Source organism: Ruegeria sp. CK3 (assembly GCF_056536565.1).
In genome coordinates this window covers 1-57,671 of the sequence record NZ_JBQFPV010000019.1, presented here as the reverse complement: position 1 = coordinate 57,671, position 57,671 = coordinate 1, and the positions used below count along the sequence as shown (strand labels likewise).

Sequence of the window (57,671 nt, the reverse complement as noted above, 5' to 3'; positions counted from 1 at the left end):
TGTGTCGCCTGCGGCCGTAGCATCCACCGCTTCGACCCGACGCCCTTTGACACGCTCGCGCTTGTCTAGTGTCGCAACCAAAGTCCCTTCGGCACCAAGCGTCAGGGCGACAATTCTTGCGCCGAGGTTCAGGTAAAAATCTGCGATGGCATCCGGGTCGGACAGGCCAGTCAGTTGCTCGGCATCATCCAAACCAGGAAGGGCAATATCGCATTTTGACATGGCCGCGTGCGTCACAGCACGGGCGCGTTCGATCGGCCAGAGCTTCAGGCGCAGATTGGTGTCGTAGGACACGAGGCCTCCGCCGTCCTTTACAATCTGAATGGCCCGAAACACGGTATCGGCAGCAACATCCGAAATCGCCTGACTGATCCCCGAAACGTGCAGGATTTTGGCCGATTGCAACGCCGCCACTGGCAGATCGTCTGGCTCCATCCGACTACTGGCCGAGCCTGCGCGGAAATAGCTAAACTCATGCCCGTTCGCGCCATGCGTCACAAAATAGACCCCGGTATGAGCATCCGCGACCTGCCGCACGGTCGAGGTGTCGATCCCCTCGGCCTTCCACAGGTCCATGAAGGAATTGCCGAACGTATCAGCGCCGACATGCGTCACGTAGCCAACGGGCGCACCCTGCCGCGCGGCGGCGATTGCGCAGTTTGAGGTGTCACCGCCATGTCCTGGCAGGTAGTTCCCGTCAGGCTGCTGGTTGAACTCCAGCATCGGTTCGCCAAGGCACAAAATATCGGGGGTCATGGTCATCTCATCTTTGCCAAAAAGGGTCAGCCCCGATGGGCTGACCAAGGAGGTTGGGAGGGTTATTCGGTCGTATAGCTTTGGCCGACACCCGGAATCTTCCAGATACGGAAGTTTGGGATTTTGGGGTCTTCAAAGTTCATGTCACCATCGACCCAGATATGCAGGTGGTTCGAGACCACATACATCTCGCCATCCGGACCCCAGGCCAGCGTATCCGGCCAATTCATTTCCGGGTGGTGGACAAAACGGCTGACCTGACGGGTGGATTCATCGAACTTCATAATCCCGTCCAGCGACAGCGCGGTCATGTAGATGTTGCCTTCGTTGTCCGCCGTCATCCCATCGGTGTTGGAAGGCAGCACTGCGGCAACCTCAACCGCGTTTTCAATGACTGTCTCATTGCTCTCGAAGTCCCGCAGGATTTCGGTCGGCAGGCTATACAGGTGATTGCCCGTCAGGTTGGTCCAGTAGAGCGTTTCCTCGTCGCCTGACAACGCGATACCGTCGGCACCAGTGCGCATGCCGCTATTCTTCAGCACCGGTCGGTCGTCGATGTTGAAGAAGAAATTCGGCTCATCATTGGTGAACCGGTGCTGGTCCAGAATGCGGCGCACCGAATTGGTGTTGCTGTCATAGACAATCAAACCACCATGCAGCGGGTCACAGAAGATGCCGCTGTCGGCGATATAAGCAAAGCCGGTGTCGTTATCGACAGCCAAATCGTTCAGGAAAGAACACTGACGATCCGCTTCTTCCGCCGTGAAGACATAGCGCTGAATTTCCTTGTTCTCTTTCAGATCCCACAGAACCAGCTTGGCGTCGCCATCTTCAAACGGAGGGCCTGCCACATGGCCCTGATCGAGAATCCACATCACGTCATTGCGGTCGATCTCAAAACCCAGCACGGCTTTCAGGCCATCGGGGTTCGACATGCTGTTCATGTCTTCTGACGGAAACGCCTCGAGCTCCCAAGTGTCGCCGTTCTTGACCAGCTTGGAGACGGTTGAGGGGATCTCGGCCCCACCCCAACGCGCGGTGGACACATAGATGTTGCCCTGGCTGTCGACCTTGGCGCCTTGAACCAGCGCTTTGCCGAAGATCTCGCTGCCTTCCCAAGCGGATTTTGTCGCCTCATCCTTGACGGCATAGGGCAGAGTGTTCCATTCCGCGACCACCTCGGGCCCGTTCGCGAGCGCCGGGGTAGCCAGAACGGCGGTAAGGGCCACCGTGTTGAGCATTTGTTTCAGCATGTATTCCTCCCTTGCTGAGGTCTGGTGTCCCGCAGGTTGTTGCGAGCAACCTGCGGGACGGTTTGTTGTTTTAGATACGGCCGTATTTCGCCAGACCTTCGCGCAGCGAGCCGCTTTCAATGATGAGGCGTGCCTGTTCGGCTTCGCGCTCATCGATCTCGCGTGCCATTTCCAAGATGGATTCCGCATGTTCACGGGGGACCACAACCGCACCGTCGATATCTGCCACGATGATGTCGCCGGGGTGTACAATCACACCGCCCATGTCGACTTCTACATTCGAAGCCAGCGTACGAACGCGGCCCAGAGTGGTGCCCGGGTTAACGCAGCGGGAATAGACCGGGAAGTCATAGTCGCGCTTGATCTCGACCAGATCACGCACACCACCGTCCAGAACGGCACCTTCGTGTTTGTTGGCAACGGCTCCGGCGGTCATCAGACCACCCCACAGCGCCACATCGGTAGTGCCATTGGTCGAGATCACGATGACCGAACCGGCCTCGGATTCGTCGATGGCGTCCAGCGCGTGTTGCGGCGGCAGGAATTCGTCAGTTGGTCCTTCCAGAATTGTTACGGCCGGGCCAACGATCTTCCTTTCATTGATGCGCGGTTTGATCGAGGCGGGCAGAAATCCGGTCTTGCCGGACACCTTGTCCACGGCATCCGCGACCGATGCGGTAGCCACGTCGCGAAACCCGGCAACGAGTTCTTGGGTGTTCATGAGAGTATCCTCTTACGTTGGGAAGATTGAAAAGATGCGGTCGAGAGAGCCGCGTTGATTTGTGCGCGAGCCAAGTCGATGTGACCGGCCTCGAGCGCCTGGGCGGGCAGCAGATTTCCACCCATGCCGACGCAAAGCCCACCGGTGTTCAGATAGGATTGCGCAGTGTCAGGAGACACGCCGCCAGTCGGCATCAGGGCGAGATTGGGGAATAAGGATTTGACGGTCGTCAAAGCGATCTCGGGGTCGCTATGGCGGATCACCGGGACAATTTGCGCAGATCGCAAAGTGCTGACGAAATCTACCATTTGTTCACCCAGTGATCGGGTTGCTCGTCCTCAAGAACTCTCGCGACTTCACGCGCAGCACGTCGCTGCAGCACCGCAACCGAGCGTTCAGAGTACCAGGCAGCATGGTCTGAGACGATGGTGTTGGGGCTGTGCAAAAGGGGGTTGGCTGGATCGACCGGTTCCTGTTCGAACACGTCGATCCCTGCCCCGAAAATGCGGCCTTGGTGCAGGGCCTGAGCCAATGCCGCTTCGTCCACCAAACCGCCGCGCGAAACGTTGATCACGATCGAGGTTGGCTTCATCTGCGCGATACGCTCAGCGTTCAGAATGTGCCGCGTTTCGGGCGTGAGAGGAGCATGCAGACTGACAACGTCGGACGCTTTGCAGAGGTCAATCAAATCCACCTTTTGCACGTCCGCCGCTTGGGCTGTGTCGTCGCTCAGATAGGGATCGAACACCAGAACCGAAGAGAACCCTAGGGCCCGGAATTTCCGTGCTGCTTGAAGGCCGATCTTGCCGCAGCCAATCAGCCCAAGTGCGGCGTTTTCGCGGCTGGGGATCAACGCCGCCTGCCCTACTCCCCATTCACCTTGCCGCACTTCGGCATCCCGGGACGGAATGCGTCGCTGCACGGCCAAATACAACGCCAGCGCATGTTCGCTGACTTCGGTTTCCGCACCATAGTCTGGCACATTCGCAACATAGATGCCGCGCGATTGCGCGTAGTTCAGGTCGATATTGTCGACGCCCACCCCATAGCGGACGACGGCTTTCAGGTTCGGGCAGGCATCGATCACGGCCGCATCCACAATGCGTTCCCGCACAAGGATGGCGACCGGATCCAATGCCTGCAGGGCCGGGACCGCCTCGGTTTCCGGCGCAACCGGCGCGATCTGAACATCCTGCTCGGCCAACACCGAAGCCTCGGTGTCATAGGCGGCATAGCCGGGTTCAAGAATAGCGATGGTTTGGCGGGTCATGTGGCGGTCCCTTGGCATGAGTTATTGGGCCTTGTAGGTTTCGACAGCGGCGTCGAGGCGATCGGGCCACTCCTCACCGATCTCACCGACGATGTATTCGCGCACGGCAGGCTGCGCGGCTTCGCGGAACAGGGCCTTTTGCTCGGGGCTGACGGGGACCACTTCCATGCCTTTCTCCGACAGGATCGCTGTCGCATTCGCGTCCTGCGCGGCGGTCATGCCACGGTGGATCGTTTTCGAGATCTCGACGCATTGCTCGACGGCTTTCTTCTCGTCATCCGTCAGGCTTTCGAAGAACATGTCCGACATCAGATAGGCGTGCCAGCTGAACACATGGCCATCCAGAGAGACGTATTTCTGGTGCTGGTAGAGCGACGCGTTGACGATATTCGTCACGCCGTTTTCCTGACCGTCCACAACACCCTGTTGCAGAGCGCCGGGAAGTTCCGGCCAAGGAACGGGTGTTGCCGATGCGCCGAGGCTTTCGACGAGGGTCACCCAGACAGGCGCGGTCATTACGCGCATTTTCAGGCCTTCCATATCGGCAGGCTCGGCCACGGGTTTGACGTTGTTGGTGAAGTTGCGCACCCCGTTGTCGGCTACGCCAAAGTTGCGGATGCCGGTTTTCTCCCGCATGTCTTCGGCCAGCGCGTCACCGAATTCACCGTCCATCACCGCCCAGGCCATCGCCTGATCGTCGAACAGATAGGGCATCGCCAAAACCGAGAAGGGTTTATAGACAGCCGAGATCGGGCCGTCATGGATCGCCGCCATCTGCACTGTGCCCAGTTGCAGCCCTTCCATGATCTCGGACCCGCCACCCAGTTGCGATGCCGGGAAGATCTGAACGTCGATCGAACCCGAGGTTTTGCCCTCGACGCAGGCTTCAAATGCCAGCGCTGCGGCGTGTTTGGGCGAGCTCAGGTCAGCGGCTTGAAAATGCGCGTATTTCAGCTCTTTAGCCGAGGCCGCACTGGCGGCGGTCATTGCAACAACAGCTGTTGCCGTCATCAGTTTCGACATGGTTTTCATGAGGTTCCTCCCTTTCATGTCAGTTCGCAAATCCAAAGAAGTTGGGGATGAAGGTGCTGACGCCCGGCACAAGAATGACCAGAAGCAGCACTACGAGTTCAGCCAGCAGCAGCGGCAGAACCGCTTTTGACAAGCGTTCGATTTTCAATTGTCCGACCGTGGCGATCACAAACAGCACCGGACCAACCGGAGGGGTGATCATCCCAATGGTCAGGTTCAGCACCAGCATCATCCCGAATTGCAGCGGGTCGATCCCTGCGGAATAGGCAATGGGACCGAGGATCGGCGTCAGAATGATCAGCGCGGGCAGCGTGTCGATGAAGAAGCCGCAGATCAGGGCAAAAGCCGCCAGAATGAACAGAATGCCCAGACGGTTGTCGGTGATCTGGGTGATAAGTTTCGCCAGTTCCTGTGGGATTTGCAGGTAGGTCAGCAGCCAGGCAAAGATCGACGCCATCGCCACGATCAGGAAGACCGAGGACGTCACCACCGCAGCCCGCACAAAAGCGGCGTACAGAGCGCGGACCGTAAAGGCGCGCAGGATGAATCCCAGGAACAGAGCGTAGGTTGAGGCCACCGCGCCCGCCTCGGTCGGGGTGAACACACCAAACAGGATGCCGCCCAGAATGATTGCTGGCATGATCAGGGCCGGAACGGCCGACAGGGTTGCACCGCGCAATTCAATCATAGTGGCGCGATGTTCGCGCCCGCGGTAGCCGTTGCGGGTGGATACGATATGGTTCGCGATGGCCAGCGCAACGCCCAGCAGAACACCAGGCACAATTCCGGCCAGAAACAGTCCAGCGACCGTCACTCCATTGGTCGAGATCGCAAAAATCACGGCCAGAATGGAGGGCGGGATGATCGGGCCGATGGTGGCCGTCGCAGCGGACAGGGCACCGGCATAACTCTTCTCATACCCGGCCTCACGCATCATCCGCATGACGATGGCAGAAGGCCCTGCAGCATCCGCCAGGGCAGAGCCGCTGATCCCCGCAAACAGCATCGACACAAGGATGTTCACATGCCCCAAGCCACCTCGCACATGCCCAACCAGAGCGTTGGCGAAGCGCAACAATGCGTTTGTTAGCCCGCAGGCCGTCATCAGTTCAGACGCTAGAATGAAGAACGGCACTGCCATCAGCGGGAAACTATCGATCCCAGCGAACATGCGTTGGGTTGCGACCAGTGGGTTCAACGAACCGTCGATAAAAATCGCGGACAGGCCGGCGATCCCCATCGTGAAGGCTACGGGAACACCCAGAAACAGCGTCGCGAAGAACAGGATGATCAGGGTTTTTGCCACGGCTCAGACCTCCGCCTCATCGCTCTTGGCGCTGGGACCGTGTTCAAACTCTTGGCTTACGAAACGTTTTGCGAAAAAGGTCAACTGGATCAGGAACAACGCGCACCCGATCGGGATAGCGAGATAGGGAATGCCGCGCGAAATGCCGGTCGACATGGTTTCCTTGTTCCAGCCGAATTCAACGAATTTGACGCCCAGCCACAGCATCGTCACCATGAAGGCAAACATGACGAAGACGATGCCCCAACGCAGCAGTCGGGCCAGAGCTTCGGGTAGCAAATCCGGAATTGTGGTGATCGCGACCAACCGCCCCTCGCGCAAGGCAAGACCGGCACCGCAAAAAGCGCCGAGGATCATCAGGTGTCTGGCGACCTCTTCAACCCAGGCCAGGGACGTGCCGAACCCGTATCGCCCCACCACATTGGCGAAGACGATTGCAAAGACCGTAGCCAGCGCCAAAGCCACCAGCGCCCGGTTCAACGCAACAATCCATGTTTCCAGAGTTTGCAAAGACGCCCCTCCCGATGCCGTCCCCTCGTGAGAATCATAACTGGCATACAGTATGCCAAAATGCAACACTAACACATTGTATGCCAGGTGCGGGACTGCTACTGTCGAACTGAGGAGAACGACATGAGCCCATTCAATAGACCGAAATCATTGACGGAATTGGTGACCGAAAACCTGCGCGAGCGGATTATCAAGGGCGAGTTCGAACTGGGTGAGCAACTGTCTGAGGCTCGAATCGCCAAGAATCTTGAGGTAAGCCGCACCCCTGTGCGCGAGGCAATCAACCGGCTCGAGATGGAAGGTCTGTTGGTCGTTGAACCGCAAAGAGGCTCATTCGTGTTCAATCTGGAGCCCGAGGAACTGGCAAAACTTTGCGATGCACGTGTCTGCCTTGAAACAACCGCTTTGACCTCGGCCATGCAGACGAACCCAGAGGCGCTTCATGCCGCGCTTGATAAATGCGTTGATCGGATGACAGCGGCCCGTGAGGGCGCGGATGATGCAGAATATCTTTATCAAGACACTCTATTTCACCAATGCCTTTTCGACTGTGCGGACAATCGGTTTCTGAACGACGCCTATCAAACGATTGCATTGAAAATGGCGGCTTTGCGCAGCCGGTTGGGGCATCACCCTGATCACATGGCTAAATCCCATCGGGAGCACATAGAGTTGCTTCTATGCGTCCGGGATGGTGACGTTCCACAAGCCTTGGATATACTGAAACTCCACATAGACAGGAAAGAAGGGTCTTATTGGAGCGATGCGACGCAGACCGACGGAACAGGTTCGGTATAGCGTTCAATGAATCGTTTGACCGGCTATGCCCAACCACCTGAGAACCCCAGCAAAGCCGGGTCCATTTCGCCGGTTGGATCTCGTTCTAAGTCGCGGCGCATTCTGGCCGGATGAAGAGCATCAGATATCCTCTAACCTTGGACTCAACCCCGCGTGTTGGCATCACCGAGATCACGCCCCCGCAGAGGGCAGCACCTCAACGGCCAAAGCTTGATTCAGCAAGCCGAACAGGCGGTGCTAGTAGAAAGGACATGAATAGTCCGAAACGGGTTTTATCTGGCGTGGACCAAATCCCACGCCATAGAACCGGATGCTTAGTATGTTTGCGATTGGATTCCGTCCGTCAGACCTGTCGCTTGAAACTGCTATCCGGCGTCCACAAGGCTTTCATCTAAAAATGGCTGCGCAACCGCAGGCCAGAACGGCAGTTTTCGTTTGGTGAGCGCGAGGTCGTGGAACGCAGGCTGTGTTCCGCCGGGGCTGGCAACCTGCAGGATGTGGTCCGAAATTTGGCTGAACGGGCCGTAGAAATGGAAGAGGGATTTCACCGCCACCACCGATTTCTCGGCCAGCCGGATACCGATCTGCTCGAAGGCTTCAGGATGGTAAACCTGAACGCGAAGATCATTGACCAGCAGGTCGATTTCTCCATCCAGGCGGAGCCAAACTACGGTGCCCATGGGTTCAAGACCAGTGCCGAGATGCTGACCCAGGCCCTTCTCGATATTCATAACCCTTGCAGTCAGGTCGATCGGATCCCCTGAAACCACACCGGTCTTTCCGCCAAGCCGAAGGGTCAATCTGCTTCCAATGCCCCCATCCTGACAAATACGCACCACCCCGGGATCCCAGAACAGGCCGCTGGCAAAATGTGTCATTCCACGCGCCAGCATGGCTTTCAGCAAGTGGGTGGCGTCGCCCGGCGCTCCTCCGCCTGAGTTGTCACCCATGTCCGCCAGAACGCATAGACCGGACCGTGTACCAATGTGATCCAACGCCTCGGAGATCGGTAGATACCGCGTGGTAACTTCGTTGCGCAAATCAAAGAAGCGCCGCCCCAACTCCTCGGCTAGTTGCGCGGCCCGTTGTGCCTGGCCATCTGCTATTACCAACATCCGCGCGCCGACATCTTCGACATCTGCCCAGGGAAAACCGTGACTCAATGAAACCGACAACACACCGGGTCTGGCTTGAGCTGCGGCCATCTCGGCCACAAAATCCTTCATCGCCCCAGCTTTGGTCAGGTATAGGTTCATCATACGGGTATCAAAAAACACCATCTTTGGCGTGATCTCACCCGCATGTGCCCGCTTTGCCAGATCAAACAGTTCGGCGGCGCAGGCTGTTGCATCGTCATGAGGGTATTCTCTAAAATGCACGATCAGATCGCTGGCTTTCAGCATCTTCTTTGTCAGATGAGAATGCAGGTCCAGCGAAACGCCGATCGTTGCCTCCGGGCACTTTTTGCGGACGCGGGTCAGAATATCACCTTCGCAATCCTCTATATGCTCGGCCACCATCGCGCCGTGAAGTTGCAACAGAATGATATCTGCACCGCCGCATTCTGCGAGATCAGACAAAATCTCGCCGCTCAGCGCGTCATAACAGCTACGTGTGGTCGGTCCGGCAGGTTCGGCTATGGCGGTCAGGCTTTCGACAACCTGCCAGCCCAGAGTTTCGGCCTTTTGGCGCCACAGATGAAGCGCCTCAGTCATAAGGTTTGGAGGCTCTTGGGTCGCCGTACCATGTCGCAGGAAATAGTCCTCGAAACCCGACATCGCAGTCGGCATCGTGCAAAACGTGTTCGTTTCTGTCGACAGTGTCGCAATGAAAAGTTTCATAAATTCTTTGTTCCCAACACGTCAGAGGACGGCTGCGTGAGCCATCCTCTGATCTTTGGCGATGCTATCATATTTCACCAGAGTTATTCGGCTTTCCACCAGCGCTCCATAAAGCTGCTTCCATCCAGATCCAGATTCGAGCCGAATTTTTCGGGCGTGCCAACGCTTGGGCGCGTGGCAAAAACATATGAAGCAAACATCGGGATCGCGACACCACCCTGATTGGCGACGATATCCTGCATTTCACCATACATCTGGCGACGTCTTTCAGTGTCCAGTTCAGCCCGGGCCTCAACCAGAATCTTGTCGAATTTCTCATGCGACCAGAGAGATTCGTTCCAAGCGACACCGGATTGGAACGCCAATGAGAACATAAGATCCTCGACCGGTCGTCCGGCCCAATAGCTGGCGCACCAAGGTTTCTTCGTCCAGACCTCGGACCAATAACCATCGTTGGGCTCTCGTTTGACAGAAACGTTGATCCCGCATTTCGCGGCCGAGTTCGAAATCAGCGTCGCTGCGTCCACCGCGCCAGGGAAAGCAGCGTCAGAGGACGAGAGTTCGACATTCAGCGACTCTAGACCAGCCTGTTTCAGATAGTATTTTGCCCTGTCCGGATCGAAAGTCTTTTGTTCAAGCTCAGCATTGAAATACTTCTGACCGGACCCGATTGGATGATCATTGCCGACCTCGCCGTAACCCAGCAGAATCTTGTCGACCAGCTCTTGCCGGTCGATGCCCCATTTGATCGCCTGACGCACATTGTTGTCGTCAAACGGCGCGACATTGGTCAGCATCGGGAAGGAGTAGTGCTGCGTACCGGCAACTGAATGCAGCGTAACATTTGGATCACGCGAGACAAACTTGGCCGTCTTTGGATCAACCTTATCGGCAATGTCGACCGACCCCGCTGACAGCGCCGCCATCCGTGCGGTCGTATCCAGCAGCACCAAAAGCTTCCATTCGTCCACATGCGCGACATCAGGGTTCCAGTGGTTCCCATGACGGGCCAGATCCGCCGAAATCCCTGGCTGGAAATCCTTTAGCTGATAGGCTCCGCAACCAATACCGGATTGCCAGTCAATGCTGTCACCCTCTGCCGGCAGAATGGCAAAGCGGTAGTCGCTGAGGATAGCCGGGAAATCTGCGTTACCGCCCTCAAGCTCGAAAACGACGGTGTTTGGCCCGTCCGCACGCAGTTCCTTCACACCGGCCAACAGCGGCGCCCCAGTCGAGGTTGACCCTTCTCCGCGGTGAAAATTGATCGAGGCAATCACGTCCTCGACTGTCACTGTACGACCATTGTGGAACTCGACCCCGTCGCGCATCTCGAAGGTCCAAACCGACGCGTCCGGCGAGGCCTCCCATGATTTTGCAAGTGACGGCTGCACGTTGCTGTCCGCGTCGATCGCAGTCAGGAAACCGTTCATGCCCAGGCTCAATGGAATCAGGAAACCCGCTGATATCTGCCCCGGATTGAGTTGCTCGGTCGTCCCGCCATGACCAATCCCGGCAATCATGCTGCCGCCCTTTTTGGGCGTAGCCGCAAAAGCGCGATCCGCCAAAAGCGTTGCGGCACCGACGGTCATGCCGGTTGCCAAAACACCGCGCATGAACTGGCGACGATCCACCTGACGCATTTGCAGACGCTGTTCCATCTGCCGCACGTATTGAAATTTATCCATTGCTTGACCTTCCCTGAGCATTCTTCTGTTGCCCGCAAGATCACGCACCAATTTGAGCTTAACAATGGCGCCACATTATGCTTTCTTTAGCGAGTTTATGCGACCAAATGCCGAACCATCAATGCACCAGAATTTAGCTGCAAACCTGCGTCACCTTTGTGCCGATTACCCGTCAGTAGCAGCTGTTTGCAGAGAGATTGGCATCAACCATCAGCAATTCGCCAAGTACCTCAACGGCCGCAGCATGCCCTCGCCAAACAACTTGCGCCGCATCAGCCGGTTCTTCGACGTGGGCGAGCATATCTTGCTGGGAGATCATGCAGAACTGCGGCGCCACACCACCCAACTCGCCAAAACCGAGGCGGATCGGCGACGAGACCCTCTGATCGATGTGTTCCCAGGTGATCTTCAACGGCTGCGGCCATTTCTCGGATCTTATCTAGTGTTCTTTCGCGCACCGAACGATCCAACCAAAGCCATTATCAACGTTGCCTTCTTGGATGAGCGGAACGGGACGGTTTACAGCCGTGTTGTCGAAGCCTTAAGCGAAGGAAAGTCATCGACGCGCCGCTGGACAAGATGTGATGGCAAAGCCGCCTTCCGCGCGGGGCAAGTCTTTGTCTTCGATTCCGAACGCGGTCCAGACGCACCTGTCAGCCTGTACATTCTGAACAAACCCCATCGCGACAAGTCAAAGCTATTGTTCGGCACGATGTCTTATCTCGCTTCGTTGTCCGGCCGAACGCCGACCTCTTCTCCTGTCGTCTGGAAGAGAGCTGAAAACTACCGCTCAGTGCGAGAGCTGTTTTCGAAAAGCGGTATCGTCGATTTGAAGAGCACCAAACTGGATATGAAGGTTCGTCAACACCTTCTTGGTGAGTCCACAGACTCTGGTGCGAAGACTATTACTGAGTAGAAGAACCGCAGGGTACCTGCGTATTAGGGTCAGTGCCCATTTGTTTCTGCTGGTGGGGGTGGATCAAGTCTCAATAGCGAGATCGGGAAACATGTCTGATCTTACCTTTTTGCACGGCTTATAGTTCTATCTGGGACACACGGTGTCCTATCGTGACCTCGAAGAGATCATGGCTGAACGCGGCGCGCGGGTGGACCACGCCACTTTCAACAGGTGAATTGCTAAGTATTCGCCAATGATCGCAGTGCGCGCGCAATTTAAGAAGCGACCAACGCTGAGTTCCCAGCGCATGGACGAGACATATGTTCGTGTTCGCGGCAAATGGATGTACCTCTATCGGGCTGCCAACATTGCTGGAAGCGGCAATTCTCTAGCTCCACGCCGGCTGGTTTTCGGCTATTTGCTGAGATCGAAGGATGGGTGCATCCAGTAAGTCGCTGATTCTGGCCGTCGCATAGGTTTGCGACACATCCTTAAACATCTCAATAGTGTCACACCCGTTCATCGGGGCTGATCGTCTGCCCTGCCGCGTCGAAAAATTGCAGTTTCTCGGGTGCAAAAAACAAGCCGATTTGCGTCCCGGCTTTGATCTGCGCGTCCCCGCCAAGGCGAACCGTCACCTTCTCCTCAAACCCGCAATCAACGATGATGAACATATCTGCGCCAAGATACTCGACCACCTCTACCTTGCCGTCGCTGTGACCCGAGCCAGGTTCGACCACACTGATATGTTCCGGACGGATGCCCAGCATCGTGGCGGTACCAGTCCGATCAAACGGGCCACCTCCGCCGTTTTCCAGCTGAAACTGATCGCCAGACACGGTGCAGGGAATGACGTTCATTTTCGGACTGCCGATGAACTGCGCCACGAACAGGTTGGCGGGGCGTTCGTATAATTCGCGTGGAGTACCGACCTGCGCGATCTTACCGAATTCCAGCACCACAATGCGATCGGCCAGTGTCATCGCCTCGACCTGATCATGAGTCACATAGATCATCGTGCGGTTGAGGCTCTGGTGAAGCTTGGCAATCTCATACCGCATTTCGACCCTGAGAGCGGCGTCTAGGTTGGATAGCGGCTCATCGAACAGGAATGCGGTGGGATCACGCACAATTGACCGACCGATTGCAACGCGCTGACGCTGGCCGCCGGACAGGTCTTTAGGTTTGCGCTCCAAATAAGGTTCCAGCTTGAGCACCTCGGCGGCTTTGCCCACGCGTTCGGCAATCTCGCCCTTGGATACGCCCGCCACTTTCAGCGAGAACCCCATATTTTCGGCCACCGTCAGGTGTGGATACAGAGCATAGGACTGGAACACCATGGTCAGCCCGCGCTTCGAAGGCGGGTTGTCAGTAACGTCATCCCCATTGATCAAAAGAGACCCGCGCGAGATGTCCTCGAGCCCACCGATCATCCGCAACAGGGTTGATTTACCACAACCCGACGGGCCAACGAAGACGACGAACTCACCCTCTTCGATCTTTAGATCGATGCCTTTGATCACCTGCACTTCGCCGAACCATTTTTCGACGGAATTGAGCTCTATGCTGCCCATCAGTTCCTCCCTGCCCAATGCAGCCAGACGGCAGCGGTCCATGTGAACGAGTTGCCCCCGGCAGGACTGCCGGTAATCGGGTCGTAATATTCGGCAAAGCCGTGGCCAGCGATCAGACGACCGGTTTTCAGGCGTAGTGCTTCGGCCTCAACCCCGTGGCCCATATCCTTTAAACCGAACCCAGTAAGCATGTTCATGAACGCCCATGTTGGCCCACGCCAATACCGGCGTTCGTCAAATTTGGGAGATTTATGATCATAGCTAGGGATCGGGTGCGGGACCGTGATCAAAACAGTTTTCAATCGGTCCAACATTTGTTGGGATTCAATGCCTGCATACCAGCACAGATAGCTTGCATTTGAGACGCTTTCAGCCCATTTGCCCGTATGCGCATTTCGGGAATCAAAGGTGCCCAAAGCCTCGTTCCACAGTGACTCTGCGCCTGCCTCTAGCCGGTCCACGTCTTCACCGAGGCCTTCGGCCCTGATCCCCAATTCCTCGCTGATCGCCAGCAGATCACGGGCGGCGCGTAGAGTTGTGAAACTCATCGTCGGATCGGCGACGCGGAACGGGTTCTTCTCCAGCAATTGCTGCTGATCCCAGCCCGCTTCACGCCCAATCTGGACAAGTTTGATGTAGCGGTCATAGTCGTATTTGGTGGGCCGGTCGGCGCTGTTCACGTGGCTCGTGTCGCGACGCTGGTATTCGCCCACGTCTGAGGCATCAATGCTCGCCATTGCGTCGTCCCAGTCCGGTGCATTGTCACGCCCGGCCTCCCATGGGTGGGTGGTGCAAACCGCGCCGTGGTCATCGAGACGCCATGTCATGAACCACCGATGCCAGGCCAGCATAGCCGGGAACAAGGCGCGGAGCCGGGCTTCACCAGCCGCACGGTCTTTCTCCCATACCCGCCGGGCCATGGTGGCCGCCAGCGGTGGCTGGGTTACGCCAGAGGAGGCAATCGGGCCGATGCCACCCCAGACATCCGGGCCAGGGAAATAGCCCGGATCTGTTTTGTGGAACAGGATGTGGGGGACCATGCCGTCCTCCCACTGGCCCGAGAACAGCGTCTCAAGCTCAGTCCAGGCGCGGTCGATATCGAACTCGGCAAACCCCAGCGCGGCGATCGCGCTGTCCCAGTTCCATTGGTAGGGATAGAGCCCGCTGGTCGGGATCGTATAGCCACCCCGATCATTGGCGATCAGGATATTGCGTGCTGACTCTGTCGGCGAAGTAAAGTGGTTCATTTCTGTCATCCTTTGACCGAGCCTGCTGTCAGGCCTTTGGTCATGAAACGTTCAAGCCCCAGGAACAGGGCCATGATTGGAACAGTGGCAATCACCGCGCCAGCCATGAGGTGTTGGCGAGGGATTTCCGAGGAGTTCAGCATTGTGACGCCTCGGGTTAGAGTGAATTTCGAGGGATCGTCCAGCAGCATGAAAGCCAGAAGGAACTCGTTCCAGGCGATCATGAAGACATAGAGCGACACCGAAGCCAGAGCCGGCAGGCTGAGCGGCAGGGTGATCTTCCAGATCACCGCCAAGCGCGAGAGACCATCCATCAAGCCGGCCTCTTCGACCTCGGTCGGGAGACCACGGAAATACCCCTGCAGCATATACAGCGCGACCGGGATCGTGGTGACCGGGTAGATCATGACGATGCCTAGGATCGAGTTGCGCAGGCCGGTCAGCGAGAACGCGATATAGATCGGCAGCGCTAGAACGATCATCGGCACCATGTAGATCAGCAGGATCGAGCGCGAGAACGCCTTTTGCCCTTTGAACCGGAACCGTGCGACGGCATAGGCCCCCGGAATGCTGAAGGCCAGTGTGATGAAGACCGTCAGCACCGAGACGTAGAAGGACGTCCACAGGTACGAGCCGAAATTGAAATCGCGGAACAGTTCCGTATAGCTGCGGAACAGCGCCCAGCCCTGATCCAGATCCAGCGAGAAATCCAGCGGGTTCTGCAACAGCGCCTGCTGTGACTTCAGGCTGGTCATCACCATCACGTAGAAGGGAATGACCACAATCGCCGTGAAGAAGATATAACCGAAACCAGTGCAGAACCTGATCACGGCGTCTTCGAACTCATGACGGGTCAGTTCGCCAAAGGGCAGCTCTTTCAGGATTTCAGCGATCGACAGATGCATGACCACGGCAATCGAAACCACGGTGACCGATAGCGCGAGCAGCGTTGTGTCCGAGCCGATCAGAACCGGGCCAAAGCCTGTCAGGCAAGTCAGACCCAAAAGGGCCGACACTCCCAGACGCGCCGAGGCATGACGAGCGGGAAAGCGGACATATGCCAGACCAGCCAACGCGCCCCAGATCAGGCTCAGCAGAACCTGCGGACGGAAGGCCGCGCCCGTGGCGAAGGACATGGTGACCGCAATGGTGGTGGCGATCACCACCAGCCACATCGCGCCCAGGATCGGGCCAGTGATATACCCTTGGCGCATCACAGACCCTCCTCACGGCTGATGAATTTGAAGAAGACAAAGCTGAAGGCGATCAGGCACATCAGGATCACCACGGCCACAGCCGCACCTGCCCCAATGTTCGACACCGCAAAGGCCTGCTCATAGACGTTCACAGTCAGCGTGCGGGTGCCCGCGTTGCCTCCGGTCAGCAGGAAGATGTCGTCGAACTTGTTGAACGTCCAAATGAATCGCAGCAGGAACAGGACCGACAGGATGCCCAGCAATTGCGGGATGCTCAGCAGCCAGAACTTCTGGAAAGGTGACGCGCCATCCATATCCGCCGCCTCATACATGCTGCTATCGATGGACTGCATCCGCGCCAGAATGAACAGGAAGGACAGCGGGAAATAACGCCAGATTTCAAAGACGGTGACCATGATCAGCGCTAGCGGGCGTTCCCCGAAGAAGTTGATCGGCTCGCTGCTCAGCCCCATCTGCACCAGCAGCGCATTGGCCGAGCCCGAGAAGGGGTCGAACAGCGTGACCCAGGTAAAGGCCACGGCGATGACGGGGGCAACGTAGGGAAACAGGTAAAGACCCCGGATAATGCCCTGCCCCTGGAAGCTTTTGTTCAGCAGCAAAGCGGCGAACAAGCCCATGACCAGCGCGCCGATGGTGCCGAAGACAGTGTAGAACAGGGTGACCCAAAGCACGCCCCAGAACTCGTCGCCGTCAAACACACGGGCGAAGTTCTCCAGGCTGAACTCGAAATTTGTCAGCACGCTGGGGCCGCTTCCGGTGACCGTTGGTTCAGACCCTTCAACCAGATCTTCGAAGGCGTCCGGGTCGCCATCGACCGCAACGGGAACTCGAATACGCTCGCGCTCGCCGCCTTCCAGCGTGCCGAAGTCGCAGAACAACTCTTGCCCGTTCAGCGCGCAGGGGGCCGCAATCTCGCCAATTGGCGTCACACCATCGGGCAGAACATCCCGGACAGTCACGCCATCAATCGCAATGTCCTGACTGGAGTTGCGCAGGCGGTATTCGATCCGCAGATCATCACCCGATCCGCGTAGGCTTTCGCGCACGACCGGTGCAGGCGGGCGCAGGTCAGACAGGGTGAAGGGTTTAAAGCTGATCCAGAAGATCGCCAGCAATGGCAGGATCACAACCAGTGACACACTGATGATGGTCGGAGCCAGCAGCGTCCAGGCCAGACGCGCCTCGCGTTTGGCTAACGCCCCGGTTCCTGTCGGTGGGGAGGCCGAAGTCATGGGTTACCTCGAAGGGTTTAGGGGCAGCGGCGCGCACGCCGCTGCAGGTGCCGGGTGGTTACTGAACCTTGGCCAACTCTTCGTTCATCGCCGCAATGGCTGTGGCCGCGTCGATCTCGTCGTCAATATACTGGCGAACGACGCGGTTTATGGCCTGGCTGTTGATCATCTTCGATGCCAGCGCCAGTTGGCCTTCGGCCACGCCCCAGCGCTGCGCCACATCCAGACCGCCAACGATCTCGTCGATCATGGATTGTTCGTACAGCTCGCCCAGGGGCGCTTTGCGGTCGACACCAACAGGCAGCTCTGCCCAGGCTTCCGAGAACGCGGTCGGGTTGTCGGCATTGCCACGACGGACCGGGAACTTGCCTTCTGGCGCGATTGCCAGCGTCTGGGTGTAGCCGTCGTCCATGGCGAATTTCACGAACTCCATCGCCGCATCGGTATCGGCGTCGTTGGTGATACCGAAGTACCGCACATCTCCCCATGCCGCGCCATCGGGGTTTGATGGGCCGGACAGCTTGGTCACGATGCCGGTCTTGCTCGCCAGATCGCGCGAGGTCGGATCATCGTTGATGGTTGGCGGGGCACTGTCACGCAGACCCGCGAGTTCGTCCAGAATAAAGGGCGACCAGATGATCATTGCGGCTTTGCCGTCAAAATACAGCTCGCGCGATTGCTTCCAGAAAAGCTCACCCGGAGGCGACGCCTTGGAGATTGCTTTATAGAAATCCAGAACCTCGGTGGTTTTGGCTTCGTCAAGCGGCTGGAACCCATCGGGACCCACAGGCGACACTCCATTGGCGAGGAAGACATGTTCCAGCACCTGGCTCATGAAGTTTTCGTCCACTTTGGTCGCCGAGACAAAACCGTACATTTCCGGCGGGTTGTGCAGAGCCTCAAGCGCGGCCTGAATATCGGCAAAGCTGTCGGGGGCCTCCAAACCAGCCTCTTCGAACAGGTCCTTGCGGTAGACCACCATCTGGGTCCAGCCATCGACTGGCACCGAGGCGGTTTCGTCGTTGAACGCAGCCATCGCCAAAGCACCGGGGGCGAAAGTGTCAGCGCCTAGTTCTTCGATCACTTCAGTCGCGGCTTCGGTGTCCAGAATACCAGCCTCGGCCCAAGGCAGGGCATATTGCAGCGTGTGATAGACAACGTCCGGCAGGTCGCCAGCCGCAAAAGCGGCCGTCGCGCGCGTGCCCAGATCGCTTTCAGTGACCGGGATCACCTCAACCGTGGTACCGGTTTCGGCTTTGAACTGGTCTGCCATCTCTTGCTGTTTGGCCAGACGTTCAGGTTGCTCCTCGGTGGTCCAAAAACGGATCGTGTCGGCCTGCACGGATAGCGCTGTCAGCGCCAGCGCAAGTGACGAGCCAAGCATCAGCTTCGCAGCTTTGGGTGTTAGTTTCATCGGTGTCCTCCCCGGTTATGTTCACGTCAGATGGTTCAGTTTACGCGCCAATTCGTGTGACGTCAGATTTGGTGGCCCGTCAGAGTCACCTTCGATCAGGTTTGCTTCGGCCAGCTCTCGCAAGTCTGCAGCCGCTTCGCCACGGATTTGCCGGATCAGTAGGGTCGCCAGCCGTTCACCGGCCGCGCGAGAATCGACGGAAAATGTGGTCAGTGCGGGGCGCGCGTACCGGCACTCCGGAATACCGTCGTAGCCAATCACTGAGATGTCGCGCCCGATCTCGAACCCCTGATCCTGCGCATCTGCGCAGAAACCCAACGCGGCCAGATCAGTCGCAAAGACAATCGCCGTTGGAGGTTGATCCAAGGCCATCAGCACCCGTCCCTGAGCCGCGCCATCTTCACGCGTGCGCGCCCCTTCCTGGATCAGATCCGGATCCAAGGGCAGACCAGCAGCGTGCAAACCTTCGGCATAACCGTCACGGCGTAGATGCGCGTAGTTGAATTTGGGATCGCTGCCGACAAAGCCTATGCGTGTATGCCCCAAATCGCTCAGTCGCAAAACGGCGTTACGCATTGCGCTTTCCCCAGCTATGTCAAACCAGGAAGTCTCGTCCCAGTTATTTGGTTGTCCATACCCGGTGCGCCCATACAAAATATGAGGTACTCCAAGACTGCGCAGCAGGCCAATACGCGCATCCTTCACCGCTGTCCGCGGTAGAATGAATCCATCGGCCTTCCGTTCCTCATAAAGGCGGCTCAGCACCTTCAATGTGTCTTTTTCGGAGGTGGCCGTGGAAATGGTCATGGTCCAGTCGAGGCTACTTGCCGCTGCGCAAGCTCCGGCCAGAAAATCCTGCAAGAAGGGATTATGCTGATCCGGCTCCTCGCTGTTGATGACCATAGCTATCGCACGAACTTGCCCGGTCCGGATCGCCTGCGCGTGGCTGAGCGGCCGATATCCCAACACCCGAGCCGCTTTTTCCACCCGTGCGCGCGTCGCCGAAGAGATATCGGGATACCCGTTAAGCGCGCGCGAGACCGTGCTTTTGGACAAGCCCAGATGCGCAGCCAATTCGTCCAGTTTCACCCGGCCCGTGACGGTTGCGTTCCCTGACTGGTCACGCGGTGGATATGAAAGATTCGCGGTCATTTAAGCTATTTGTTCGCTCCGAAACCGGTTTCGGCAACAAGAAAGTTAAAAAAAGTGCAACTTGGCTATTTTTTGGACGTTATTTGAATTGCATCGGAACACTTAAAGAACACACGGAAGGGCTTTGTCGTAGCGTTGGGACCAGTCGCGTTGGTGCGGCTAGGAGGTGCCTGTTCGAGGATGGCTACATCCCAGAAAGCCCAGCATTGGTGTTCAATAGAAACTGGCGGAAAATTGGGCTACTTGCCGCTCCAATACCGCGGGCGTTTTCTCCAACAGCTGCTGCTTCAACAACCGGAGGAATCAAACCGCGTTTGTCTTGATTGGCTAGGTAACGACGAACCCGTGAAACAAGCTCGTCCCGTATTTCAGGTGGGAATGCACCATCAATGAAAATCGCCTCAAAGTCTATGACCGCGCAAATAGACAGCGCAGCCTTGGCGAGTTCCTGTGCCGTGGTGCCAATCCAGGGTTCGACATAGCGAGAAATGCTGCTCCAATCCTGCGGCTTTTTCCACAAAATGACCGGATCAATACCCGCTTCGATCAGCCTGTCCTCAAGCAGAAACAGCGATGCAGTGTCGATCAGTTGCTGGCTCTCACCCAAAGGACCCGTTGTCCGCATGGCGCCCAAGGCACCGGCATTGCCTTGGTTGCCCTCAAATACGGTGCCATTCAGGGCAACGCCTCCGCCAATCATTGAGCCGATGAAGAAATAAAAATAGTCTCGATACTCGGCCCCGCGGCCATAGAGGTGTTCGGCGTGACACGCGGCCGTCGCGTCATTGACCACAAAAACCGGCAGGTCGCTGAACTTGGCCACTTCGGAAAAAAAGTTCACGTTTCTCCAGGATTTGAATTTCTGAGCCGCAAGCCCAGACAGGTCGTGCCACTTCCACAGCTCGAACGGTGTACCGATCCCGATCCCGCATACCCGGTCGCGGAGCTTCTGGGGTTCATTGGCCAGAAGGTCTTGCAGTCCTTCCTCCAAAAACCCGAACACAGCTTCGGGAAGCGGGTAGTCATAAGTCGTCGAGAGCTGTTGGCGTGGCTTGCCGGTGAAATCGATCAAAAGAAGATCGGCACTGCGGCGACCGATCTTCATTCCCACCGACAGGATGCCTTCGGGATTGAGTTCCATGGGGATCGAAGGTTTCCCAACTTTTCCCTTCAAAGGCGTCCCACGTTTGAGAATCTCGTCCTTTGCGAGCTTACGCAAAATGATCGACACGGTCTGCGGGGACAGGCCCGTCAGCCGCGCGACATCGGCCCCGGCGACAGGTCCATGCCGTTGTAAAACCGTCAGAATCAGGCGTTCGTTGTGATCACGAACACCGCTTTGGCTTACCCCGCCAGTTAGTATTTTCAGCGCCTCTCTTTCCATTACCCTAAACATAAACACCTTGTTTTCTTATGAAAAGATGCGCAGCCAAATTAATAAATAAACTTTATTTATTTATTGACACAGAGGCTAGAATCACGGTTTCTTGAGCAGGACCTTCATTGGAGGATGGAGGCGCGCCTTGTCGCTAATTCGCGCGGGGCCACAACAATTTTCTGGGAGGAGACTAAATGAGAAATCTATTTAAGATTGCCGCATCCGCCACAGCGCTGACTTTGGCTGCAGCATCTGCGCAGGCTGCCGGGGAAACCGTATGCCTGATTACCAAGACCGATACCAACCCCTTCTTCGTTAAGATGAAAGAAGGCGCAACCGCCAAGGCAGAAGAGCTGGGCATGACGCTCAAGGCGTTTGCTGGCAAGGTCGATGGCGACCATGAAACTCAGGTCCAGGCTATTGAGACCTGCATTCTCGATGGCGCAAAAGGCATTCTGCTGACGGCATCCGACACCAGCTCGATCGTTCCTGCAGTTAAACAGGCGCGGGATGCAGGCGTTCTGGTCATTGCTCTGGATACGCCGCTGAGCCCGATTGACTCGGCGGACGCGACATTCGCCACGGACAACTACAAAGCTGGTCTGCTGATCGGTCAATGGGCGAAGGCCAAAATGGGCGACGCTGCAGCAGATGCCAAGATCGCAACGCTGGATCTGAACGTCAGTCAGCCGACAGTGGACGTTCTGCGCAATCAGGGTTTCCTCGACGGGTTCGGCGTGGACTTGGCGGATCCGAATGTCATCGGTGACGAAACCGATGCGCGTCTGGTCGGCAGTGACGTGACCGACGGCAACGAAGAAGGTGGCCGCCGCGCGATGGAAAACCTTCTGGCCAAGGATCCATCCATCAACGTTGTTCACACGATCAACGAACCGGCCGCTGCGGGCGCCTATGAAGCTCTGAAATCCATCGGGCGTGAAAACGACGTACTGATCGTTTCAGTCGACGGTGGCTGCCCCGGTGTCCAAAACGTCGAAGCCGGTGTGATCGGTGCGACAAGCCAGCAGTACCCGCTGTTGATGGCTTCGCTTGGTGTTGAGGCCGTGAAGAAATGGGCCGAAGAGGGCGTTAAACCCGAAAACACACCCGGCAAAGACTTCTATGACACGGGCGTAGCGCTCATCACCGACCAGCCAGTTGATGGGGTTGAGTCGCTGTCGGTCGCAGAAGGCCTGGATCTCTGCTGGGGCTAAAGACAGCTCTTTAGGTGAGGCGCGCCGCAGCGCCTCATCAATCCTTTCACCAGCAAACCGAAACTTCCTGTACACTGATTTCGTGGACGCGATGCCAGCCACGAAAAGGGGGAGATATGTCTGAAGCAAACCAAAACGCCCAGGAATTCGAAACCGCCGCCAACGCGTCAGAAACCGTTGCGGAGTTTGAAGATCACCGGCGTGGTGTTCTGGGGAAGTTGCAGCATCTTCTCCACGTCAATCCATCCTTTGTGCCCTTGATTGTTCTGGTTGGCGCGATCATAATTTTCGGCCTGCTGCTGGGATCAAAATTCTTTTCACCCTTTGCGATGACGCTGATCCTGCAGCAGGTTCAGATCGTCGGCATCGTGGCCGCGGCACAAAGCCTTGTCATTCTGACTGCCGGCATCGACCTAAGCGTCGGTGCGATCATGGTGTTTTCATCCGTCATAATGGGTCAGTTCACCTTCCGCTATGGCATCCCCGTGCCCATTGCGGTGATGTGCGGGCTGGCCATGGGGACTCTGATCGGGGCTCTCAATGGATGGCTGGTCAGTCGCGTAAAGCTGCCACCATTTATTGTCACGCTCGGCATGTGGCAGATCGTTCTCGCGACAAACTTCCTGTATTCCGCAAACGAAACAATTCGCAGTCAGGACATAGAGGCCAACGCCCCGTTCCTGCAATTCTTTGGCACAAAATTCAGCGTCGGTGGTGCGACCTTTACGGTTGGCGTGATATTCATGCTCGTTCTGATTTTCGTGCTGGCTTACGCGCTCAAGCACACGGCCTGGGGCCGGCATGTCTATGCAGTGGGGGACGACCCCGAGGCCGCCGAACTATCTGGCGTAAACGTGCACAAAACGCTGATGTCCGTATATATGTTGTCCGGTCTGATCTGTGCCTTTGCGGGCTGGGCGCTGATCGGGCGCATCGGGTCGGTTTCCCCAACGTCTGGTCAATTGGCCAATATCGAAAGCATCACTGCGGTTGTGATTGGCGGTATCTCACTGTTCGGCGGGCGTGGCTCCATTCTGGGGTCCCTGTTCGGGGCTCTCATCGTCGGTGTCTTTACTCTGGGTCTCAGGCTTCTGGGTGCGGACGCGCAGTGGACCTTCCTGCTTATCGGACTTCTCATCATCGCAGCGGTCGCAGTCGACCAGTGGATCAGAAAGGTATCGGGCTAATGTCAGACACAACTCCAGTCGTCCAAGGCCGCGGGATCGTGAAGCGCTATGGCCACGTTACCGCCATCGACCATTCCGATTTTGAACTGCGGCAAGGTGAAATCCTTGCGGTGATCGGGGATAACGGCGCGGGCAAATCGTCCATCGTCAAAGCGATCTGCGGCGCCACGATCCCGGATGAAGGCGAGATCCTGATCGAGGGCAAAAAGGTCAACTTCACCTCGCCGATTGATGCCCGGAACATGGGCATCGAGATCGTCTATCAACAGCTTGCCATGTCCCCTGCCCTATCGATTGCGGACAACATGTTCATGGGGCGCGAGATTCGCAAACAGGGATTCATGGGCAAATACATGCGTCAGCTGGATCGGCCTGCCATGGAAAAATTCGCCCGCGAAAAACTGACCGAGCTTGGGCTGATGACCGTGCAGTCAATCAATCAGGCGGTAGAGACACTATCCGGCGGCCAGCGCCAAGGCGTTGCCGTTGCGCGCGCAGCTGCCTTTGCGACCAAGTTCATCATCATGGACGAACCGACGGCGGCTTTGGGCGTGAAGGAAAGCCGCAAGGTGCTTGAGCTGATCCAGGACGTAAGGGCGCGTGGCATTCCGATCATCCTGATCAGCCACAACATGCCACATGTCTTCGAAGTCGCCGATCGCATCCATGTTCACCGGCTCGGCAAAAGGCTCTGCACGATTGATCCCAAGGACTACACGATGTCCGATGCGGTGGCCTTCATGACCGGCGCCAAGGAACCTCCAAAAGAGGACGCAGCGTGATCGAGCAGGATGCAAAGCAAGTTTGCGACCTGATCTCCTCTCGGAGGCAGGTTGGGGTTCGGACGATTGTTGCAATCGCCGGCCCCCCTGCATCCGGAAAGTCGACCTTAGCGGAAGCCGTTGTTCAATCGCTGAACGCGCAACAGAGCTCGGCGGTTCCTTCAGCCACTCTTGTGCCAATGGATGGTTACCATTTGGACAATCGCGTTTTGGAAGCGCGTGGCTTGCGTGCAAAAAAAGGCGCACCAGAGACCTTCGATGCTGTTGGGTTTTGCAAGGCGATTAGGGCGCTGCAATCCGCGCGACATGAAATCTTTCATCCCATGTTCGACCGCCAAATGGACCTGGCCATCGCCAATGCGATTGCGGTTCTTCCTGAAACTCCGATTGTGGTTGTAGAAGGGAACTACCTTCTAATGAAAAGCGACCCGTGGAGGACGTTAGAGGATGTTTTCGCCCTAACGGTTTTTGTCAGCCCCACATTGGAAGAACTCGAAAGCAGATTGCAGCAGCGCTGGATTAAGCACGGATTTGACCCTGAAACCGCGCTACAACGCGTGAAAACCAACGATCTGCCCAACGCTGAACGTGTCATGCGTGAAAGCCGGAAAGCCGATCTTACACTGAGTCAAAACTATACCGAATTCGGGATGCGCTACGCGTTCTGAACCCGCGCGCTGACTTCAAAAAGCCCATGATGCAGTGCCTCTGGTGCGGCTTCAGGTGCTATCCAAGTCACCCCAATACGCGATGAGGGCACCTGATGAAACTCTTCGAGGACACCGCAGAAGTAAACGATAACAAAGACCCGACAGGCTTCGGATTATTGGATTGAATGACCACCAATCCAAGCCTAATCTCCAAGTCCGACCGCTTTTTCAAAGAGATCATTGCATAAATTCGCAGTCTAACGGATAGAGCGGTAACGGCTGCGATTGCAGCTTTGGTTGCCGCGGGTATGATTGCATAGGCAGAGCACCTCGCGGGGATCGCCAACAACATCATTGTTAAACGGTTTTGTTGCAAAGTTTTGGACGCGCCAAATTGTTTGGGCGATCTCTAATATCTTATACAGTCAGTTCAACAACTTGTTGGAAAGGACAGATTTCAGGCTTGAGCTGACCTTTACGGACCAGGTTTGCGACCTCGACCCCTTTCAAGTGTCGCGACGACTGAAGCGAGTGCTTTGAACCCCAGCATTTGGTTCGTGTGATCCAATGTAACGCCTCGTTCGCACATTATTTTTGCCAGGTCTCGCTAGGAGACACCTTTTCGAAGATAAAAGGTCACTGAGAACAGTATCACGTCTTTCGGATACTTCGCGCCTGCAAAAGAAATCATGATCCAACCTTCAACTGGATTTAGCGCGTCGCCGTACAGGCGCTAACGCTACGATGGTCAAGGTTCAAAAGATGGCAACAGAACCGGCTTCAAGTTACCGATTTCCTGAGCCGAAAAGGCGTTCGCCTTGCTCGTCTATAACCTGTTTCGCCTTGGCGATGCTGAAGCTTTCAGCCTGATCCCGGCTTTCAAAAACATCCGCCCGGATCACCGTGTGGGTCTTGCGATCTCCGTCGATAACCTTTTCGATACGGGCCAACAGGCGGTATTTGCCACCCTCGGCCATCAGGTCGGGGAATATCTCGAACCCTTTGTACAAGATCGGCTCTGGTTCCGACTTTTCAGCGCCACCGAAGAGTTTTGAGAACAGGGACATAGGGCGGTTCCTTTCAATTTTGCTAATTTTGGAAGCGAACTCCGCAATGTGCTGATGTGAAACAGGTCGTTAGATCAGATCTCCCGCCGTCGATCCGATAGCACGCTTGGCGTATGGTCTGAAAGCCCCGAACCGCAGCGAAAGCCCTGTGCACCGCTCCGCTATCCATTGCATGAAAGTGCCCTAAGTGGACGTTCGCACAAACCGACTAGCCCGATGTTACGGCGACAGGAACAGCCGGGCTTTTACGACACCAACATAGGGACTAGTTACATTTCAGCCTTTGGGCGTATACCAAATCGGCGAAGTGTAAGCACGTTCCTGCGTTGACGTAGGCACCTCGGCAGGCACCTCGTCTCCAAACCGAACGGCGTCGTAAATTGTCCACCTCGGAGTGGGAATCTCTAGAACACGGGCATAGTAGAAAGCGCTAACTGAAGGATCGAACTCAGGATCCGTCCAAACGCTGATCAGCTCTGGAGAACCGATCGAATTGGTAAACGTGCCCGTTGTAACATCCACGGTGTTCCCAACCGCTGGCAGCTTGCCGTCCGCATCAAGTTTTCGGTCTCCCGACCACGCCACGTCATAGACCCGCTCTTCAGTTTCGCCATCGGCATTTAACCAACCTTTCACAATCTGAACTCGGTCGAGATTGCCGGAAAACGGATCTTTCAGCGCAGCAACCAGGAATGTTGGGGCGTCCGCGGCTTCTGTTGCATCTGCGAGGTCCCCTCCCATCGGAACGCCTTTTTCGTATCCTATTTCGGCGGGCAAACGAGACCTTGCGTCAGCTTCGGTAAAGTCCCAGCCACCAAAGAAGCGAACTGCAATTCGACTGCCGGTCGTCCCATAGACTTCTTTCCGTTCCATTGCGTCGAAAATTGCTTCGCGCGTGTTATCTTCGGCCCAGACTGCGGCGTAGCCAGACGCTGCCATTTCCCATCCAAGAATTCTTGTCGTATCGAACTCACCAACGACGTGCTGCCAACGACCGGGTTCCGGTTCGACGCCAGAATGTTTGCCAAAGAAATTGTCTTCTTCCGCCGTTGCCAAAGCGGTATGGCTGTCTGTCGAACCTACCACTCCGAATTTGTATGGATTGGTGCCTAGTTGAGCCTCAAGCTTAAGTCCGTTCTTCAGAGCCTCACGGGCATACTCATACTGGAGCATCCAATCTTCTTTGGGCGTTGGGCCGAGGTTGGATTTGTCCCAAGTTTCATAGTCCGCGAACTCATCGTTTGGGCTTAAAAACGGATGCGTTTCTCCGTCACCTTTGATTTGGGTGATCTCATACATCGGCTCCCACTTGGCACGCCGCTCTGCGTAGTCTTCTGTCAAAGGTTCACCCGTTTCAGGGTTTGTCTCGACCGGAAACATCAGGCCGTTAGAGACGTTGCCGTTATGAGCAAGGGCCAGTACACGACCACCAGTCTCTTGTTCATATGTTTCCATCCAGTCCCACAACCGTTCCGGATTAAAGGTTTCTGCGGTCGTGAAGGGCAGCATTTGCCGCGCACGAATGGCATCATCCCGGTAGATCACATTGCGGTGGAGGTTGTTGCCAGCTTCCGTGGACGTCCATTCGTATCCAATGAATGCGGTGAATGTGCCAGGGGCGTTGTGATGATCCGCAGTTTGCGTGAACTCATCCCATATGGATTGTACAAACCTGCGATCTGAAACAGCCTCGGGCAGAGCATCTCCGGTGATGCCAGCAAAGGTTTCAATAACTTCCATGGTTGCACCCAGAGCGACGTCCCCGCCGGCGTTGAGGCGTTCGTTCCAGTCTCGCAGCGTTGGGTCACGCATCAGTGTAGAGTTCCCCGCCACGATCTCATTCATGGCACCCATGGCATCTGAATGATCAGATACGACAAGCCAGTCGAGGGGACGCGACAGCTTCACACGGAGGCCATGCGATGTGGTGACCTCCTCACCACGTGCAAACCTATAGGCATCGTCTGGGCTCAGGATGACGCCAAATCCGCGCGCATCGAGCGAGTTTGACGTGTGCAGGTGAGTGTCACCCCAAAGCGGGCGTGTCGGAAAATCTCGACCTGCATACGGCGAAAAATCAGTCGGCGCTGGTTCACGCATATCATCAACTGATATGGTCATCTCTCCAACTTGCCCGCCTTGTGCGGCGTCTTGAGCATTTGAAGAGCTTGCTATGAACGCTATGGAAACTATTGCTGTCGATGTCTTAAGAAAAACCTTCATTTGAACCTCCCAGCCGAGCTGAATTCTAGTCTATGGCAACATCTGACCCGGCTGTTCGTCAAGGAAAACAAAGGTTTTTCTTATGTGAGCTTAAGAGATCCCGGGTGAGGCTCGACTATTCCCGGGCCGCAGCTTCGCCCAAAACTTTGACGCTCGGACGCGGTGAAAAGCACCCCTACGAGTGCACGTTCTTGACGACTGGTGACTTGGCTCGCCAGTCTTGAAACCGAGACCTTGATCGGAGGCCTTGCCGTAAAGAGGTTGTCGCGAACACCCCTATTGTCCTTATCCCTTTTTATTTGCCTCGGTCGTTTCAGCTCAAGATAAGCTCAACATCATATTCATATTTCAAGATAATTTTGACTGGGGCGAACCCGGGCTCACGGAGGCGGCATGATCCTCGGTACGGCGAACCCCGAGAAGGACGCCCTCGCTGCGGAAGGATTTCGACTCACGAATTTCAACGTGGAAAGCGAGTGCACTCCGTCCTGCGCAGCGCCCATGACAGGACGTTACGGTCAACCATACCGTCCCACTTGGGGGTGGCGTTTACGGTCTGACTCAGTGGGAAATCACAATTGCAGAGATGCTGAAGGTGGTAGGCTACAACACAGCTATGTACGGCAAGTGGCACCTTGGCTGGACCGAGGGGCGCTATCCAACGAATCATGGATTCGGCGAATTTTACGGAGTTGAAACCACGGACGTTACAGTCTGGCGCACGCTTCCGGGTTTTGCCGAAGCCAAAACAGAAGAGCCTGTTGTGATGCGGGTGTTGCAGGCGAGCCAGTAATTATCGCGCGGGACTACAATCTGGACTATCGCGGCGAGATAGTTGGCGACCAGACGAAAAAGGCTATCGACTTTATCGAAGCGAAGAGCGCCGAAGACGCCCCGTTTTTCATCTATCCTTCATATACGCAGACCCACTATCCAAACATCGCGTCCGAGGAATTTAATGGCGCTACTGGAAACAGCGTTTGGGCCGACTTTTTACTTCAGACAAATACGTAGATCAGGAGTAAAGATGATGCGCTTGAGGCCGCTGGTGTTTCCGGCGGCACGATGGTGATCTTTACGCGTGCAGAACTTGAATTGAACCGAGTTTAGCCGAAGAACTCCGCAAGGAAACGCAATTGCATAATTTTCTTGTTTCCATTCATTTCAGGTAGATTTCTCGGCATCAATCACGGTTTGTCAGTACCAAATACGGCGACAGATTCGGCCAGACCATCGATCTCAACCGAACCAAAGCTCATTAGCCGATCAATCCCTGATAGAGCGTCATTGGTTGCGGCATCCAAAAGCATCGCCGCGCCGAGCGATTTGCATTTGGCCTCTAACCTAGAGGCAAGATTTACAGGATCTCCGTACACCGTGAACGACTGGCGGGTGTCGGACCCAATCGTGCCTGTGACTAGCTTTCCGCTTGCGATGCCAATCCGAATTGAAAGCCCGTGCCTGGCGGCGGTCGCGTGCAAGGCTTCTGCAGTTCTTATCGCCGCATCCGCTGGCGTCTCGACTTTGACTGGTGCGTTGAATGTGACAAGAAATCCGTCGCCAAGATAGGAAATCACAATCCCATTTTCGGCTGAAACATCCTCGGTCGCGTTTGTGAGAAAGAGATCCAGACGTTTGATCACTTCATCCGGAGAATGCTGTGAGGAAAATCTTGTGAACTCAGCAATATCCATCACGAGCACCGTACCAAATGATTTCTGAGGTCTCAGCGGAGCATTGTCGTCAATGAGCTTCTTCGCGATTTGTTCCGGCAGGTATTTGCCAAGAAGGTCCGAGACATGTTGTCTTTTTGCGCGTTCGCGACCGCGCTCCAGATCAGCTTCAACTTGCGCAAAGAAGACCGCTCGGCTTCTGAATACGGCAATTGCTAAAATGCACGTCGCAAATAGCAGCATCCCGGTTTCTTCGATGCGATTGCCGCGACCGATGAAATCAATGGAAAGAAACACAGCCTCATAGGTTTCGCGGGTGGCCATCGCAGACATATCTGCCCATGACAGCGTCCGCTCCATGGGCAACGTGACCCAAATGAATGCCGCCCACCATCCAACTACGCAAAGGCCCCCAGTCCAGAGCACAAGACGCCAGGAAAGGCTGAGGCACGACAAAGCGACTATTGGAAAGAGGTAGTATATTCCATAGGCGCGGAACGCGATGATCTGCGGCACGTCGTCTGCCCTGCTGATGGGGACGAGCGCAAAAAGCGAACAGATCGCCAATGAATCCAGTGCGTAAACGGCATATTTGATCCATGCCCTGTCATAGCTGGTGCCAATCAATAAGAGATGGGCGACGCCAATTGCAGTAAACGCGAACAACGCGAAAGTCGTGACTTGGCGCGCACTGAACTCAGGAAACAACAATGTCGAACCCAAATACCAGAAAAATGCTGCAGCGGTAATGAAGGTGCGACAGGCAATCGCCAAGCGTAGTCCGCGCTGCTCGGCCTTTGTGAGTCTTCTTTCGGCCTCCATTGCGAGTTTTCGCGCGTCGATGTCGGTCAAATCTGGCTCCGCCGAATAGGAATTAAGTCAAACACTGCCGTCGCAGGTCGCAAGGGCTTCTGCTTCCAATTTGCACAATGTCTAAGTGTCTCGTGACTGACATTTATGCCTTCCTGACCAACAAGCCAAAAAACGCGAATGAAGCGCACCCATTTTTGACTCAAGCTCCTATAAGAACCAAAACAACCTAGCAATAAAGGCCCGACTAGAGACCGCGTTGACAAAGGAAAAACTCTGTCTGGTTGTAGCTGGGCTAGCCTAGGCAGGACAGCCAAGTAGCTCTTATACGGATAAAAACATTCAGTTTTGCAGGTATTCCCAAGCTTGGGATATGACAACTGACCCTTCACCCACCGCAGAGGCAACGCGCTTAACCGATCCTGCGCGCACATCGCCCACGGCAAAAATCCCGGGACAAGACGTTGCGAAAGATGATCCGGCATTGGCCTCATTGCCCGTGACCACAAAGCCGCGCGCGTCCAGCTGGCAGCTCTGCGACAGCCATTCGGTGTTGGGTGCAGCCCCAACCATTACAAAAGCGGCGCTGCAATCGAGTGGCCAGTCTGATCCGTCACGCTCAATGATAACCCTGGACATGGATTTGTCCCCGAGGAGTGTCTTTAGCTGGGACTTGTAGTGGATGGTGACCGCCGAATCCGCCTCTAACCTTGACAGCAGGTAATCGGACATCGATGCAGCCAAGCTGTCTCCTCGCACCAGTACATGGACATGTTTTGCGGATCGCGACAGGTACATCGCCGCCTGCCCCGCGGAGTTTCCGCCCCCAACGACGACGACTTCTGCGCCCTTGCAATAACGCGCTTCCATTTCTGTCGCAGCATAGTAGATGCCCAAACCTTCAAAGTCTTTCAACCTGTCCAACGGCAGGCGCCGGTACTGCACTCCCGTGGCGACTACGATCGAACGTGCCCTTAGCTTTTGCCCATCATCCAGCGTTACACAAAACACGCCATCAGATTGCCGTTGCAATTGAGTGGCCCGTTTTGGGCGAACAAATCGGGTGCCAAATTTCATGGCTTGGACTTCGCCTCGCCATACAAGGTCGGCACCCGAAATGCCCGTTGGAAAGCCCATGTAATTCTCGATCCGACTGGATGTCTCAGCCTGCCCCCCAACCGCGAGGTCCTCCACAACAATCGCAGACAGCCCTTCCGCACCAGCGTAGACCGCCGCCGCGACCCCGGCCGGGCCACCTCCCACAATCAAAACATCTATGACCTCTCGACAATCGTAAGACTGTTCGAGCCCGAGCAATCGGGCGACCTTGGCTGGGGTCGGGTTGTCGACCACAAGACTGTCGCCAAAGATTACCGCCGGTTGATGGCCTGTCAGGTGACAGGCCTGCGCGACCTCACATGCATTCTTAGAACCCAGATTCATCGTTTGGAATGGGATTTTGTTTCGGATAGCAAACTCTTCGACTTGACGGATGTTGCGATCCAGGTCAGCGCCAATCAGTTTCAGAGAACTGTCGTTGTCTTCGATTTGACGTCGGCGGCGCGCGGAAAAGACAGTGATGACGATATCTGACATCTCCGGAATGCGCGACATTGCGTCCAGCATCTTCTCGCGCGGGACAGAGATGGCACGTGTGTTCTCTCTGGCACGCATAGGCAGCGAATAGACCCCGCCGCTGAGAAACGCGATCTCTCCCAGGAACTGCGTCGGCCCAAGGGACGTAGGTAGATAAGCCTCTCGCGTTTGTGGATCAATTACCTCAACCCGACCGCTGACAATGTAGATGAACTGGTCCATTGGATCGCCAACCTCAGCGATCATTTGGCCTGCTTCAAAACTCACTTCAGTGCCTAACACTTTCAAGGTTTCGACATGGCTCTGGTGCAAAGGCGTTCGCGTCATTTCGCGAAGATTGGCAGCAAGGCTCTCCATGTGCAGTTCTCCTGACGATCAGCGCTGCTACAAGACCTAGCGGCTATTTCGAGATTTTCACCCTTTCATTCGGCACTAAGGCTTCCGCCTTAGAACTGCCGACGTTTCGCATGCTGCTTCCCGTGCAATGAGCCATGCAATGCAACGGTCACTGCACCATTGGCCTACGTCGTGGTTTGCCGCATCGGGAATACCGTGCGCATGGCCACATAAAAAACAGGTGTGAAAAACAGTCCAAGCAGAGTTACACCCGACATGCCAAAGAATACTGCCGTTCCAAGAGCCTGTCGCATCTCTGAACCGGGACCGACTGCAATCATCAAGGGCACAACGCCGAGTATAAACGCGAATGCAGTCATCAGTATTGGCCGCAAGCGCAATTGGCTGGCCTCGACAGCGGCATCAATAGCCGACAACCCACGTTCTTCCTGCGCTTGTTTGGCGAACTCCACGATCAGAATGGCATTCTTTGCGGCAAGCCCCACAAGAACAATCAATCCAACCTGCGTCAGAATATTGTTGTCCATACCTCGAAACATCACCCCCAGCATCGCGCCCAATACAGCGAGAGGAACGATCAAAATAATGACCAGCGGAAGCGTCCAGCTTTCGTAGAGCGCCGCGAGAAAAAGAAAGGCAAACAGCACCGAAAATGCAAAGATGTATGCTGCCGTGTTGCCCTGATTTCGTTCCTGCAAAGCAAGCTCGGTCCATTCAAAATCCAACCCCGGCGGCATGACGGCTTCTGCGAGCGCTTCCATCTCCAGCAATGCCTGACCCGTTGACACACCGGGTGCTGGCGACCCCTGAACCGGCACAGACACCTGTTGATTGTAGCGTTGAACCAAGGCGGGCCCCGCGGTTTCGCGGACGGTAACTAAGGTACCCAACGGAACCAAAGCTCCTGTCGCGGAACGGACTCGCAGACTTCGAATATCACTCTGGTTCAGACGGAACGGCTCGTCCGCCTGCGCGCGCACCTGAAAAAGACGCCCGAAAGCATTAAAGTCGTTCACGTAGGCAGACCCGAGGTTGATCGAGAGTGCTTCAAATATTTCACCAATAGGGACGTTGAGCATTTGTGCCCGAACGCGATTGATCTCAAGGTACAGCTGCGGTGATCCGGACGAAAAGGTCGTGAACACACCCTGAACCTTGTCCGACTGGCTTGCACTGCCCATGACTGCATAGGCAGATTGCAACACGCGTGACATGTCTGCGCTTTCAAGTTCCTGAAGCTGAAGCTTGAAACCGCCACCAGTGCCAACCCCGCGGACCGCAGGAGGTGCAATGGCGATGATAAAGGCTTCGCGCAGGGCCTGCATCCGGCCAAAAAGCTGTCCCACAATGGCACCTGCAGTCGGCCCGTTTTCCTGGCGGCTTTCAAAGCTCTCAAAGGTGGTGAAAATCACACCTTGATTACTTGCATTGGTAAATGTCGCTCCCGAAAAGCCAGCAAATGCCACAGCATTTGTAACCCCGGGTGTTTCCAATGCTATCTCAGTCGCTTGCCTGATGATATCGTCGGTCCGGTCCAGTGCTGCACCATCTGGCAGTTGCACCACGACGATGGCGTATCCTTGGTCCATTTCCGGGATGAACCCGGTCGGTACTTTTGTCGTGATCCAGTATGTTCCGCCCATCAATCCGGCAAAAACCAACAGAACGATGCTGCGCATCCCGGTTGAACCAGACAATGCGCGCACGGTCCGCCCATAAGCGGACGCCATTGCGTCAAACCCCCTGTTGAATCCGTTGCTAAGTGGGTCTGTGACAAAGGCCAGCGGATTTCGTGTTGGTACGCTGGAGTTTGGCTTCAAGATCACCGCAGCCATCGCCGGCGACAGGCTGAGTGAATTGATAGTTGAAATAACTGTTGCGACGGAAATCGTCACAGCAAATTGCCTGTAGAATTGGCCGGTAATTCCGGGAACCAAAGCGGCTGGCACAAAGACAGCTATCAGAACCAGTGTCGTCCCGATGATCGCGTTTTGGACTTCGTCCATGGTGCGGGCGGACGCATCCTTCGGAGACATGCCGTTTTTGATGTTTCGCTCAACGTTTTCGACCACAACGATGGCATCATCAACGACGATCCCGATCGCCAGAATAAGCCCGAACAGCGTTAGCAAATTCAGAGAGTATCCAAGCGCCAGCATCACGGCAAATGTCCCGATAAGTGACACGGGAATGGCGATCAACGGTATTATGGCCGTTCGCCAGCTCTGAAGAAAAACAACGATCACGACAACAACCAACAATATCGCTTCGAACAAAGTTCGGTAGACCGCGTTCACCGAGGCTTCGATGAATTCTGTAGGGTTGTACACCACCTGATACTCAAGCCCAGATGGGAAATCCTGTGACAGCTCTTCGACAACGGCTAAAATCTCATCCGCCGACGCCAATGCGTTCGAACCTGGTCGTTGGAAAATCCCAAGGGCCACAGCCGGTTTGTTGTTAAGGTACGAGTTTGTCACGTAGGAGCGTGCTCCGATTTCAACCCGCGCCACATCCCTAACTCGTACGACGCGCCCGTCGTCAGTCGACTTGACGATAACGCGACCGAATTGGCGTGGATCTTCCAATCGACCTTGAGTTGTGAGCGTCACTTGAAAGGCGCTGTCGGTCGCATTGGGCGGTGATCCCAAGGAACCGCCCGAAACCTGAACGTTTTGTTCGCGCAGCGCCGCGACGACATCTCCGGACGTCAATCCTAGCGACCCAAGCCGGTCCGGGTCCAACCACACACGCGCCGAAAACTCCCGTTCACCGAAAATAATCAGATCGCCGACACCATCAAGACGCACAAGGCGATCTCTGACACGCGAACGGGCGTAGTTGGATACATAAAGTTGGTCAAATGTCTCATCCGGCGAGAGCATATGGATGACCATCATGAGGTCGGGTGAAGATTTGTTGGTCGTGACGCCGAGCGCTCTTACCTCTTGCGGAAGGCGCGGTTCAGCGATGGAAACGCGGTTTTGGACAAGAACCTGGGCAGCGTCGAGATTGGTGCCCAGTTCAAACGTAATCGTCAGCGACATAGACCCGTCGGCCGTCGAATATGAAGACATGTAGAGCATGCCCTCAACACCGTTGATCTCTTGCTCCAACGGGGTCGCGACTGTGGCGGCAATTGTTTCAGCGTCTGCTCCGGGGTAACTCGCCCTGACCACAATCGATGGAGGCGCGATTTCCGGGTACTGCTCAACGGGCAGTTCGAAATACGCGAGCAACCCAACGATGGTTGTCACAACCGCGACAACGATCGCAAAGATAGGGCGGGTGACAAAAAAACGCCCCATATCAGTTTTCTGCGACCAACGGCAGCTCGATCAATTCCGCAGCAACGACGGTTCCCGGACGGGCGCGAACAAGACCTTCGATGACCAGCGTTTCCGACCCATCCAAACCTTCACGCACGACCCTATAGCCGTCTATTCTGGGGCCCGGTCGGATTTCCTTTGGTATGACATTGCCTTGAGCATCCACTGTCATCACAAGTCTTCGGTTCTGATCGGAAGCAATCGCCTCATCCGGGATCAGAATGCCCTCATATGGAAGCGATCCTGGAACATTCACGCGTCCGAACAAACCAGGTGTCAAAAGCTCATCCGGGTTGCGCAGAACTGCGCGTACACGCATCGTGCCGGTTTCGTCGTCAATGCGGTTCTCCGAGAAGTCCAGTATTCCGTTCTGAGGCGGTATGCTTCGGTCAGCCACAGTTACCTGAACTTGAAGATTGTCTGCGCCTTCTTGCAGAACTGATCCCCGGGCACGCGCATCTCGCGCGTATGCCAGAAAATAGCGTTCATCTATATCGAAATAGAAATAAATCGGGTCGGTCGAAACGATCGATGTCAACAGGGTGTCTTGGGCTATGATCAGGTTTCCTGGATCAACCCGGGCTTGGTCGATACGCCCTGACATTGGTGCTCGGATCTCCGAGTACTCCAGATCAAGCTCGGCCAATTCCAGTGCAGCGCGCGCTTGTTCCAGAACACCTTGCGCCGCAAGAAAAGCTTCGCGACGTTGGTCCACCACGCTCTCCGCGATGTTTCCATTTCTGATCAAAGCCTCAGCCCGTTCAAGCTGATCAGTCGTAAAGGCACTTGTTGCTTCAGCAATGCTGATCTGTGCCCGGGCTTGCCTCAATGCAGTACGAAACTGACGCTGGTCGATCGTAAAGAGCAAATCGCCCTGTTCGACGAGAGTTCCGTCCTTGAAATGCACTTGGTCCAGAAAACCGGAAACCCGCGCTCGAACGTCCACGTCAGCCGCGGCGCCGAAGCGACCGACAAACTCATCATCTTCAACTATGGACTTCACAACCGGCTTTGCCACCGTCACGGGTGGAGGACCCTGCTGAGCCACAAGAGCGCCTGAGAGGGCGATCAAAATGACGGTGGCGATAGGAAAAACCCTGATGATCATGCTCATGCCCCCGGGATAGATGATGACTTAACGTCAAATCTGCCATCGAACACTTTAGAGTGTTCTAGCACAAAGGGTCTAGTTGATTTGATGTTAGTGATCATTCTGCTCCATTTCTGGACCGCATTCAGCGAACTACGATCAATTTTTTAGCAGTGAGCGAATTATTAGTTCGGCCCAAAGCTGACGCACACGCCAGCGCCTAGATGCAGCGGTTGCCGCCCGCTTTCCGGACATTCGCAGCGCTTTCCAACAATGTCTTTTGTGTGAACTAGAGCAATCGTTAGGCGTAAGGGTGAAAGTGGCACAGATTGCCTGCTATCAGTGGTTAGTTGGATTCGTTTGGCGCGAGATCGCTTAACTCAACATTCTTTCCGAAACGTCCTCAAGAAGGTTATGAAGATCGAACTCTTCGCCTTTCTCGGCAAGCCCTTTGTCATGCAGAATGAAGGACAGCCCGTGTACGAAACTCCACAACAAAAAACCACGGCGGCGAACTTCGCCTGTGATTCCCGGCTCGCCCAGACACTTTGCTACCTCAGTCAAAAGAATCCCGAAGCTTTGTTGGCCGCCTGCCTCCAGCCGGGGGTCCGCGATGCGGTCTGTGAAGCCGCCGAATTTCAGTCTGAAGATCCCGGGTTCATTTAACGCGAAGGCAATATACTCCATCCCGATGGCAGTAATGCGCTCGGGAGATCCTTCAGGAACGCCTTCCAGCGCGGCAAGCATTTTGTCTCGGTGCCGATCCATTCCCTCAAGGACAGTGGCGACCAGCATTTCTGTCTTGTCTTTGAAGTGCTTGTAAGGTGCCGCGGTTGATACGCCCGCGCGTCTGCACGCCTCGGATACGGAAAAACTGTCCGGACCTTTTTCTTCGACCAACTGTCGGGTTGCTTCTATCAGTGCAGCGCGGAGATCACCGTGATGATAGGCCTTCTTACTGACGGAAAGACCCGCCGTTTGTCTATTTGTCGGATGATTTTTTTCGGTGCTGCTCATGATCCAACATGTGCCAGATCACGTATCTCTTGTCAAAGTGAGAACTTCTAACATATGTTAGAGACACTAACTTGATGAGGTCCCCAAATGCCGAATCCTGCAAGTTCATCTACTGAAGCGACCAAACCGAGCCTATTTGCACGTGTGTTACGCGGCACTGTGCGTCTGGGAGTGACCGTCACTTTTATAGCCGTTGCAGCGGCCGCCGTTCACTTTGGCGCATCCGAGCTCACCCGTAGAGCGGAGGCGGTGCCCGCACCTGATGCCGCCGCTGTGACCCCGGTATCCGTGACGCCGATAACATCCGAGAGCGCTTACACAGTCGACCGTGTGCTCATCGGGCAGGTCGAACCTCAGCGTTCGGCAGATATCTCATTCGAATTGAACGGGACGCTGGATCAAATTCTGGTGGATGAGGGTGACGAGGTTGCCAAGGGTCAACTTCTTGCGACTCTGGACATCGCATTGCTCGAGGTCGAACGCGACCGCCTGACAGCATCACGTGATGCCATTGCAGCCCAGCTTGCATTTGCAAGAAAAACGGTCGAGCGAAACGCGAAACTCATTGAACAAGGCTTTACCAGTCAAGCCCGTTTGGACGAGGCCGTTTCTCAGCAAGATGAATTGTTGTCCAGAACTGGCGAGCTGGATGCGGCCTTGCGCGATGTGACCGTTCGGATCGAAAAATCGAGTATCGAGGCCCCGTTTGCCGGTCAAATAACCGCGCGACTCGTGGACGGAGGTGAAACCCTGCGATCAGGTGAGCTGGTTCTGGGAATGGTCGAGGTTGTGTCGCCGCAGGTTCGGATCGGTATTCCTCTCGATGTTGATCCGGCGCTTCTGACTGATGTTGAGATCGAAATAGCAGGTCAAAGCTATCGGGCCGAGCTTGCAACTTTGCGACCCGATATTGACCCGGTGACCCGAACCCGCACTGCGCTGTTCAATCTGAAGAATGCGCCGGACGTTGCTTTCGGACAAACCGCACGTGTGCATGTACTCGATCCTGTCCAAAGTGCGGGAACTTGGGTGCCCACAACATCGTTGAAGGAGGGAACGCGCGGGCAATGGACACTGCTGGTTGCCGACGCGCAAAAAACTGTGCGCCTGGCGACGGTCGAAGTGCTGCATGCCGAAGACGACCGCGTCTTTGTGCGTGGCGCGTTCCCGGAAGGCACCGTCCTGATCGATCAGGGGCCGCAGCGGGTCAGCGTTGGTCAGCGCGTCGCCTTCAACACTGGCGAGTAACGGAGCGATCTGATGGAAACACTTACCTTTCGCCATCCCCGGCTGGCTGCCCTGATCATTTTGGTGCTTGTATCTGCAGGCCTGTCTTCGTTCCTATCGCTGGGGCGACAGGAAGACCCCACGATCACCAACCTCTTCGCGACTGTTACGACGCAGTTCCCGGGTGCAGACCCAGAACGGGTTGAAGCACTGGTGACCGCAGAAATCGAAGAAGAGCTGCGGAAAATCGCCGAGGTGGATGAGATCAGTTCTGTCTCCCGCTCGGGCGTGTCTGTCGTTTCGGTGGAATTGCTTGAAACACTAGACGAAGCCACTATCGAGCAGGTTTGGGCCGAGGCTCGGGACGCAGTCGAAGTTGCGCGCCAGAACTTCCCGGCAGGTGTATTGCCGCCAGAGTTTGATGCCGAGGGTATTGCTGCCTATTCCGCGGTCATTGCAGTTGCAGCCGAGGACCCCGACTTCCCGCTCACATTGCTGTCTCGTCATGCCGAAGCATTGGGTGACAGATTGCGCGCGATACCTGCGACACGAGCCGTCGACTATTTCGGTCAGCCGGAAGAAGAGGTGCTCGTAAGTGTCGATATGGACAAAGCCGCTGCGCTTGGGCTTGGCGGCGCTGAGATTTCCCAGCGGATCGCCGAAGCAGACGGAAAGGTTCAGTCTGGGCGGCTGCAATCCGATGTCGACCTGACCATAGGCGTCAGCGGAGAAATTGAGAGTTTGGATCGCATTCGAAGCATCGTCCTGCGTGAAAACGCAGACGGTGCAGTGGTGCAACTCGGAGATATTGCCAGCGTAGACCGGGGCGCACGCGAACCGCAGTCCTCAATCGCATTTGCAAACGGAAAGCCCTCCGTTTTGGTGGGGATTCTGGCGCAGGACGGCGTGCAGATCGACCGCTGGACAGGCTTTCTACGGGATGAGCTTGAGACCGGCGCCGCATCAGTGCCTTTGGGCATGCAGGAAATACTGCTGTTTGATCAAAGCCAGTACACGACGGATCGTTTGTCAGAGGTTGGGATCAACATGGCCATTGGTGTGGCTCTGGTCGTGGCAGTCTTGTTTGTTACGTTGGGCGTTCGTGCAGCTGCGATTGTGGCCTTGGTATTGCCGGTTGTCTCATTGGCAACTCTTGCGATGATGAACATGATCGGATTGCCAATTCACCAGATGTCCGTGACGGGCCTGATTGTTGCCCTAGGTCTGCTCGTCGACGCAGCCATCGTGATGACCGATGAAATTCGTCGTCGTCTGCAGGATGGGATGGAGAGACTTTCAGCCGTGCGAGATGCTGTTCGCCGTTTGGCCGCACCTTTGCTGGCGTCGACTGTCACAACAGCGCTCGCCTTCACGCCGATGATCTTGCTGCCTGGCCCCGCCGGCGACTTTGTTGGTGCTATCGCTATCGCCGTGGTGCTCATGCTTGTCTGGTCACTAGTTGTCGCTTTGACGGTGACCCCCGCGATTGCGGGCTGGGTACTGTCCGACCGCCCCGACGCAGGAATGCTGAGCCGCGGTATCAGCATCCCGCCGCTTGCCCGAATGTTCGAGGCCTCAATTCGATTGTCAGTCACTAATCCGGTGCGATCCATCGCGTTGGCACTGGTCTTGCCCGTGCTTGGCTTTGCGGCCTTTCCAACGCTGACCGCGCAATTCTTCCCGGGCGTCGACCGCAACCAATTCTATATCGAGGTCGACATGCCGGGTGGAACATCAATTGCCACCACCGAAGCAACCGCCCGCCAGATCGATGAAATGCTGCTGGCTGATGAAGGCGTCAAAAGTGTCTATTGGACGGTCGGAGAATCCGGCCCCGCATTCTACTACAACATCGTTGGCAACCGTTCACGCGAGCCCGGGTTTGCACAAGCTATGATCACAACTGACACGGCCGATGACGCGGCCCGCCTTGTCGGAGCGCTGCAGGGCCGTCTGGATACCGACTTTCCTGACGCGCAGATCATCGTTCGCAATCTTGTGCAGGGTCCTCCGGTTGCGGCACCGGTTGAGGTTAAAATTCAGGGGCAGGACATCACGGTTCTGCGTAATCTGGGCGACGAGGTGAGGTCCGTTATGGCCAATCTCGACCTGGTGACGCAGGCACGCGCCAGCGTGAACGGCGGCAACCCTCAAATCCGGTTCGAGATTGATGAGGTCAAAGCCCGTCTGCTGGGACTGGACGTGGCGGATATAGCGGGTCAGCTGGACACGGCGCTTGTTGGCGTCACCGGTGGATCACTGATCGAAGGGACTGAACAGTTGCCGGTGCGAGTTCGTCTTGGTGACGAGGTGCGATCAGACTTAAGCGCCATTGTCAGTATGCCCATTCTGCTGCCGAACGCTGCCGCCATTTCCGCGACCGGAGTGTTCCCCGCTGTACCTTTGTCGGAACTCGCCAGACCGGGTATCGAACCTGCAGAGAGCGTCATAACCCGAACGGATGGCGTACGCGAGAACACCATACAGGCGTTTATCGTGCCCGGTGTTTTGCCCGAAGAGGCGTTGCAGGACGTACTAGAGGCGCTTGATGCGTCCGGATTTGTGTTACCACAAGGCTATTCTATGTCCTTGGGCGGTGACAGTGATGCCCGATCCAATACTGTAGGCAATCTGCTTGCCTCTGTTGGTTTGATTGTCACACTCTCCATCGCGACCATTGTACTAACCTTCAATTCGTTCCGACTAACCCTTGTGACCTTGGTCGTGTGCGTGTTGTCTGCAGGCCTTTCCATGCTGTCGCTGGCCGTTATGCAATTCCCGTTCGGAATAACGGCGATCATCGGAGTTATCGGCTCGATTGGAGTTTCGATCAACGCGGCGATCATAATTCTGACTGGGTTGCAACAAGACGTTGACGCAAGCCAAGGCGACCGAGCAGCTATGGCGCGTGTTGTGACCGGTTCAAGTCGGCATATCATCTCGACAACGGTCACGACCTTTGGTGGGTTCCTACCCCTGATCATAGGCGGAGGAGCGTTTTGGCCACCATTCGCCGTAGCCATCGCCGGAGGGGTACTGTTGTCGACTGTCGTATCCTTCTATTTCACCCCGCCAGTGTTCGCGCTGGTGTATCGAGGCAAGCTCGACAAACCGCTTGAGGCAAAGAACCAACCTTCCCAGCCTCGAGAAGCAATTGTCGCGCTTGTGGCAGAATGAGGATTGAGACTACTTCTCGTTGCGAGTTGGTGTATTTCAAAACCGTCGGTTTTCGAAGCAAAGTTAAAGGTTTGCCGTGGGCCGCACGCCGTACTTTGCCCAGCTTGGAACAAAGGGCGTATTGTAGGTCAAAAACGCACTCTGAAAGCAAAACGTGTCAAAGCTATACGAGCTCGCCTTGAGCTTGGCGATAACCATCGCGATTTTGCACTCTTCGACCCGGCAATCGACAGTAAGCTCTGCAGCTGCGCTCTGGAGAAGATGAAGGTGGCCGATTTCGTGGCATCGGGTCAAATCAAAGAACGGGCTTCTGTACTGCAAAGCAAGACGCAGAATCCTGTTCGCTTCGAAATTTCCGAGGGAACCTGCACCACTATTGAGAAATAGATGGAAGACGAACTCATGTTCGGGCCAGAATACCTTTGGCCCCGTTGGCTTCACGGACGATTGCACCTGTCGACGCGTCAATTCGCACGGCTTGCAAGAGACTGGGTCACATCAATTGGTCTCGAGGCAAGCGCCTTTGGAACTCATTAAATGAGGCGTACAACAGTAACCCAGATCTACAAGAAAACTGGCAACCTCAGAGCATTTCAGTTCTTGCTTGGCCGTACCAAGATGGAGAGCACAATCCGTTGTATTGGCGTCGTACTCGAGGACGCCCTGGTCATCGCAGAAGCCACTGAGATCTAATAATGCTCGGTTGCCAACGCTGAATGTTAGCTTAACGCCAAGCCCTTTTGTTCTGAGAAGACTCTACCACTGTCCGAAGAGTCGTCAGGGCGCTTTCCATAGTCGCTCGACTACGAGGGGCGCCGATAGAAAGCCGAAGCCCATTTTGTAGCCCCGAGCGCTCGCCCTTTGCCGCGAACTGAGAGGCGGCGGACACCAATACATTTGCATCAGCCAAAGCTTCGACCACCCAGTCTTTCCGGGCATTGGACGGGAGCGGCAAAAGCACATGCATGCTTTGCGGTTGGGTGATGACCTCCATGCCGTCTAGGACGCGGCGTAGAATTGCTTGGCGTTTGAAGACCTCTTTGCGCTTGGCACTGACAACCAGATCGTATTGACCAGATGTAATGATCTCAGACGCAACTGAAGCCATGAGTGGCGCGTTCATCCAAACGGAGGCACGCTGGGCACGGTCCACGGCATCTCTGTAACTGTCTGGCGAAACGAGGTAGCACACTCGCAGGCCAGGAGCCCAACTTTTGGAGAGCGTTCGGATGTAAAGCGTGCGATCTGGGGCAAGTTCAGCGAATGACGTCGGCGGCTGTTCAAGCAGGAAACCATAGGCGTCGTCTTCGATAACCATGACATCATTCAAAATGGCGATATCCACGATTTCTGAACGGCGTTCCATCGGCAGCGTGGTCGAAGTCGGGTTTTGTACGTTGGGGATACAGAAAAATGCTGAGACATCGTGCTTTCGACAAATCCGATCAAAACTTTCTGGGATTACCCCATCACCGTCGGCGTCCACTTCAACCACGTCGAGCCGGAGCATCTCACAGGCCAAACGCACCATCGGATAGGTCAGACGCTCAACGGCCACGACTTGCCCCGGACGGCAGGTTGCCATCAATGCCAAAATCAAGGCGTGTTGCCCGCCGCTACAAATGGTGATGGCCTCATGGCTGTCGATTGGCCTGGCGCGATCTTTGTTGAGCCATCGCCAAGCCGTTAGTCGGTCATATTCTGCGCCCGGATTGTTCCGGTAATCTAAAACATCACAGCCAGGATCAGCCAACACCTTTGAAATCGCTTCTTGAAAGATGCCGTCCTGCTCGGGCAGAACCATGTGGTTTTTGCTGAAGTCCACTACCGCTTCACTCGGAGTCTCGTATGAAAACTCCATCGCACGCGCGTCGGCGTTCATGCGGACGAATGTTCCTCGACCAACCTCGCCGATTGTCAGCCCCATGGCCTCCATCTCCGAAAACACCTTCGTTGCGGTCCCCAACGACAATCCGTGGCGATGTGCGAGTTCCCTATGTGTCGGCAAGCGATCTCCCGGCTTCAGCGTCCCGCTGCGGATATCTCGGGCCAGGTCGGCAGCTACGTCTTTGTACTTTGCTCGCATGGGGCGATCCGCTTTTTGAACAATGTAGAGATTGTATTGAATAGCTGAGGTTTCACAAGGATGCTTCAGGTATGAGAAGAAAATCATTGTCTTATATACAATGAAACTATTGACCACACGATGTGATACAATCAGGAATTTGTTCTATATTATTTTTCCAAAGAGGCGACGCGAGATGGCGACAATCCCGTCACAAAGACACCTGTTCGATATTCCTCCGGATCTCGCGTATTTCAACTGTTCCTACAATGCACCGCTGCTGAAGAAAGCAGGTGACGCCTTGGTCGAAGGGGCCCTTTCCAAATGTCACCCTTGGGAACGCAAGCCGAACCACTTCTTTGAGGACGCCGAGGCTTTCCGCACTGCAGCATCCAAAGCGTTTGGCGTCAGCGCAGACAATTTTGCCGTTACGCCTTCCGCCAGCTATGGATCGTCAACAGCGTCTCGAATCCTAGAAGAACACCTGTCAGATCAGGATGAGATTATCGTCTTGGACGAGGCATTCCCGTCCAACTACCTCCCGTGGCAGCGCCTGGGTCAAGAAACCGGGGCCAAATTTGTCGTCGTGCCAACACCTAAAGACTTCGGTTGGACCCAAGCCGTGCTGGATCGCATCACGCCGCGGACCAAGCTCGTCGCCATTCCCAACTGCCATTGGACAAACGGCGCTTTGTTGGACCTCGAAAAGATCGCTGAGGCAACTCGGTCCGTAGGATCTTACTTCATCCTCGAAGCCACGCAGTCCTTGGGGGCGAAGCCAATCGATATAGCTTCTTTGAAGCCTGACTTCCTTATCTCCGCTGGATACAAATGGCTGCTCTGCCCTTATGGCCTCAGCCTCTTCTATGCAGATCCCAAGTGGCATAATGCTCGCCCGCTGGAAGAGACCTGGCTCAGCCGAGCCGATGCCGAGGTGTTTGAAAACCTCGTCCAGTACAATGACCAATACCAAGTCGGGGCACGCCGGTTCGAGATGGGGCAGAAGAGTATTCCATCGATCCTGCCCGGTGGGGTTGTGGCTTTGGAACAGATTGCCGACTGGGGCATCATAAACATTGCCGAGACGCTTGAGGGCATCAACGACCACATAGAAGCGATCCTAGAGCCCTTCGGCTTTGTTCCAGTCCCCAAAGAGGTTCGGAGTCCCAACATCCTCGGCGTGGGCCTTGATGGCGGCATTCCAGAGACGCTCCTCCCCAGCTTGGCCGAGCGCAATGTCTATCTCAGCCGCCGCGGCAGTTCCTTGAGATTCGCCCCATACCTGCATGTCACGGATAACGACCTCGATAGACTGTCCGAAACCCTGAAATCCGTTTTCCACTAGAGGCGAGCATCTGCTCGATATCGCATGTCGATCAATCAACGCTTGAAAGACATTGGCATTCAACTGCGCGATGCCGTCGCCGCTGTGGCCAATTGCGTTCCGATGCATTTGAGCCCGGCTGAAACCCTCTATGTTTCCGGACAAATCGGGTTTGTAGATGGGGTTCTCGCAGATCGCGGAACACTAGACGGAACGAACTCGGTTGAGGACGCTTTAAGGTCAAACCGACCTCCTTTGCCTAGAAGACCAAATGACTGAGGAAGATCGACGATGAAAACTATTGGCATCTTAAGAGGAATGTCAGCGGCATCGACGCAACTCTACTACTGTGAGCTTTGTGATCTCACCCGCGAAATACTCGGAGGACTTCATTCGCCAGAGTTGTTGATCAGGTCTTAAACTTTGCAGAGATCGAAGCGCTACAGGCCAAGGGTGCTTGGGACGCCGCCGGAGACATCCTAAACCGCGAAGCTAAGGCGCTGGAACGGGGTGGAGCAGATCTTTTGATCTTAGCCACGAACACCATGCACAAGCTGGCCGATCGGATGATGGAAGGTGTCGGCATTCCCCTGATCCATATTGCTGACGCCACCGCCAAAGCAATACAGGCTGCCGGACTTCAACGCCCTGGACTAATGGCCACTGCGTTCACGATGGAGCAGGAGTTTTATACAGATCGTTTGAGAGCGGTTGGGTTGGAACCGCTTGTTCCAAACGATGATGACCGCGCTGAGACGCACCGGATCATCTATGACGAGCTTTGCAAAGATATCACGACCGAGGCTAGCCACCGCACCTATGTCGAGATCGCCTCACGCCTTGTAGAAGCCGGTGCGGACTCTCTGATCCTTGGATGCACGGAAGTGGGTATGCTGCTCAATACTGACAACGTTCCGGTTCCAGTCTTCGATACAACTCTGATCCACTGCAAAATTGCATTCGATCGAGCGATGGATCCTTGAACATTGCTTATGCGGGATCGGCCCTTTCCAGCCGTTCACTCGCCGCGCTGGTGTGGCACTGCGGCCCTTCGGTCCTGACATTCGTTTCTACTGCAAACTCTGGCCAAGTGTGAGTACACAAATCGATTCCACGTGGTCGATCAAGGTTTAAGAGTGGATTCCATTAGTTCGAGTTCTCAGGTAATACGTAGTAATGGATATTGTCGTCATTACGACCATCATCACTTCTTTTTTTGTTGTAATCGGCGTGGCGGAACCATTGGCTGCACGTATGCGCCTGCCTTACAGCGTTATCCTAGCGGTCCTGGGAATAGTCATCGGACTTGGCGCAACGTTCTTTCTCAACACTGACTTGACGGATGCACTGAACCCGGGAGCGCAGGCGATTATTGATTTGCCGATCCGGTCAGACGTCTTCCTCTATGTTTTCCTGCCAACGTTGCTCTTCCAGGCGACACTCGGCATGAACCTGCGCAGGATGCTGGATGACTGGATGCCCATCTTGATGATGGCCGTCGTGGCTGTGATTGTGGCGACACTTTCCATTGGCTATGCGCTCAGTTGGGTAAGTGCCTTACCGTTGGTCGCTTGCCTGTTGATTGGTGCTATCGTATCGACAACTGATCCCTCGGCGGTTGTCAGCATTTTTAGGTCGATCTCCGCACCACGCAGGTTGTCGCGAATAATCGAGGGTGAAAGCCTCCTGAACGATGCTGCCGCGATTGCTCTTTTCGGGCTATTCATGAGCTTTGTGATGCTCGGGAGACCTGATCCGTCGCTAAGTGACGCCGTGGGGCAGTTTCCGCTGTTGATCGTTGGCGGAGCACTCACTGGTTGGCTTATGGCGCGTTTGGCGGTTTGGATGATGGCTTTCGTAGACCGTTGGGAGAAGGCGCAAATTTCAATTTCTGTCGCGCTGCCGTACCTCGCCTATATCGTTGCGGAACAAAGCGTCGGGGCTTCGGGTGTTATCGCAGTGGTGGTCACAGGACTAACGCTCAACCTCACCGGCCCTGGTCGTTTGTCGCCAATCGCTTGGACAAATCTGCAAGAAGTATGGGATCTCCTAGCACATTGGGCTGGAGCGCTGATCTTTATTCTTGCAGCATTGTTGATACCGAGGCTTTTGGAAGGGGTGCAGCCGTCTGACTTTGGCCTGTTGGCAGTGGTGGTTCTTGCAGCAACACTGGCACGGGCGGCGGTTCTGTTCGGCTTGTTGCCCCTGCTCACGACAATCGGTCTGTCGCCAGTTGTGGAACGCCCCTATCGCACCGCAATGCTTTGGGGTGGGCTGCGGGGCGCCGTGACTTTGGCATTGGCACTAGCGGTCACTGAAAGCACTCAAGTACCGCTCGAAACCAAGCGTCTGGTCGGTATTTTGGCCACTGGCTTTACGCTGTTTACACTGATTGTCCAAGGGACAACCTTGCGAACGGTGATCACAAAGCTAGGGCTCGACGAACTCACTCCGCTTGATACGGCATTGTCGCGCCAGGTGGTCGCGGTCGCCTTGCAATCAGTCCGCGAGGATGTGTCCCGCACCGCGGAAAACTACGACCTGACCCACCAAATTGTAAGAAACGAAGCCAAGCAGTTTAGCGAACGCCTTGACGAGGCTGTAAAAGCCGCCGAAGACAGCGCGGAGATCCTTGATCGCGACAGGATCACGCTTGGCCTTATTGCGTTAGCCGGTGCAGAGCGGGATTCAGTTTTGGCCCGAATGCGAGAGCGCACCATGTCATCCGTTCTCAGCGAAAAAATTCTGTCAGACGCGGATCGGCTCATTGAAGGCGCAAGGACCGGTGGGCGGATCGGCTATCAGCGCGCGTCCAATCGATCTGTCGTCTATGGCAAGTCTTTTCGGATCGCCGTTTTCCTGCACAACCGCCTACGAATCTCGTTTCCGCTCACTCGTATAACAGCGGACAGGTTCGAAAGACTGCTCATGCAGCGTCTGATCCTTCGAGATCTCGATGGGTTTGTCCGTGGTCGCATACGCCGGATCCACGGTCGCCGGGTTGCGGAGTTGCTAGACGACCTGTTGGAGCGCCGATCCGAGGCGGTTGAGACAGCGCTTGAAGGATTGCGGCTCCAATATCCAGGTTATGCGGAAAAGCTGGAGCGGCGGTTCATCCGAAGGACAGCATTGCGACTGGAGGAGCGAGAATACGCGGTCATGCGCGAGGATGGCTTGGTAGGCGAAGAGCTCTATTCAGTGTTGATGCAGGAAGTGGCGGCACGACGTGCTTTATCCGAAGGGCGTCCTGTACTGGACATCGCCCTGAAGGGGCGGGATCTGGTCAGGCAGTTTCCACTATTCTCTGATCTCGACAAAACTTCATTGCGAAAACTCAGTAGAGCGCTTCGTACCCGCTATGCCAACGCGGGCGACACGATCCTTTCCAAAGATGAATTGACCCGGAGTGTGTTTTTCATCGCTTCTGGAGCAGTCGAAGTGGAGTTCGGCAGACATACCACGCGGTTAGGTCGTGGCGAAATGTTTGGGCAATTGGCCATGCTCATGAAACGGCCCCGTCGGGTAAATGCGCGAGCGCTGGCGCCCTCGACACTGCTTATGCTTGACGAAGCAAGTTTCCGGCGCTTGCTGCGGCGAAGCAAGGCCATGCGGAAGTCGGTCGAAATGAGTGCTGCCAAGCGTATGATCGACCCAGCAGTGTTGGACCTGGATGAACTTTCAACTACCTCTTGAACACGGCTCAATTTCTCTAAAGAGAACCAATCTGAAAGGACCTGCAAAACAATAGTATTGTTTCGCGAGGCATCAGTCGGCTTCGGTCATAGGTCTCGTCCATGCACTATGAACTCAGCGTTGGACGCTTTTTTGATTGCGCACGAGCTGCGACGATCGGCGAGTATTTCACAATCCACCTATTCGATGTGGCATGGTTAAGTCGCACATCGCGCTCCTCCATGATCTCTTCCAAATCACGATAGGACAGCTTGTGCATTTGATAGAATTAAACAGCGTACAAAACTGCATGCTTGGAGAAATGAAAGCCCTTTAACGAGATCATGGTTAAACAACTTGTTCGAAAATTACGCGACTAGTACAAACCTCAGATCACGCAGGCTCGTCAACTAGACCTCAAAGTTTGCGACTCATCTTAACGCCTTACACATAGCGAACCAATAGACCTGAATTCCCAAGATTGTCGCTCTGATTGGTAAGATCCAGTGTCGCTGTAGATGTCACTCGGCTGGGGCTGGGTTTAAATTGAGATTGGGAAGATAAGATGCTCAGCGGGTTTGATTGGGCCTTGTCGAACAAAGGGATCGGTCGTCACCATTGTTTCAACGGACCCGCTGATCCTGCGTGAAACTACTAGCAAGGGGCGGCCAAAACCATTACCCAAGTTCGATCCGCGGCTTCGTAGAGCGCGAATTCCCTAGCCTCGCGAGAGAGCATGTTCGCTCGATGTCCGGGTGATCGAGCCCAAGCCGACACGACTGCTTCCAACCCTTGCTGCCCCCTTGCGATGTTTTCGGCAACGAAACACCATTTGTAGCCTGCCCCGAGAACTCGCCTTCCTACATCAGACCCGTTTGATCCGGTGTGCGAAAAGAAACCTCTATTCGCCATGTCCTCTGCATGAGATTTCGCAGCTTTCTCCAGTTTTTGGCTATATTGCAAGACGTGAAGACCTTGGCTTTCGCGAAGTGAATTCAATGCGTCCGTCGCCAATGCGTTGGCCACGACGGTTGAAGGGAGTAGGTACGCCAAGACTAGCAGTAGACGGAACATTTCAGTCATCCCCGGTTTCTTCCAATAGTTGCAACTCTGGTTTGCTACAAACGAAGATAGTTGGTCGTAGGTCTTGCTACGATAAATTTACCCATTCAGAGACGAGATATACGCAGGCCAAGGCTATTGCGGCCTAATGTACGACGCGCCGAACTCGTACCCCCTCATTGAAAATCGTAAACCCCATTCTCGACGCGCCGCATTCTGTCGCTATCCAGTCGGAATGTTTGAATTGTGACAGTTTCATTAAAGAAAAGGTGATATACGCCTTGACGTTACGGAAAGCTGCATGTCGCTATTTGTGTTTGATGCTGGGGTTCGTCGGGCGACACACCGAACCAATTAACCCCCTCAAATCTAGTTGGAAAAACCAGAACGTTCTAAAATAAAAGCATGTCGCCCACTGACGGAGTGGTCGCATTATGGCGGAATTGTGTCCACGATTCATTGTGAAACTTACCGTTTGCGATTTGGAAACAAACCGTTTCGTCGCAACTCTGGGCATTACGGGGTTTCCCCAATTTCGGGTTGAGAACGTTTCTGCCAAGTTGGTATCAACCGGAAGACAACACCACTCACTCAAGGGTGAGAGAAAGGGGCTGGCTCTGACCCCCTCGGCCAGCCCCTCACACCCCCCACAAATCAGAGCTCAGGTAAGATGGGTGGTTTCACTGTTCGGCTGCGACTATCCAATTTACATGTTTGTTTTGTATTTAAGTCTACTCACCAAATTTGGGGAGTGACTAAAAAATGAAACCTTGCTCCAATCAACTTCTGCGTGCGTTTCTTCGAGCCTTTCATGGCCTCCAACCTATCAAAGTCCCGTTGCAACGATGCCTCGAAAATCGGCGTCGCGTTGGACGTGACAAACTGTGGAAGGCTAAACCATTACCGACCATTTACCCTTGGCGCGAGAACTGTTGCAAACTTTTGGCTGTCTACGACGTCAGATGCTGCGGGTGAGTGGCGTTCGTTAAAACCCGTCGACAGTCAGTTCATAGTTTCCTTCGAAGGCACTCAATATCCGAAGGCTGTGATCCTGTTCGCGGTGTTTATCTATGACCGATACAGTGTCTCTTACCGGGATCTGGAAGAAATCATGGCCGAGTGCCGTGTTTCAATGGTCCATACCTCTCTAAACCGATGGGCAAAACGGTATTCTGGTGCAATCGCTGAGGCAGCACGTCGTCGCAAAGGGCCATATAGTCGTTCGTGAAGAATGGACGAAACGTACACCTAAGTTAAAGGCGCATGGGTTTACCTCTATCGAGCTTTCGACAAGCGGGGCAAGACCCTTGAATTCATGCTTTCACGGCGTCGCAACAAATCCGCCGCCACCAAGTTCTTCGCCAGAATGTGGGATATCAACGTATTGCCAAGGGAGATTGTGATCGACAAGCGCGGTTCCAACACCACCGGCATCAAGGCTATCAACAAATTGCTCAAAGGCTTTGGCTGCCCGATCCCAATTGAGATGGTGAGGCGGAAGTACTCGAACAATATCGTGGAAAAGGACAACCGGTTCATCAAGAAACACACGCGGCATATGCTGAGGTTCAAGGCCTTCGCCTCAGCGACGGCAAAGCTCGACGGAAATAAAGTGTCGCATTTGATCCGCCAAGGTCAAATCACGCCTGGACTCTACCCATTTCAGCAATACGCTGAGCTCGCCACTTGACTCAAAAGCGATCGCTGAAACAACTCAACCGGCTCAGATCTGTGCAACAAAACCAAGGAGCCTACGGCGTATGGGCCTTTTTAGAAGCCGTACAACCTTTGGAAGCGGAGGAGCGATAAGGGCGTCTTCGTTCTGTCGCAATCACTTTTCTGGCATAGCACCGGTCGAATTGGTGGGCAGTTGAGTCTACCAGTTGGCCGAACTGCTTTTGAGAACTCGGTACCAGAAATTTGATTACCTTTTTGGTCAATAATCTACGTGCTGCACAATTCACGAAAACAGCAAAAATAACAAGAAAAACAAAACTTTAAGGAGACAAAAAACTTATTTTTTAGTGAGTTTACCAACTATGTTGTTGATTTCAGTTGCAGTGCGTTGGCATGAAGCATCGTCAAAAAGGATTGTGCGATGATCTGCGTTGATGTCGTACTGATCAACTTCACTTGCAAAAACATCCCAAGACAAATTGGGCGAAGGCCCAAGAATTGAACGTCGTTTTGTAGCGCGCAGAAGACAAATTGTCCCTTTGTAATAGCTGGGCTCGTATCTAGAGAGCGCATTGTAAAACTGGCGAACTGTTGCACGTATTGACGCTGGATGACTTGATAGCGCAACAGGGAATAAGCCGGGCTCATCCAACACTTCACCCTTTGTCGAAGCAACACTCGCGAATACTCGGCGGAAGGACCTAAATCGCCAGGCCATAATCCGTGCGTGCCACTCGATTTTGTCTGAAAAGCGTTTTCGACGCAGTCTAGATGGAACTGCGGAATCTAACAGCACAGGCACGACGGTATTCTGGGACTCATCCTTTAGAATGTTAGCGGTTTCGTATGACAAAAAACCCCCAAATGAGTATCCGACGATCAAAGTAGGTTGAAAAATTCCATGTCCGAGAATGATCCTTGCGCATTCCTGCGCGTATTCAGCAATTGATTGGTTGTCGCGCTCTCTTAACATTTCTGTATTGGGTCGAAGGCCCAAAACTTCGCAACGATCGTCAATAAAGGGGAGGATTTTGTTGATCCAAAGCGGAACCCCGAAAAGATCTGGCATCGCTATCACAGTGATACCTCCAGTTCCACTACGTAGCACCTCAAGGAGCCCATCCTGAGGTTCCTCGGGCTCACTTGTATCAGGCGCTTTGACTTGCCTCGCAACAGTATTGGAAAGATCTTGAAGCGTTTCAATACTGTTGATTTCAGACATCGATATCTGAATATCAAAATGGGCTTCAACTTCCATAACCAATACTGTGTGAGAATAGCTGTCCCACCCCCCTATTTGGTCTGGGCCAAACGAAATGTTCAAAGAGCCTTTTTTCGCCCCAAACACTTCGGCGGCAATATCCAAGATGACTGCATCGTGCTCGCTATTGATGTCACGGGTGATGGTCGATTGGTTCTGCAAAATTTCTTTCAGTGCAGGCAGATCAACTTTTCCTGATCCTCGACGCGGAAGCTCTTTCAAAAAAACAACTTTCTTGGGTACCTTTTGGCGTTCCAATTTAGTTCGGCAAAACTCCAAAATGTCAGACTGTTCTAGCGGCTTCTGAGCGACAATTGCAGAAACGGGTACGGCACCAAAGTCTTCGTCCGAAACACCTACAGACTGCGCCTCAAGCACATCCGGGTGTTTTAAGAGCACCTCATCAATCTCTTCAGGGCGTATCAAGAATCCACCGCTATTGATCGCCGTGCTCATTCGTCCAACAATACTGAAGTTCCCCTGCGGGGTTACGGTTGCAAGGTCTCCCGTACGGAACCATTTGCCACGGAATGCTTTTTCCGTTTCTTCTGGTCGGCCAAAGTATCCGGCAAAGATGTAAGGCCCGCGCAAGCACAATTCCCCAACTTCACCTTGAGGCTGTTCTTTTCCAGTTGACGGATCGACAATTATTGCTTCGCAATCGATCGGTTTGCCGATCGTATATCGTTCACCCATTTCCGCGTGCGGTCCAGCAAAGTGACTGGCGGCGACTGTTTCAGTCATACCGTATTCATTCACGATCGGTTTTTTGAATCGCTCCTCGAGTCTGTCCCAAAGATCTGGGGCCATTGGCGCGGAGGTCGTCAGGATCGTTTTAAATTCGCTACGATCAAAATAGTCTGATCGGGCCGCGTGTCGGTCGATCAAGGCATACACCGTTGGGGCACTAATCATATGCGTGGCACGACTATCACGTAACCAACACAAATCCTGTTCTAGCCGGTTCAATGAAAATGCATCGGGCCGAAGCAGTGTCGCGCCATTGAAGGCTGTCAATATCGGCCCCTGGACCAATCCATCGGTATGATACGTTACAAGACCATTAAAGATTTTTGATCGGCGTTCCAGTTCCCAGACGCGCGAGATTGCGGCCAACTGAGTCTGCAGGTTCGTGTGCGTCAGCATCACGCCTTTGGGTTGCGATGTGGTACCCGACGTAAACAATAGATAAGCCAAACCGCTTTCGGGTTGCTTCAAAGACGGATCTCGTTCTTCAGCGTTGGGAAGGTTGTTGGTAAAAAATGAAACCCACGAGTCGGATTCGACCCAAGGCTGATTGCAGCGCTCAGTATCGGCGACGATCAGACTCGGTTTGATCAATTCAGCAATTCCAACAAGCCTGTCCTCGCTGGAGTCCGGGGCAATGATCGAAGGGACCTTTCCATCAAGTACCGCTGCGATCCATAACGTGGACGCGACCCAATCGTCGTTGGAGACGATGACCAAAGGTTGACCGCTCTCCAGTCCAATGCTGTCGAATCTTCCACAATGCTCGCAAATTGCACGCGCAAGCTCGTCATAACTGTGTGCGTAATCCGGACCTTGCCAAAATGTCTTTTTCGGGTCTGCCTTAATTTGTTGCCACAAATGGTTTGCAAATTCAGAGTGCAAAACAACTACTCCTGATCGTCGGAACCCAGTGTGCTGCGCGAGAGATCCAACTCCTTAACGGTCGCAGGGTTTCCAGCAACAAATGCGCCATCCGGCACGTCTTTACGGACAACGGATCCGCCTGAAATGATACATCCAGAACCAATTTCGACATCTGGATAGATTATAGCTCCAACGCCAACAATACTGTCGGATCCAATCTTAATGTTGCCAGCAAGCGTGACGCCGGGCGCGAGACTCACACCGTCATTCAGAACGCAGTGATGTCCAACGCTTGCGGTTCTGTTCACGAGAACCCGTTCGCCCACAATGCTTGCGCCACCGATTACAGCTCCTGCATTTATGAAACTCATTGCTCCCACCCGCGTTGACCGCGCGAGCACCGCTGTAGGGTCAATCATGGCGTCAGCGGGTTTGAGTCCATGCTCTATTGCAATTTCCGCCAGTTTTTTACGGCGTCTTGGATGAAACGCACATGGCCAGAAAACTCCATCAGTATCCCCTAGATCATCGAGATGAACCACCGACCTACGCGAAAGCACGCGAACAGGATCCCCGAGTGACACACAAATATCGGCTGGCGTATTCAATCGCCGAAGCGTCTCTTCATAGTCAACAACCAGAGGGCTACGAGCACCAAAAAGTATTCTTTTCAAAAAGATTCTCCCGATAACGCCTTAAACTATACCAGCGAACATCTAAATTCGTAGTTCGTCAACAACACCCTGCGGGGCGCGCTTTCGCGGCCTCAAATATCCGGTGATCGAAAAACCAAATTTGGTTCACTGGTACAAAGATCGCTTGCAAGGCGGATGTAGTAGCTTGCGGAATAGAAACGGCATCTAACTTTAACAAAATAGCCGACAAAAGGTATGTTTAAGGCGCCGCCACAGTTTTCTCATGGCTGGAAAGCTAGCATCAACAGTTTGCCTATTTAGCGGCCTGCTTCGCGGTTCGCGGACAAACGCGCGCTGACGGTCTCACTCACATTTTTAAGCTCGGGGGTCGCCATTCCAATTTGGTCTGCAATCAGGTTTACGAGCAAGTCCACCCGTTCGACTTGCCCTGCTCCTGCTTCAATTGCACGCGCTGCAGAAGAGGGCTTCAATAAACTTTTTGCCGCGTTCGCATATTTTTCGAACGGCACTTTGTCTTTTGGATCCGCTCCCAAGTGACTGACAATACCGCTCACCGTTTCGTATATACTCTCGGACAGTCCGACGTCGCTATGAACGGCATCCTTAATGGCACGAGCGCCTTCGGGCAGAACACACCGATAGTTGCCTGCAAAAAGCATACTCCATTTCGCGAATGGTACGAATAAGGAGTCGAAAACCCTAAGCTTGACAGGTACGTCGTTTCCTTCAACGCGAACTGCATCAATCGCTGTTTCTAGATTTCGCAGTATTTCATTATGCTCATCACTCTCGAAAGGTGCGGCTTTGAAATTGGTTGGTAGACCCACGTGCAAGACATTTGCGCCCTCTTCCACGACCCGATATGCCTGAGGGTCGGGACTACATAGAGTTACATTCCCCGGCTTGAAGGTACTCCAGCACTCGGGGCACGTGAAACACGACTTTAGGCCTCCGACATCCAGCCCTTCGATGCGCTGCAAATAAGGCGGTGGCGGCATATTCATTATAGACAAGCAGGGTTTGCCAGCATTTGCGATCCGCTGAAGCAAGTTTGCAATCGCTTCATGACAGTATTGCGGCTCTGACATTGCAAGGGCAATCAGATCGTATTCATTTGGGTCGACCTGCTCGGGAGGCATTGCGGTCAACTCTCCGGGAAGGTCATTCGAGCTGAACGACCTGTGCTTTTCTTCGCCGCGCAGTTTTATACGAACACGTGTCCCCTCTCGATTTATTAGATCGGCAGTTTCTTGGCGACAAACAAGCGTCACATCTTGGTTAGCCATCAATAGTTTAGTAGAAAGAAGTGATCCGTACGAAGCTCCCAAGATCAATATCTTATATTTCACTAGTTTAATCCCTAACCAACACAAAACTCTGTAATTTTGGTCAAAACGAATTGATTCTAGCAACAGAAAAGCGATTGAGCGTCGCTATCGGCTTGATACGATTTACTTCTCTTGAGGCCTCGGGGTGGCATGGTTCTGTCGCACACTCTGCTCCCAACGGATTATCTGAAAACTCTTGGACGTTGACGTGATCGGATGCTGCGGGTGAGTGGCGTTCGGTAAAACCCGTCGACAGTCAGTTCATGGTTTCCTTCGAAGGCACGCAATATCCGAAGGCTGTGATCCTGTTCGCGGTGTTTATCTATGAC

At 54.8% G+C, this 57,671-nt stretch carries 41 protein-coding genes and 3 pseudogenes (1 of these 44 running past the window's edge); 15 read left to right on the top strand and 29 right to left on the bottom strand.

What is annotated here, in order from left to right; translation table 11 throughout:
* The 8 genes from ACR0C3_RS22695 to ACR0C3_RS22660 all read right to left on the bottom strand — a co-directional run.
* Window positions 1-756, bottom strand: partial view of a sugar kinase gene (locus tag ACR0C3_RS22695; protein ID WP_480760661.1) — the 5' portion only. It extends 162 nt beyond the left edge of the window; only the first 756 of its 918 coding nucleotides appear in the window; its start codon is at window positions 754-756; the stop codon falls past the left edge of the window.
* Window positions 757-818: 62 nt separating this feature from the next.
* Window positions 819-2,009, bottom strand: a complete 1,191-nt coding sequence (locus ACR0C3_RS22690; RefSeq protein WP_480760659.1) for an L-dopachrome tautomerase-related protein — start codon at window positions 2,007-2,009, stop codon at window positions 819-821.
* Between the two features lie 70 nt (window positions 2,010-2,079).
* On the bottom strand, window positions 2,080-2,730 hold the full coding sequence (locus ACR0C3_RS22685) for an RraA family protein (protein WP_170380671.1): 651 nt from the start codon (window positions 2,728-2,730) through the stop codon (window positions 2,080-2,082).
* Complete coding sequence (locus ACR0C3_RS22680; protein ID WP_480760657.1) at window positions 2,727-3,038, bottom strand: hypothetical protein; 312 nt, start codon at window positions 3,036-3,038, stop codon at window positions 2,727-2,729. The genes ACR0C3_RS22685 and ACR0C3_RS22680 overlap by 4 nt, the downstream gene beginning before the upstream one ends.
* On the bottom strand, window positions 3,032-4,000 hold the full coding sequence (locus tag ACR0C3_RS22675) for a C-terminal binding protein (protein WP_170556303.1): 969 nt from the start codon (window positions 3,998-4,000) through the stop codon (window positions 3,032-3,034). Before ACR0C3_RS22675 ends, ACR0C3_RS22680 begins: the two co-directional genes overlap by 7 nt.
* A 21-nt stretch (window positions 4,001-4,021) precedes the next feature.
* Window positions 4,022-5,032, bottom strand: a complete 1,011-nt coding sequence (locus tag ACR0C3_RS22670) for a DctP family TRAP transporter solute-binding subunit (protein ID WP_480760656.1) — start codon at window positions 5,030-5,032, stop codon at window positions 4,022-4,024.
* Window positions 5,033-5,051: 19 nt separating this feature from the next.
* On the bottom strand, window positions 5,052-6,338 hold the full coding sequence (locus tag ACR0C3_RS22665; protein WP_480760655.1) for a TRAP transporter large permease: 1,287 nt from the start codon (window positions 6,336-6,338) through the stop codon (window positions 5,052-5,054).
* Window positions 6,339-6,341: 3 nt separating this feature from the next.
* On the bottom strand, window positions 6,342-6,848 hold the full coding sequence (locus ACR0C3_RS22660; RefSeq protein ID WP_480760654.1) for a TRAP transporter small permease: 507 nt from the start codon (window positions 6,846-6,848) through the stop codon (window positions 6,342-6,344).
* Between the two features lie 123 nt (window positions 6,849-6,971).
* Between ACR0C3_RS22660 and ACR0C3_RS22655 the strand changes: the two genes are divergently transcribed.
* Window positions 6,972-7,646: a GntR family transcriptional regulator gene (locus ACR0C3_RS22655; RefSeq protein WP_480760652.1), complete on the top strand. Its 675-nt coding sequence runs from the start codon at window positions 6,972-6,974 to the stop codon at window positions 7,644-7,646.
* 365 nt (window positions 7,647-8,011) lie between these two features.
* Here the strand turns inward: ACR0C3_RS22655 and ACR0C3_RS22650 are convergent, their stop codons facing one another.
* On the bottom strand, window positions 8,012-9,487 hold the full coding sequence (locus ACR0C3_RS22650; protein ID WP_480760651.1) for a M81 family metallopeptidase: 1,476 nt from the start codon (window positions 9,485-9,487) through the stop codon (window positions 8,012-8,014).
* 83 nt (window positions 9,488-9,570) lie between these two features.
* Entirely contained in the window at window positions 9,571-11,172 is a 1,602-nt protein-coding gene (locus ACR0C3_RS22645) for an ABC transporter substrate-binding protein (protein WP_480760649.1), read from the bottom strand.
* Between the two features lie 64 nt (window positions 11,173-11,236).
* Between ACR0C3_RS22645 and ACR0C3_RS22640 the strand changes: the two genes are divergently transcribed.
* Both ACR0C3_RS22640 and ACR0C3_RS22635 read left to right on the top strand, forming a co-directional pair.
* Window positions 11,237-12,088 (top strand): helix-turn-helix domain-containing protein, encoded by an 852-nt coding sequence (locus ACR0C3_RS22640; protein ID WP_480760648.1) that lies wholly within the window; start codon window positions 11,237-11,239, stop codon window positions 12,086-12,088.
* 124 nt (window positions 12,089-12,212) lie between these two features.
* A pseudogene (locus ACR0C3_RS22635) lies at window positions 12,213-12,446 on the top strand (DDE-type integrase/transposase/recombinase); the annotation flags it as partial.
* Between the two features lie 133 nt (window positions 12,447-12,579).
* On the opposite strand, the gene ACR0C3_RS22630 reads toward ACR0C3_RS22635, so the two are convergent.
* The 7 genes from ACR0C3_RS22630 to ACR0C3_RS22600 form a co-directional block, all read right to left on the bottom strand.
* Window positions 12,580-13,644 (bottom strand): ABC transporter ATP-binding protein, encoded by a 1,065-nt coding sequence (locus ACR0C3_RS22630; RefSeq protein WP_480760646.1) that lies wholly within the window; start codon window positions 13,642-13,644, stop codon window positions 12,580-12,582.
* Window positions 13,644-14,891, bottom strand: a complete 1,248-nt coding sequence (locus ACR0C3_RS22625) for an MGH1-like glycoside hydrolase domain-containing protein (RefSeq protein ID WP_480760645.1) — start codon at window positions 14,889-14,891, stop codon at window positions 13,644-13,646. Before ACR0C3_RS22625 ends, ACR0C3_RS22630 begins: the two co-directional genes overlap by 1 nt.
* A gap of 5 nt (window positions 14,892-14,896) precedes the next feature.
* A complete protein-coding gene (locus ACR0C3_RS22620; RefSeq protein WP_480760644.1) occupies window positions 14,897-16,105 on the bottom strand; it encodes a carbohydrate ABC transporter permease in 1,209 nt (402 codons plus the stop codon).
* On the bottom strand, window positions 16,105-17,340 hold the full coding sequence (locus ACR0C3_RS22615) for a carbohydrate ABC transporter permease (protein WP_480760643.1): 1,236 nt from the start codon (window positions 17,338-17,340) through the stop codon (window positions 16,105-16,107). The genes ACR0C3_RS22620 and ACR0C3_RS22615 overlap by 1 nt, the downstream gene beginning before the upstream one ends.
* A gap of 58 nt (window positions 17,341-17,398) precedes the next feature.
* Window positions 17,399-18,754, bottom strand: coding sequence for an ABC transporter substrate-binding protein (locus tag ACR0C3_RS22610; protein WP_170693201.1), 1,356 nt, complete (start codon window positions 18,752-18,754; stop codon window positions 17,399-17,401).
* Between the two features lie 21 nt (window positions 18,755-18,775).
* Window positions 18,776-19,906: a LacI family DNA-binding transcriptional regulator gene (locus ACR0C3_RS22605; protein ID WP_480760642.1), complete on the bottom strand. Its 1,131-nt coding sequence runs from the start codon at window positions 19,904-19,906 to the stop codon at window positions 18,776-18,778.
* A gap of 184 nt (window positions 19,907-20,090) precedes the next feature.
* Window positions 20,091-21,290 carry an ROK family transcriptional regulator gene (locus ACR0C3_RS22600; RefSeq protein WP_480760640.1) on the bottom strand — a complete coding sequence of 400 codons (1,200 nt, stop codon included), beginning with the start codon at window positions 21,288-21,290 and terminating at the stop codon, window positions 20,091-20,093.
* A 188-nt stretch (window positions 21,291-21,478) separates the two neighbouring features.
* On the opposite strand from ACR0C3_RS22600, the gene ACR0C3_RS22595 reads away from it, so the two are divergent.
* The 4 genes from ACR0C3_RS22595 to ACR0C3_RS22580 all read left to right on the top strand — a co-directional run bounded on the left by ACR0C3_RS22595 (window position 21,479) and on the right by ACR0C3_RS22580 (window position 25,135).
* Window positions 21,479-22,498 carry a sugar ABC transporter substrate-binding protein gene (locus tag ACR0C3_RS22595; protein WP_170380654.1) on the top strand — a complete coding sequence of 340 codons (1,020 nt, stop codon included), beginning with the start codon at window positions 21,479-21,481 and terminating at the stop codon, window positions 22,496-22,498.
* A 116-nt stretch (window positions 22,499-22,614) separates the two neighbouring features.
* Window positions 22,615-23,685, top strand: a complete 1,071-nt coding sequence (locus ACR0C3_RS22590; protein WP_209251173.1) for an ABC transporter permease — start codon at window positions 22,615-22,617, stop codon at window positions 23,683-23,685.
* Window positions 23,685-24,467, top strand: coding sequence for an ATP-binding cassette domain-containing protein (locus ACR0C3_RS22585; RefSeq protein WP_170429655.1), 783 nt, complete (start codon window positions 23,685-23,687; stop codon window positions 24,465-24,467). Before ACR0C3_RS22590 ends, ACR0C3_RS22585 begins: the two co-directional genes overlap by 1 nt.
* Window positions 24,464-25,135 carry a nucleoside triphosphate hydrolase gene (locus tag ACR0C3_RS22580; RefSeq protein ID WP_480760638.1) on the top strand — a complete coding sequence of 224 codons (672 nt, stop codon included), beginning with the start codon at window positions 24,464-24,466 and terminating at the stop codon, window positions 25,133-25,135. The genes ACR0C3_RS22585 and ACR0C3_RS22580 overlap by 4 nt, the downstream gene beginning before the upstream one ends.
* A gap of 767 nt (window positions 25,136-25,902) precedes the next feature.
* Here ACR0C3_RS22580 and ACR0C3_RS22575 read toward each other — a convergent pair.
* Window positions 25,903-26,184, bottom strand: coding sequence for an HlyU family transcriptional regulator (locus ACR0C3_RS22575; protein WP_480760636.1), 282 nt, complete (start codon window positions 26,182-26,184; stop codon window positions 25,903-25,905).
* A gap of 276 nt (window positions 26,185-26,460) precedes the next feature.
* Window positions 26,461-28,305 (bottom strand): DUF3604 domain-containing protein, encoded by a 1,845-nt coding sequence (locus ACR0C3_RS22570; RefSeq protein ID WP_480760635.1) that lies wholly within the window; start codon window positions 28,303-28,305, stop codon window positions 26,461-26,463.
* 658 nt (window positions 28,306-28,963) lie between these two features.
* On the opposite strand from ACR0C3_RS22570, the gene ACR0C3_RS22565 reads away from it, so the two are divergent.
* Window positions 28,964-29,200 carry a sulfatase-like hydrolase/transferase gene (locus ACR0C3_RS22565; protein ID WP_480760679.1) on the top strand — a complete coding sequence of 79 codons (237 nt, stop codon included), beginning with the start codon at window positions 28,964-28,966 and terminating at the stop codon, window positions 29,198-29,200.
* Between the two features lie 394 nt (window positions 29,201-29,594).
* Here the strand turns inward: ACR0C3_RS22565 and ACR0C3_RS22560 are convergent, their stop codons facing one another.
* The 5 genes from ACR0C3_RS22560 to ACR0C3_RS22540 form a co-directional block, all read right to left on the bottom strand.
* Window positions 29,595-30,932: an adenylate/guanylate cyclase domain-containing protein gene (locus ACR0C3_RS22560; RefSeq protein WP_480760634.1), complete on the bottom strand. Its 1,338-nt coding sequence runs from the start codon at window positions 30,930-30,932 to the stop codon at window positions 29,595-29,597.
* Window positions 30,933-31,232: 300 nt separating this feature from the next.
* Entirely contained in the window at window positions 31,233-32,843 is a 1,611-nt protein-coding gene (locus ACR0C3_RS22555; RefSeq protein WP_480760633.1) for an FAD-dependent oxidoreductase, read from the bottom strand.
* A 164-nt stretch (window positions 32,844-33,007) separates the two neighbouring features.
* Window positions 33,008-36,151, bottom strand: a complete 3,144-nt coding sequence (locus tag ACR0C3_RS22550; RefSeq protein WP_480760631.1) for an efflux RND transporter permease subunit — start codon at window positions 36,149-36,151, stop codon at window positions 33,008-33,010.
* A 1-nt stretch (window position 36,152) separates the two neighbouring features.
* The gene (locus ACR0C3_RS22545; RefSeq protein ID WP_480760630.1) at window positions 36,153-37,280 is read right to left on the bottom strand and encodes an efflux RND transporter periplasmic adaptor subunit; all 1,128 of its coding nucleotides are present in this window, start codon (window positions 37,278-37,280) and stop codon (window positions 36,153-36,155) included.
* Window positions 37,281-37,637: 357 nt separating this feature from the next.
* Complete coding sequence (locus ACR0C3_RS22540) at window positions 37,638-38,279, bottom strand: TetR/AcrR family transcriptional regulator (RefSeq protein WP_480760628.1); 642 nt, start codon at window positions 38,277-38,279, stop codon at window positions 37,638-37,640.
* A gap of 171 nt (window positions 38,280-38,450) precedes the next feature.
* Here ACR0C3_RS22540 and ACR0C3_RS22535 point away from each other — a divergent pair, with 171 nt between their 5' ends.
* From ACR0C3_RS22535 to ACR0C3_RS22525, 3 genes and pseudogenes are all read left to right on the top strand, one after another.
* A complete protein-coding gene (locus tag ACR0C3_RS22535) occupies window positions 38,451-39,527 on the top strand; it encodes an efflux RND transporter periplasmic adaptor subunit (protein ID WP_480760626.1) in 1,077 nt (358 codons plus the stop codon).
* 12 nt (window positions 39,528-39,539) lie between these two features.
* A complete protein-coding gene (locus ACR0C3_RS22530; RefSeq protein ID WP_480760625.1) occupies window positions 39,540-42,683 on the top strand; it encodes an efflux RND transporter permease subunit in 3,144 nt (1,047 codons plus the stop codon).
* A 141-nt stretch (window positions 42,684-42,824) separates the two neighbouring features.
* Window positions 42,825-43,376: pseudogene (locus tag ACR0C3_RS22525) on the top strand (tyrosine-type recombinase/integrase).
* A 31-nt stretch (window positions 43,377-43,407) separates the two neighbouring features.
* On the opposite strand, the gene ACR0C3_RS22520 reads toward ACR0C3_RS22525, so the two are convergent.
* The gene (locus tag ACR0C3_RS22520) at window positions 43,408-44,856 is read right to left on the bottom strand and encodes an aminotransferase-like domain-containing protein (protein WP_480760623.1); all 1,449 of its coding nucleotides are present in this window, start codon (window positions 44,854-44,856) and stop codon (window positions 43,408-43,410) included.
* Between the two features lie 88 nt (window positions 44,857-44,944).
* Between ACR0C3_RS22520 and ACR0C3_RS22515 the strand changes: the two genes are divergently transcribed.
* From ACR0C3_RS22515 to ACR0C3_RS22505, 3 genes are all read left to right on the top strand, one after another.
* A complete protein-coding gene (locus tag ACR0C3_RS22515) occupies window positions 44,945-46,093 on the top strand; it encodes an aminotransferase class V-fold PLP-dependent enzyme (protein WP_480760622.1) in 1,149 nt (382 codons plus the stop codon).
* Window positions 46,094-46,503: 410 nt separating this feature from the next.
* Window positions 46,504-47,055, top strand: a complete 552-nt coding sequence (locus ACR0C3_RS22510) for an aspartate/glutamate racemase family protein (RefSeq protein ID WP_480760677.1) — start codon at window positions 46,504-46,506, stop codon at window positions 47,053-47,055.
* Between the two features lie 193 nt (window positions 47,056-47,248).
* Window positions 47,249-49,765, top strand: a complete 2,517-nt coding sequence (locus ACR0C3_RS22505; RefSeq protein WP_480760621.1) for a cation:proton antiporter — start codon at window positions 47,249-47,251, stop codon at window positions 49,763-49,765.
* A 633-nt stretch (window positions 49,766-50,398) separates the two neighbouring features.
* Here the strand turns inward: ACR0C3_RS22505 and ACR0C3_RS22500 are convergent.
* Window positions 50,399-50,818, bottom strand: a complete 420-nt coding sequence (locus ACR0C3_RS22500) for a CAP domain-containing protein (RefSeq protein ID WP_480760676.1) — start codon at window positions 50,816-50,818, stop codon at window positions 50,399-50,401.
* A gap of 997 nt (window positions 50,819-51,815) precedes the next feature.
* On the opposite strand from ACR0C3_RS22500, the pseudogene ACR0C3_RS22495 reads away from it, so the two are divergent.
* Window positions 51,816-52,496 (top strand): annotated as a pseudogene (locus tag ACR0C3_RS22495) (IS6 family transposase).
* A gap of 324 nt (window positions 52,497-52,820) precedes the next feature.
* Here ACR0C3_RS22495 and ACR0C3_RS22490 read toward each other — a convergent pair.
* The 3 genes from ACR0C3_RS22490 to ACR0C3_RS22480 form a co-directional block, all read right to left on the bottom strand.
* Window positions 52,821-55,376 (bottom strand): AMP-binding protein, encoded by a 2,556-nt coding sequence (locus ACR0C3_RS22490; RefSeq protein WP_480760620.1) that lies wholly within the window; start codon window positions 55,374-55,376, stop codon window positions 52,821-52,823.
* A gap of 5 nt (window positions 55,377-55,381) precedes the next feature.
* Window positions 55,382-56,032 carry an acetyltransferase gene (locus tag ACR0C3_RS22485; protein WP_480760618.1) on the bottom strand — a complete coding sequence of 217 codons (651 nt, stop codon included), beginning with the start codon at window positions 56,030-56,032 and terminating at the stop codon, window positions 55,382-55,384.
* A gap of 278 nt (window positions 56,033-56,310) precedes the next feature.
* Window positions 56,311-57,363 carry a ketopantoate reductase family protein gene (locus ACR0C3_RS22480; protein WP_480760617.1) on the bottom strand — a complete coding sequence of 351 codons (1,053 nt, stop codon included), beginning with the start codon at window positions 57,361-57,363 and terminating at the stop codon, window positions 56,311-56,313.
* Window positions 57,364-57,671: the final 308 nt, after the last annotated feature.

Coding starts and splice junctions, on each gene's coding strand:
- ACR0C3_RS22615 (WP_480760643.1), bottom strand. CDS start 17,340: ATGACTTCGGCCTCCCCACCGACAGGAACCGGGGCGTTAGCCAAACGC.
- ACR0C3_RS22590 (WP_209251173.1), top strand. CDS start 22,615: ATGTCTGAAGCAAACCAAAACGCCCAGGAATTCGAAACCGCCGCCAAC.
- ACR0C3_RS22585 (WP_170429655.1), top strand. CDS start 23,685: ATGTCAGACACAACTCCAGTCGTCCAAGGCCGCGGGATCGTGAAGCGC.
- ACR0C3_RS22530 (WP_480760625.1), top strand. CDS start 39,540: ATGGAAACACTTACCTTTCGCCATCCCCGGCTGGCTGCCCTGATCATT.
- ACR0C3_RS22570 (WP_480760635.1), bottom strand. CDS start 28,305: ATGACCATATCAGTTGATGATATGCGTGAACCAGCGCCGACTGATTTT.
- ACR0C3_RS22675 (WP_170556303.1), bottom strand. CDS start 4,000: ATGACCCGCCAAACCATCGCTATTCTTGAACCCGGCTATGCCGCCTAT.
- ACR0C3_RS22690 (WP_480760659.1), bottom strand. CDS start 2,009: ATGCTGAAACAAATGCTCAACACGGTGGCCCTTACCGCCGTTCTGGCT.
- ACR0C3_RS22610 (WP_170693201.1), bottom strand. CDS start 18,754: ATGAAACTAACACCCAAAGCTGCGAAGCTGATGCTTGGCTCGTCACTT.
- ACR0C3_RS22520 (WP_480760623.1), bottom strand. CDS start 44,856: ATGATTTTCTTCTCATACCTGAAGCATCCTTGTGAAACCTCAGCTATT.
- ACR0C3_RS22505 (WP_480760621.1), top strand. CDS start 47,249: ATGGATATTGTCGTCATTACGACCATCATCACTTCTTTTTTTGTTGTA.
- ACR0C3_RS22575 (WP_480760636.1), bottom strand. CDS start 26,184: ATGTCCCTGTTCTCAAAACTCTTCGGTGGCGCTGAAAAGTCGGAACCA.
- ACR0C3_RS22645 (WP_480760649.1), bottom strand. CDS start 11,172: ATGGATAAATTTCAATACGTGCGGCAGATGGAACAGCGTCTGCAAATG.
- ACR0C3_RS22545 (WP_480760630.1), bottom strand. CDS start 37,280: ATGATCATCAGGGTTTTTCCTATCGCCACCGTCATTTTGATCGCCCTC.
- ACR0C3_RS22630 (WP_480760646.1), bottom strand. CDS start 13,644: ATGGGCAGCATAGAGCTCAATTCCGTCGAAAAATGGTTCGGCGAAGTG.
- ACR0C3_RS22680 (WP_480760657.1), bottom strand. CDS start 3,038: ATGGTAGATTTCGTCAGCACTTTGCGATCTGCGCAAATTGTCCCGGTG.
- ACR0C3_RS22670 (WP_480760656.1), bottom strand. CDS start 5,032: ATGAAAACCATGTCGAAACTGATGACGGCAACAGCTGTTGTTGCAATG.
- ACR0C3_RS22600 (WP_480760640.1), bottom strand. CDS start 21,290: ATGGAAAGAGAGGCGCTGAAAATACTAACTGGCGGGGTAAGCCAAAGC.
- ACR0C3_RS22655 (WP_480760652.1), top strand. CDS start 6,972: ATGAGCCCATTCAATAGACCGAAATCATTGACGGAATTGGTGACCGAA.
- ACR0C3_RS22625 (WP_480760645.1), bottom strand. CDS start 14,891: ATGAACCACTTTACTTCGCCGACAGAGTCAGCACGCAATATCCTGATC.
- ACR0C3_RS22685 (WP_170380671.1), bottom strand. CDS start 2,730: ATGAACACCCAAGAACTCGTTGCCGGGTTTCGCGACGTGGCTACCGCA.
- ACR0C3_RS22650 (WP_480760651.1), bottom strand. CDS start 9,487: ATGAAACTTTTCATTGCGACACTGTCGACAGAAACGAACACGTTTTGC.
- ACR0C3_RS22595 (WP_170380654.1), top strand. CDS start 21,479: ATGAGAAATCTATTTAAGATTGCCGCATCCGCCACAGCGCTGACTTTG.
- ACR0C3_RS22620 (WP_480760644.1), bottom strand. CDS start 16,105: ATGCGCCAAGGGTATATCACTGGCCCGATCCTGGGCGCGATGTGGCTG.
- ACR0C3_RS22555 (WP_480760633.1), bottom strand. CDS start 32,843: ATGGAGAGCCTTGCTGCCAATCTTCGCGAAATGACGCGAACGCCTTTG.
- ACR0C3_RS22540 (WP_480760628.1), bottom strand. CDS start 38,279: ATGAGCAGCACCGAAAAAAATCATCCGACAAATAGACAAACGGCGGGT.
- ACR0C3_RS22500 (WP_480760676.1), bottom strand. CDS start 50,818: ATGTTCCGTCTACTGCTAGTCTTGGCGTACCTACTCCCTTCAACCGTC.
- ACR0C3_RS22640 (WP_480760648.1), top strand. CDS start 11,237: ATGGCGCCACATTATGCTTTCTTTAGCGAGTTTATGCGACCAAATGCC.
- ACR0C3_RS22515 (WP_480760622.1), top strand. CDS start 44,945: ATGGCGACAATCCCGTCACAAAGACACCTGTTCGATATTCCTCCGGAT.
- ACR0C3_RS22605 (WP_480760642.1), bottom strand. CDS start 19,906: ATGACCGCGAATCTTTCATATCCACCGCGTGACCAGTCAGGGAACGCA.
- ACR0C3_RS22550 (WP_480760631.1), bottom strand. CDS start 36,151: ATGGGGCGTTTTTTTGTCACCCGCCCTATCTTTGCGATCGTTGTCGCG.